This is a genomic window from Metabacillus sp. FJAT-52054 (genome assembly GCF_037201815.1).
Taxonomy (GTDB): Bacteria; Bacillota; Bacilli; order Bacillales; family Bacillaceae; genus Metabacillus_B; species Metabacillus_B sediminis.
In genome coordinates this window covers 2525356-2582321 of sequence record NZ_CP147407.1, presented here as the reverse complement: position 1 = coordinate 2582321, position 56966 = coordinate 2525356, and the positions used below count along the sequence as shown (strand labels likewise).

Annotated in this window: 64 protein-coding genes and 2 riboswitches; of the genes, 44 read left to right on the top strand and 20 right to left on the bottom strand. The window is 40.6% G+C overall.

Annotation, left to right across the window (positions count from 1 at the left end; genetic code table 11):
* Window positions 1-54: 54 nt before the first annotated feature.
* The 5 genes from WCV65_RS13550 to phoU all read left to right on the top strand — a co-directional run bounded on the left by WCV65_RS13550 (window position 55) and on the right by phoU (window position 4593).
* Window positions 55-1038 carry a PstS family phosphate ABC transporter substrate-binding protein gene (locus tag WCV65_RS13550; RefSeq protein WP_338777139.1) on the top strand — a complete coding sequence of 328 codons (984 nt, stop codon included), beginning with the start codon at window positions 55-57 and terminating at the stop codon, window positions 1036-1038.
* A 77-nt stretch (window positions 1039-1115) separates the two neighbouring features.
* Window positions 1116-2063, top strand: coding sequence for a phosphate ABC transporter permease subunit PstC (gene pstC / locus WCV65_RS13545; RefSeq protein WP_035403906.1), 948 nt, complete (start codon window positions 1116-1118; stop codon window positions 2061-2063).
* Window position 2064: 1 nt separating this feature from the next.
* Window positions 2065-2943 (top strand): phosphate ABC transporter permease PstA, encoded by an 879-nt coding sequence (gene pstA, locus WCV65_RS13540; protein WP_035403908.1) that lies wholly within the window; start codon window positions 2065-2067, stop codon window positions 2941-2943.
* A 40-nt stretch (window positions 2944-2983) separates the two neighbouring features.
* Window positions 2984-3808, top strand: a complete 825-nt coding sequence (pstB, locus tag WCV65_RS13535; RefSeq protein ID WP_035403910.1) for a phosphate ABC transporter ATP-binding protein PstB — start codon at window positions 2984-2986, stop codon at window positions 3806-3808.
* A 125-nt stretch (window positions 3809-3933) separates the two neighbouring features.
* Window positions 3934-4593, top strand: coding sequence for a phosphate signaling complex protein PhoU (gene phoU, locus WCV65_RS13530; protein WP_035403912.1), 660 nt, complete (start codon window positions 3934-3936; stop codon window positions 4591-4593).
* Window positions 4594-4626: 33 nt separating this feature from the next.
* On the opposite strand, the gene WCV65_RS13525 is transcribed toward phoU, so the two are convergent.
* Window positions 4627-5100: a hypothetical protein gene (locus WCV65_RS13525; protein WP_338777136.1), complete on the bottom strand. Its 474-nt coding sequence runs from the start codon at window positions 5098-5100 to the stop codon at window positions 4627-4629.
* Window positions 5097-5447, bottom strand: coding sequence for a hypothetical protein (locus tag WCV65_RS13520; protein WP_035403916.1), 351 nt, complete (start codon window positions 5445-5447; stop codon window positions 5097-5099). The genes WCV65_RS13525 and WCV65_RS13520 overlap by 4 nt, the downstream gene beginning before the upstream one ends.
* Window positions 5448-5632: 185 nt before the next feature.
* On the opposite strand from WCV65_RS13520, the gene WCV65_RS13515 reads away from it, so the two are divergent.
* From WCV65_RS13515 to WCV65_RS13450, 14 genes are all read left to right on the top strand, one after another.
* A complete protein-coding gene (locus tag WCV65_RS13515) occupies window positions 5633-6049 on the top strand; it encodes a hypothetical protein (protein WP_035403918.1) in 417 nt (138 codons plus the stop codon).
* A 4-nt stretch (window positions 6050-6053) separates the two neighbouring features.
* Window positions 6054-7208, top strand: coding sequence for a glycosyltransferase family 4 protein (locus tag WCV65_RS13510; RefSeq protein WP_051860469.1), 1155 nt, complete (start codon window positions 6054-6056; stop codon window positions 7206-7208).
* Between the two features lie 16 nt (window positions 7209-7224).
* Window positions 7225-9432, top strand: coding sequence for a sugar phosphate nucleotidyltransferase (locus tag WCV65_RS13505; protein ID WP_338777135.1), 2208 nt, complete (start codon window positions 7225-7227; stop codon window positions 9430-9432).
* Window positions 9433-9517: 85 nt separating this feature from the next.
* Window positions 9518-9667, top strand: coding sequence for a 50S ribosomal protein L33 (rpmG, locus tag WCV65_RS13500; RefSeq protein WP_035403921.1), 150 nt, complete (start codon window positions 9518-9520; stop codon window positions 9665-9667).
* A gap of 103 nt (window positions 9668-9770) precedes the next feature.
* Window positions 9771-10337 carry a 5-formyltetrahydrofolate cyclo-ligase gene (locus WCV65_RS13495; RefSeq protein WP_338777134.1) on the top strand — a complete coding sequence of 189 codons (567 nt, stop codon included), beginning with the start codon at window positions 9771-9773 and terminating at the stop codon, window positions 10335-10337.
* Window positions 10330-11121 carry a DUF92 domain-containing protein gene (locus WCV65_RS13490; protein ID WP_338777133.1) on the top strand — a complete coding sequence of 264 codons (792 nt, stop codon included), beginning with the start codon at window positions 10330-10332 and terminating at the stop codon, window positions 11119-11121. The genes WCV65_RS13495 and WCV65_RS13490 overlap by 8 nt, the downstream gene beginning before the upstream one ends.
* Before the next feature lie 79 nt (window positions 11122-11200).
* Window positions 11201-11377 carry a hypothetical protein gene (locus WCV65_RS13485; RefSeq protein ID WP_197491563.1) on the top strand — a complete coding sequence of 59 codons (177 nt, stop codon included), beginning with the start codon at window positions 11201-11203 and terminating at the stop codon, window positions 11375-11377.
* A 340-nt stretch (window positions 11378-11717) separates the two neighbouring features.
* Complete coding sequence (locus WCV65_RS13480; RefSeq protein ID WP_338777132.1) at window positions 11718-12881, top strand: rhomboid family intramembrane serine protease; 1164 nt, start codon at window positions 11718-11720, stop codon at window positions 12879-12881.
* Window positions 12882-13029: 148 nt separating this feature from the next.
* A complete protein-coding gene (locus tag WCV65_RS13475) occupies window positions 13030-13236 on the top strand; it encodes a YqgQ family protein (protein WP_035403929.1) in 207 nt (68 codons plus the stop codon).
* 57 nt (window positions 13237-13293) lie between these two features.
* Complete coding sequence (locus tag WCV65_RS13470) at window positions 13294-14262, top strand: ROK family glucokinase (RefSeq protein ID WP_035403931.1); 969 nt, start codon at window positions 13294-13296, stop codon at window positions 14260-14262.
* Window positions 14263-14695: 433 nt separating this feature from the next.
* Window positions 14696-16579, top strand: a complete 1884-nt coding sequence (locus WCV65_RS13465) for an LTA synthase family protein (protein ID WP_035403933.1) — start codon at window positions 14696-14698, stop codon at window positions 16577-16579.
* 157 nt (window positions 16580-16736) lie between these two features.
* Window positions 16737-17858, top strand: coding sequence for a M14 family metallocarboxypeptidase (locus tag WCV65_RS13460; RefSeq protein ID WP_051860470.1), 1122 nt, complete (start codon window positions 16737-16739; stop codon window positions 17856-17858).
* Window positions 17859-17885: 27 nt separating this feature from the next.
* Window positions 17886-18962, top strand: coding sequence for a hypothetical protein (locus tag WCV65_RS13455; protein WP_035403935.1), 1077 nt, complete (start codon window positions 17886-17888; stop codon window positions 18960-18962).
* A gap of 49 nt (window positions 18963-19011) precedes the next feature.
* On the top strand, window positions 19012-19329 hold the full coding sequence (locus tag WCV65_RS13450; protein ID WP_338777130.1) for an MTH1187 family thiamine-binding protein: 318 nt from the start codon (window positions 19012-19014) through the stop codon (window positions 19327-19329).
* A gap of 221 nt (window positions 19330-19550) precedes the next feature.
* Here the strand turns inward: WCV65_RS13450 and WCV65_RS13445 are convergent, their stop codons facing one another.
* A complete protein-coding gene (locus WCV65_RS13445) occupies window positions 19551-19724 on the bottom strand; it encodes a DUF2759 domain-containing protein (protein ID WP_035403939.1) in 174 nt (57 codons plus the stop codon).
* A 342-nt stretch (window positions 19725-20066) separates the two neighbouring features.
* Here WCV65_RS13445 and WCV65_RS13440 point away from each other — a divergent pair, with 342 nt between their 5' ends.
* Window positions 20067-20699 (top strand): MBL fold metallo-hydrolase, encoded by a 633-nt coding sequence (locus tag WCV65_RS13440; protein WP_338777129.1) that lies wholly within the window; start codon window positions 20067-20069, stop codon window positions 20697-20699.
* 10 nt (window positions 20700-20709) lie between these two features.
* On the top strand, window positions 20710-21750 hold the full coding sequence (locus tag WCV65_RS13435) for an SAM-dependent methyltransferase (protein WP_338777128.1): 1041 nt from the start codon (window positions 20710-20712) through the stop codon (window positions 21748-21750).
* A 43-nt stretch (window positions 21751-21793) separates the two neighbouring features.
* Here the strand turns inward: WCV65_RS13435 and WCV65_RS13430 are convergent, their stop codons facing one another.
* Complete coding sequence (locus tag WCV65_RS13430; RefSeq protein WP_035403945.1) at window positions 21794-22039, bottom strand: DUF2626 domain-containing protein; 246 nt, start codon at window positions 22037-22039, stop codon at window positions 21794-21796.
* Between the two features lie 225 nt (window positions 22040-22264).
* On the opposite strand from WCV65_RS13430, the gene WCV65_RS13425 reads away from it, so the two are divergent.
* The 11 genes from WCV65_RS13425 (at window position 22265) to WCV65_RS13375 (ending at window position 28198) form a co-directional block, all read left to right on the top strand.
* Complete coding sequence (locus tag WCV65_RS13425; RefSeq protein ID WP_035403947.1) at window positions 22265-22645, top strand: Spx/MgsR family RNA polymerase-binding regulatory protein; 381 nt, start codon at window positions 22265-22267, stop codon at window positions 22643-22645.
* Window positions 22646-23094: 449 nt separating this feature from the next.
* A complete protein-coding gene (locus WCV65_RS13420; RefSeq protein ID WP_338777125.1) occupies window positions 23095-23337 on the top strand; it encodes a hypothetical protein in 243 nt (80 codons plus the stop codon).
* A gap of 162 nt (window positions 23338-23499) precedes the next feature.
* A complete protein-coding gene (gene comGA, locus WCV65_RS13415) occupies window positions 23500-24567 on the top strand; it encodes a competence type IV pilus ATPase ComGA (protein WP_035403950.1) in 1068 nt (355 codons plus the stop codon).
* Entirely contained in the window at window positions 24557-25582 is a 1026-nt protein-coding gene (gene comGB / locus WCV65_RS13410) for a competence type IV pilus assembly protein ComGB (RefSeq protein WP_338777124.1), read from the top strand. Before comGA ends, comGB begins: the two co-directional genes overlap by 11 nt.
* 11 nt (window positions 25583-25593) lie before the next feature.
* Window positions 25594-25893, top strand: coding sequence for a competence type IV pilus major pilin ComGC (gene comGC / locus WCV65_RS13405; RefSeq protein ID WP_035403953.1), 300 nt, complete (start codon window positions 25594-25596; stop codon window positions 25891-25893).
* On the top strand, window positions 25877-26329 hold the full coding sequence (gene comGD / locus WCV65_RS13400; protein WP_338777123.1) for a competence type IV pilus minor pilin ComGD: 453 nt from the start codon (window positions 25877-25879) through the stop codon (window positions 26327-26329). Before comGC ends, comGD begins: the two co-directional genes overlap by 17 nt.
* Window positions 26313-26630, top strand: a complete 318-nt coding sequence (comGE, locus tag WCV65_RS13395) for a competence type IV pilus minor pilin ComGE (protein ID WP_338777122.1) — start codon at window positions 26313-26315, stop codon at window positions 26628-26630. Before comGD ends, comGE begins: the two co-directional genes overlap by 17 nt.
* On the top strand, window positions 26584-27054 hold the full coding sequence (comGF, locus tag WCV65_RS13390) for a competence type IV pilus minor pilin ComGF (RefSeq protein WP_338777121.1): 471 nt from the start codon (window positions 26584-26586) through the stop codon (window positions 27052-27054). Before comGE ends, comGF begins: the two co-directional genes overlap by 47 nt.
* The gene (gene comGG / locus WCV65_RS13385) at window positions 27041-27421 is read left to right on the top strand and encodes a competence type IV pilus minor pilin ComGG (RefSeq protein WP_338777119.1); all 381 of its coding nucleotides are present in this window, start codon (window positions 27041-27043) and stop codon (window positions 27419-27421) included. Before comGF ends, comGG begins: the two co-directional genes overlap by 14 nt.
* Window positions 27422-27477: 56 nt before the next feature.
* Window positions 27478-27969 (top strand): shikimate kinase, encoded by a 492-nt coding sequence (locus tag WCV65_RS13380; RefSeq protein ID WP_338777117.1) that lies wholly within the window; start codon window positions 27478-27480, stop codon window positions 27967-27969.
* A gap of 46 nt (window positions 27970-28015) precedes the next feature.
* Window positions 28016-28198: a YqzE family protein gene (locus tag WCV65_RS13375; RefSeq protein ID WP_035403962.1), complete on the top strand. Its 183-nt coding sequence runs from the start codon at window positions 28016-28018 to the stop codon at window positions 28196-28198.
* Window positions 28199-28238: 40 nt separating this feature from the next.
* Here WCV65_RS13375 and WCV65_RS13370 read toward each other — a convergent pair whose 3' ends face one another.
* From WCV65_RS13370 to WCV65_RS13325, 10 genes are all read right to left on the bottom strand, one after another.
* On the bottom strand, window positions 28239-29237 hold the full coding sequence (locus tag WCV65_RS13370) for a polysaccharide deacetylase family protein (protein WP_035403964.1): 999 nt from the start codon (window positions 29235-29237) through the stop codon (window positions 28239-28241).
* Entirely contained in the window at window positions 29200-29997 is a 798-nt protein-coding gene (locus tag WCV65_RS13365; protein WP_338777111.1) for a hypothetical protein, read from the bottom strand. Before WCV65_RS13365 ends, WCV65_RS13370 begins: the two co-directional genes overlap by 38 nt.
* A complete protein-coding gene (locus tag WCV65_RS13360) occupies window positions 29963-31573 on the bottom strand; it encodes a GNAT family N-acetyltransferase (protein ID WP_338777109.1) in 1611 nt (536 codons plus the stop codon). Before WCV65_RS13360 ends, WCV65_RS13365 begins: the two co-directional genes overlap by 35 nt.
* Window positions 31509-32675 carry a glycosyltransferase gene (locus tag WCV65_RS13355; protein WP_082883693.1) on the bottom strand — a complete coding sequence of 389 codons (1167 nt, stop codon included), beginning with the start codon at window positions 32673-32675 and terminating at the stop codon, window positions 31509-31511. The genes WCV65_RS13360 and WCV65_RS13355 overlap by 65 nt, the downstream gene beginning before the upstream one ends.
* Window positions 32599-33849 (bottom strand): glycosyltransferase family 4 protein, encoded by a 1251-nt coding sequence (locus tag WCV65_RS13350; RefSeq protein ID WP_338777106.1) that lies wholly within the window; start codon window positions 33847-33849, stop codon window positions 32599-32601. The genes WCV65_RS13355 and WCV65_RS13350 overlap by 77 nt, the downstream gene beginning before the upstream one ends.
* On the bottom strand, window positions 33824-35017 hold the full coding sequence (locus tag WCV65_RS13345) for an O-antigen ligase family protein (RefSeq protein ID WP_338777103.1): 1194 nt from the start codon (window positions 35015-35017) through the stop codon (window positions 33824-33826). The genes WCV65_RS13350 and WCV65_RS13345 overlap by 26 nt, the downstream gene beginning before the upstream one ends.
* Before the next feature lie 3 nt (window positions 35018-35020).
* Window positions 35021-36316 (bottom strand): oligosaccharide flippase family protein, encoded by a 1296-nt coding sequence (locus WCV65_RS13340; RefSeq protein WP_035403975.1) that lies wholly within the window; start codon window positions 36314-36316, stop codon window positions 35021-35023.
* Window positions 36316-37128 carry a CpsB/CapC family capsule biosynthesis tyrosine phosphatase gene (locus WCV65_RS13335; RefSeq protein WP_338777100.1) on the bottom strand — a complete coding sequence of 271 codons (813 nt, stop codon included), beginning with the start codon at window positions 37126-37128 and terminating at the stop codon, window positions 36316-36318. The genes WCV65_RS13340 and WCV65_RS13335 overlap by 1 nt, the downstream gene beginning before the upstream one ends.
* On the bottom strand, window positions 37125-38498 hold the full coding sequence (locus WCV65_RS13330; RefSeq protein WP_338777098.1) for a polysaccharide biosynthesis tyrosine autokinase: 1374 nt from the start codon (window positions 38496-38498) through the stop codon (window positions 37125-37127). Before WCV65_RS13330 ends, WCV65_RS13335 begins: the two co-directional genes overlap by 4 nt.
* A 63-nt stretch (window positions 38499-38561) precedes the next feature.
* Window positions 38562-38900: a helix-turn-helix domain-containing protein gene (locus WCV65_RS13325; protein ID WP_338777096.1), complete on the bottom strand. Its 339-nt coding sequence runs from the start codon at window positions 38898-38900 to the stop codon at window positions 38562-38564.
* A gap of 546 nt (window positions 38901-39446) precedes the next feature.
* Here WCV65_RS13325 and WCV65_RS13320 point away from each other — a divergent pair.
* The 6 genes from WCV65_RS13320 (at window position 39447) to WCV65_RS13295 (ending at window position 43338) form a co-directional block, all read left to right on the top strand.
* Entirely contained in the window at window positions 39447-40040 is a 594-nt protein-coding gene (locus WCV65_RS13320; protein ID WP_338777094.1) for a TasA family protein, read from the top strand.
* Between the two features lie 337 nt (window positions 40041-40377).
* Window positions 40378-40677, top strand: a complete 300-nt coding sequence (locus tag WCV65_RS13315) for a DUF5658 family protein (RefSeq protein ID WP_035403983.1) — start codon at window positions 40378-40380, stop codon at window positions 40675-40677.
* 11 nt (window positions 40678-40688) lie between these two features.
* Window positions 40689-40892 (top strand): hypothetical protein, encoded by a 204-nt coding sequence (locus WCV65_RS13310; RefSeq protein WP_035403985.1) that lies wholly within the window; start codon window positions 40689-40691, stop codon window positions 40890-40892.
* Window positions 40893-41309: 417 nt separating this feature from the next.
* On the top strand, window positions 41310-41906 hold the full coding sequence (locus WCV65_RS13305; protein ID WP_338777092.1) for a CalY family protein: 597 nt from the start codon (window positions 41310-41312) through the stop codon (window positions 41904-41906).
* 182 nt (window positions 41907-42088) lie between these two features.
* Window positions 42089-42778: a hypothetical protein gene (locus tag WCV65_RS13300; protein WP_338777090.1), complete on the top strand. Its 690-nt coding sequence runs from the start codon at window positions 42089-42091 to the stop codon at window positions 42776-42778.
* 2 nt (window positions 42779-42780) lie between these two features.
* Window positions 42781-43338, top strand: a complete 558-nt coding sequence (locus WCV65_RS13295; protein ID WP_338782292.1) for a signal peptidase I — start codon at window positions 42781-42783, stop codon at window positions 43336-43338.
* Between the two features lie 4 nt (window positions 43339-43342).
* On the opposite strand, the gene WCV65_RS13290 is transcribed toward WCV65_RS13295, so the two are convergent.
* The 4 genes from WCV65_RS13290 to WCV65_RS13275 all read right to left on the bottom strand — a co-directional run bounded on the left by WCV65_RS13290 (window position 43343) and on the right by WCV65_RS13275 (window position 46661).
* On the bottom strand, window positions 43343-43678 hold the full coding sequence (locus WCV65_RS13290; protein WP_035403995.1) for a helix-turn-helix domain-containing protein: 336 nt from the start codon (window positions 43676-43678) through the stop codon (window positions 43343-43345).
* Between the two features lie 91 nt (window positions 43679-43769).
* On the bottom strand, window positions 43770-43904 hold the full coding sequence (locus WCV65_RS13285) for an anti-repressor SinI family protein (RefSeq protein ID WP_082883691.1): 135 nt from the start codon (window positions 43902-43904) through the stop codon (window positions 43770-43772).
* Between the two features lie 29 nt (window positions 43905-43933).
* Window positions 43934-44027, bottom strand: a riboswitch (cyclic di-GMP riboswitch).
* Window positions 44028-44181: 154 nt separating this feature from the next.
* Entirely contained in the window at window positions 44182-44976 is a 795-nt protein-coding gene (locus WCV65_RS13280; protein WP_338777084.1) for a YqhG family protein, read from the bottom strand.
* An 11-nt stretch (window positions 44977-44987) separates the two neighbouring features.
* A complete protein-coding gene (locus WCV65_RS13275; RefSeq protein ID WP_338782290.1) occupies window positions 44988-46661 on the bottom strand; it encodes an SNF2-related protein in 1674 nt (557 codons plus the stop codon).
* A gap of 329 nt (window positions 46662-46990) precedes the next feature.
* Window positions 46991-47090, top strand: a riboswitch (glycine riboswitch).
* 152 nt (window positions 47091-47242) lie between these two features.
* On the opposite strand from WCV65_RS13275, the gene gcvT reads away from it, so the two are divergent.
* From gcvT to gcvPB, 3 genes are read left to right on the top strand one after another with little or no spacing between them, the layout of a single operon-like run.
* Entirely contained in the window at window positions 47243-48346 is a 1104-nt protein-coding gene (gene gcvT / locus WCV65_RS13270; RefSeq protein WP_338777082.1) for a glycine cleavage system aminomethyltransferase GcvT, read from the top strand.
* 18 nt (window positions 48347-48364) lie between these two features.
* Entirely contained in the window at window positions 48365-49711 is a 1347-nt protein-coding gene (gene gcvPA / locus WCV65_RS13265) for an aminomethyl-transferring glycine dehydrogenase subunit GcvPA (RefSeq protein WP_338777080.1), read from the top strand.
* The gene (gene gcvPB / locus WCV65_RS13260) at window positions 49704-51179 is read left to right on the top strand and encodes an aminomethyl-transferring glycine dehydrogenase subunit GcvPB (protein WP_035404001.1); all 1476 of its coding nucleotides are present in this window, start codon (window positions 49704-49706) and stop codon (window positions 51177-51179) included. The genes gcvPA and gcvPB overlap by 8 nt, the downstream gene beginning before the upstream one ends.
* 21 nt (window positions 51180-51200) lie before the next feature.
* Here the strand turns inward: gcvPB and WCV65_RS13255 are convergent, their stop codons facing one another.
* Window positions 51201-51647, bottom strand: a complete 447-nt coding sequence (locus tag WCV65_RS13255; RefSeq protein ID WP_338777075.1) for a DUF4385 domain-containing protein — start codon at window positions 51645-51647, stop codon at window positions 51201-51203.
* A gap of 104 nt (window positions 51648-51751) precedes the next feature.
* A complete protein-coding gene (locus WCV65_RS13250; protein WP_156505834.1) occupies window positions 51752-52129 on the bottom strand; it encodes a rhodanese-like domain-containing protein in 378 nt (125 codons plus the stop codon).
* A gap of 184 nt (window positions 52130-52313) precedes the next feature.
* Here WCV65_RS13250 and WCV65_RS13245 point away from each other — a divergent pair, with 184 nt between their 5' ends.
* From WCV65_RS13245 to mntR, 3 genes are all read left to right on the top strand, one after another.
* Window positions 52314-53150: a biotin/lipoate A/B protein ligase family protein gene (locus tag WCV65_RS13245; protein ID WP_035404005.1), complete on the top strand. Its 837-nt coding sequence runs from the start codon at window positions 52314-52316 to the stop codon at window positions 53148-53150.
* 393 nt (window positions 53151-53543) lie between these two features.
* Window positions 53544-56102, top strand: a complete 2559-nt coding sequence (locus WCV65_RS13240) for a vitamin B12-dependent ribonucleotide reductase (RefSeq protein ID WP_338777070.1) — start codon at window positions 53544-53546, stop codon at window positions 56100-56102.
* A gap of 377 nt (window positions 56103-56479) precedes the next feature.
* Window positions 56480-56908, top strand: a complete 429-nt coding sequence (mntR, locus tag WCV65_RS13235) for a transcriptional regulator MntR (protein WP_035404010.1) — start codon at window positions 56480-56482, stop codon at window positions 56906-56908.
* Window positions 56909-56966: the final 58 nt, after the last annotated feature.

Sequence of the window (56966 nt, the reverse complement as noted above, 5' to 3'; positions counted from 1 at the left end):
ACGGTATTCTTATTCACGTAGGACAAAAACACCACTTTAGGGGGAAAAGAAATAATGAAAAGCTTGAAATTCATGGCCGTTACTATTATGGCATCTTCTGTACTAGCACTAGCTGCTTGCGGAAATAGCGGAGATACTGCTAAACAAGGCGAAAAAACAGAACAGACAGATAAAAAGCTATCCGGTGAAATCGCAATCGACGGTTCATCTACAGTAGCGCCAATCGGTGAAGCTGTTTCTGAAGAATTTTCTGCTGAAAACCCTGATGTAAAAGCACCAATCGGTGTATCTGGAACAGGCGGCGGTTTCGAGCGTTTCGTTGCAGGTGAAACTGATATTTCTCAAGCATCCCGCCCAATTAAAGATGAAGAAGCTAAAGCTGCTAAAGATGCTGGAATCGAATATACTGAATTTAAAATTGCGAACGATGGTCTTTCAGTTGTTGTAAGCAAAGAGAATGACTTTGTAAAAGAATTGACTGTAGATCAGCTGCAAGAAATGTGGACTGAAAACGGTAAAGCTGAAAAATGGTCTGATATCGATCCATCATGGCCGAAAGAAGAAATCAAATTCTATTCTCCTGGTACTGATTCCGGAACATATGACTATTTCACAGAAGCAATCCTAGAGGCTAACGACAAAAAAGGCAATCCAATGACTAAATCCGCAACACTTTCTGAGGATGACAACGTTCTTGTAAAAGGTGTTCAAAACGATAAAAACGCAATTGGCTACTTTGGCTACTCTTACTACTTCGAAAACAAAGACACTATGAGAGCTGTACCAGTTGTAAATGAAGAAGGAAAAGCTGTTGAGCCATCTAACAAAACAATTGAAGACGGTTCTTACAATCCGCTTTCCCGTCCGCTATACATCTATGTAAGCAACAAATCTCTTCAAGAAAAAGAGCAAGTTAAAGAATTCGTTAAATTCTACTTAGAAAATGCTGCAACACTTTCTGAAGAAGTTGGATATGTTAAACTTCCAGAAGACGAAGCAAAAGAGCAAATGACTAAGTTTGAAGAAGCAACGAAATAATACCTGAACAATCTAATAGGTGAGGAGCAGCAATGCTTCTCACCTTCCTATGTATAGGGAAAGGGGTTTTCAAAAAAATGGCTATGTCAAGCGGTCAATCAATACGCGACCTGATAAAAGAGAAAAAAGCCAAGAATAGTTCTGGCAGATTGGTTGAAAAAGCAGTACCGGTAATTTTATTGCTAACAGCAATTGTTTCCGTTCTTACCACACTTGGAATTTTGTACACGTTAATTGTAGAAACCGTTATTTTCTTCTCGCAGGTTCCATTCATGGAATTCATTACGAAAACAGAATGGCTTCCTTTTGCTTCAGGAGATGAGAATAAGGTTTATGGAATATCTGCATTGGTTTCCGGAACTCTCCTTGTAACCGTGATTGCAACAATTGTTGCGGTACCATTCGGGCTTGGAGCAGCCATATATTTGAGTGAATATGCTTCAGACCGCGTCAGAAGAATCGTTAAGCCGATACTTGAGATTCTTGCTGGTATTCCTACCATCGTTTACGGCTTTTTTGCATTGACTTTCGTCACTCCTCTATTACAAAAGCTGATCCCGGATCTTCCGTTTTTTAACGCGCTTAGCCCGGGAATTGTAGTTGGGATTATGATCATTCCGATGATTGCTTCCCTATCAGATGATGCGATGAGCTCTGTTCCAAACGCCATCCGCGAAGGTGCGCTGGCAATGGGGGCAACAAAATTTGAGCTGGCAATTAAAATTATTTTGCCTGCTGCAATTTCAGGAATTGTAGCGTCTTTCGTTCTTGGGATTTCCCGTGCAATCGGGGAAACAATGATTGTGACACTTGCAGGTGGTTCAAATCCGAACTTTACCTTTAATCCTACAGAAACCATCCAGACGATGACATCTTATATCGTTCAGGCAAGCACTGGGGACGCAGGATTTGGTACAACCCAATATTACAGCATATATGCTGTCGGAATGACACTGTTTGTGTTTACTCTCATTATGAACATCCTGGCTCAATACATCTCACGCCGCTTTAGAGAGGAGTACTAAGATGAAATTAGTCGATCAAGCTCAAGTGGAAAAGAAGATGGGCAGCCGCCTGATTAATAATCAGATCTTTAAAACAATCTTTTTGATTGCCACTCTTTTTTCACTTGTTGTACTGGGAATATTAATGTATCGGATATTCACTCAAGGATATGAATTCCTTTCAGCAGACTTTTTTAATAACTTTGCTTCCAGACGCCCCTCTAACGCAGGGATTAAGGCAGCTTTTATCGGAACACTTTGGGTAATGGGCGTTACGATCCCTGTTGCTCTGATTTTTGGAGTAGGGACTGCAATTTATCTTGAAGAATACGCAAAGAAGAATAAATTTACCAGATTTATTCAGATGAATATTTCAAACCTTGCAGGCGTTCCATCCATCGTATTCGGTCTTCTGGGATTAACCATTTTCGTCCGTTATTTTGAACTTGGAAGAAGCATTATGGCAGCTGGTTTCACAATGGCTTTGCTCATTCTTCCGGTTATCGTTGTTGCATCTCAGGAGTCAATTCGCGCTGTCCCTGGACAGCTTAGAGAAGCATCATTTGGTATGGGTGCTACAAAATGGCAAACAATCTATCGTGTCGTTCTTCCGACTGCGATCCCGGGTATCTTAACGGGAAGTATCCTTGCATTCTCCCGTGCAGTAGGGGAAACTGCTCCGCTTATCGTTGTAGGCGCATTTGCATACGTCAACTACTTGCCAGACGGACTGTTAAGTACGTTTACTGTTATGCCTATTCAAATTTACAATTGGGCTTCCAGACCGCAGACGGATTTCCATGATCTCGCTGCAGCTGGTATAATAATATTGTTTATTATCCTGATTGTAATGAATACAGTTGCTGTGCTGATTCGAAATAAATTTTCAAAAAGATATTAATACAATTTAATGGTTCTATAGGTGAAGGAGGATTTTCGCAATGGAAGTTAAAACAGTTGTGAAAGATAAACAAACATCAGGTATTAGTACAGATACAGCAAATGTTAATAAAAGCGTTGTTTATAAAACAGATAACCTAAATCTTTGGTACGGCAACAATCAAGCTTTGAAGAACATCGACCTTGATGTATATGAAAATGAAGTAACAGCGATTATCGGACCATCCGGCTGCGGTAAATCTACTTATATTAAAACTTTAAACCGCATGGTCGAATTGGTTCCGATTGTACGCACATCCGGAAAAATAATCTACCGCGGACAAAACATTTTCGATAAATCTTACCGTGTTGAAGAGTTGAGAACACAAGTAGGTATGGTTTTCCAAAAGCCAAATCCGTTCCCTAAATCCATCTATGACAATGTTGCATACGGACCGAGAATTCACGGAATCCGCGATAAAAAGGTCTTGGATCAGATTGTTGAACAGAGTTTAAAGGGTGCAGCAATTTGGGATGAAGTTAAGGACCGTCTAAAAGAAAATGCATATGGACTTTCCGGCGGCCAGCAGCAGCGTCTTTGTATTGCACGCTGCCTTGCAATCGAGCCGGATGTTATTCTCATGGATGAGCCAACATCTGCCCTTGATCCGATTTCAACATTAAAAGTAGAAGAACTTGTTCAGGAATTGAAGCAAAACTATAGCATCATCATCGTTACACACAATATGCAGCAGGCCGCACGTATCTCCGACCGTACAGCTTTCTTCTTGAATGGAGAAGTGGTAGAGTACTCGAATACGAATAAGCTCTTTTCTACACCTGCAGATAAAAGAACTGAAGATTATATTACTGGCCGTTTCGGCTAATAGAAAAAAAGCCGTGCTTGTTCAGCGCGGCTTTTTTTGAACGTATGAGATTTGAATCTTTCATGCATTTTCTAAGGAAAAAGAGTAAACTATTGAAATAAAAGAAATAGTTGGAGGTTGACAACATGGTCGTACGTGGAAAATTTGAATTTGATTTAAATACGCTTAGAGAAAAATTAATTGAAATGGGAAGTCTTACTGAGATTGCTTTAGCTAAATCAATCGATGCGCTCGAAAATCAAAATATTGAGAAGGCCTTAGAGATTATGGAAGAGGATGAAGCTGTCGACAATCTGGATGAGGAAATTAATGATCTTTCCATTTTGCTTATTGCGAAGCAGCAGCCGGTTGCGACAGATTTGCGCAGGATTATGGTCACCATTAAAATATCGAATGAAATGGAGCGTATGGCTGATTTTGCTGTAAATATTGCGAAATCTGCTATTCGAATCGGGGATGATCCTCTTATCAAACCGATAGAGACCATTAAAAAAATGCATGCCATCGCAACTGAGATGCTTTCATTATCCATTAAAGCTTTTAACGAGGAAGATGTTGTTCTTGCTAAAAAAGTCGCTGATATGGATGATGCGGTAGACAATCTTTACGGGCAGACAATCAGGGAGCTGCTAGAATTGACGCAGCACAGCCAGGAGTCCATGCCGCAGGTCACTCAGCTGCTCTTTGTAAGCCGCTATTTAGAGAGATTTGCGGATCATGCAACAAATATATCTGAAAACATTTTTTACCTCGTAAAAGGCAGACACTACGATTTGAATAATTAACAAAAACTCCGCTGATTGTCAGCGGAGTTTTTGTTATTGCTTAATGAGATATTTTGCTGCCTCTTCGTTGCTTAACCCAGTAGGGAGTTTATATCCGCCCTGACGAACCTTTGTATGCAGATCTGTTTTTATCAGGTAATCCGCAAATTCATTAGCAGATTTGACCACTTTTCCTCGTTCCAGCTCTTGGGCAATTTCAGCAGTACTTGTTCCTTCATAAATAAAGAATCGGAAAGTTTCCTGTTTTAAAGGGCTTTCCTTTTTTGGTGGTGTCTCTTCCTTTTTGCTGGATGCCGATACAGATTCCTCTTTCGTTTTGACAAGGGTTTCGTATGTATCCCTTGGAACAGATACCTGGCCTTCACTTGCCAGATAGGCAGTTACTTGCTCTTCTGTTGCTTTTTCAGATTCGGCTGACTCTTTAGGTGTAAGAAAATAAGAAATGGAAAGGACAACGGTAGCAGTGATGATTCCGGCGGAGAATGCTTGGATGCCTTTTCTGCTCATGTTAGGATCCTCTCGTTTCGCTTGATGATGGCCTGAACCTGTTTAACAGAAATATTTTCTGATTTTGCAATGGCATCAACCGTCATCCCATGCTTATACTTCGCTACGACCTTTTTCTCAATATGATAGTCTAGCTGCTCTTCCTGAGACAGCGACTGAATGTCATCCTGTAAAATTTCCTCTTCCAAGACTTTAATTTTCTTCTTAAGCTTGTAAATCTCCTGCATGGCTGATAGCTGAAGCTGATCCAGATCCTTTTCGATTTCCTGAACCTTATCCTTCTTCGTAAACGAATACACCAATAAGGCAATCGCTGCGACCAGCAATACCACGATGACTATTTCCATTTAATTTTCACCTTCTATCAAAGTTTTCACTTATTCTTTATATCATAGTTTGTCGAATTTTTTAATGGTTTTTCCTATAAATTATAGGATTTTCGTTAAATTTCACATGTTCTCCTTCCTAGAGTTGTACCATAGTGAAATTTACATTATGATAAAGAAAAATAAAGAAATGAGGAAGAAACGGATTGTATTTCGAACGGGCTCAAGATTCTTCAGATACAGATTGGATAAAGGCAAAACAAATATCAGCCCTGCTGATCACCGAATGGCATGTTTCGGAGGTCACACAACGAGCCTCTCCCATTCTTATGCATGAGGATTATGAGAGCCTATACAAAATAATGAGACTTTCTTTATATGCTAATGGTTCTATTGAGCCTGTCTGCTATGACTATCCGATATATTCCTCATCAGGGAAGATGAAGCTTTATACAAAGTCTGGCTTCCATGCTTTTCAATTAAAATTACTGTTTTTTAATTCCTCCAACATGATGCTGGCTGCAGCTAAAACACCAGATCTCTCCTTCGATCTTTCTAAAAAGACGATTGATTCGTTTCAGACTTATTTTTCCGCCTATACTGATTATGGAGAATGGAAATAACGCAATGAAACCACTCGCAGAAAATTCACCCATCCTGATGTTTTCAACAGAATACCCTCCAAAAATATGGGGAGGACTGGGAACGCATGTATCCCATTTAACACAAGAGCTTTCCTCCGCTGAGATTCATGGATTGTTAGTTACGATACCTGAAGGAATGCATGAGCCAGAATACGAAAGGCAAGACTCCTTTACGATATACCGTCCACAGCTACAGAATGAGGCATACGATAATTCCTACGAATGGATGATGAATATTAACTTAACCTGGATTAAAGCGATCCAATCCCTTCATCAATCATTCAGCCTTGTACATGCCCATGACTGGCTGACAGCCGGAGCGGCTATTTATGCTAAAAAAATGTACAGAATCCCTCTAATTGCTACCATCCACTCCATGGAAACCGGCAGAAAAAAGAGCTTGAAAACTCCCGCTGAAAAAATGATCCATGAAATGGAAAAGAAGCTTTTACAAGAAGCTGATGAGCTAATTGTCTGCAGTAATTATATGAAGCGAGAAATTCTTTCTCAAAAAGCAGATGCCGAAAAAATAACTGTAATCCATAACGGGGCGGCACCATTTTCAAAAAGTTCATTGGGAAATCCTGCTGCATATCCATACATCTTTTCCATGGGCCGCTTCGTGCCTGAAAAAGGATTTGAGGACTTACTCGTGGCTTTTTCAATGATAAAAAGCGAGCTCCCCGCTTTAAAGCTGGTCATTGCGGGGGAAGGTCCGGGTAAAGAAAAGTACGAAGCACTCGCAGAATCTTTGGGTATTCAAAAGGATGTCATATTTCCGGGTTTTATAAAGGGGGAGGAACGGAATAGATATATACAATATGCAGCTGCAGCATGCATACCAAGCCTTTATGAACCCTTTGGCTTGGCCGCCCTGGAACTTATGTCGGCAGGGAAGCCTCTAGTCGTTTCCGATGCGGGAGGGCTTCCTGAGATGGTTGTGCACAATGAGAGCGGTTTGATATATAAAAGCTCCCATATTGAAGATTTAACGCGTTCGCTTCTGGAACTATTAAAATTTCCAGAAAAAGCAGCAGCCATTAGTGTTAAAGCACACAATGAATCAAAAAAATATAGCTGGAGCTCTGCAGCTGAAAAGACAATCCATATATATAAGAAATCAATGCAGCACATGTGAAAGGAAGGAGGTTCATATGAAAGCAGTTATTCTGGCAGGCGGAATGGGCACAAGGCTGCAGCCCCTGACATCAAGATTGCCTAAACCGATGGTTCCTTTACTGAATAAACCTGTTCTCGAATATGTTGTTGAGTATTTGCAACAGTATGGAGTAACCGATGTTTTAATGGCTTTATGCTGGAAAAGCAGTGTCATAGAACAGCATTTTGGAGATGGGGAAGAATTTGGAGTCAATATTACTTATTTAAAGGAAAAAACTCCGTTAGGTACGGCAGGCTGTTTGCAATTAGGAGAGCATTTGCTGAATGAAGCCTTTTTAGTTGTGAGCGGGGATACAATTTCAAATTTTGATTTGCATGCTGCCATCCAATCACATAAAAGTTCAGACTGCATCGGCACGGTTTTTGGCGTCAGCAAAAGTCAGACAGGTGAATATGGAAGCATGATTACCCATTCCTCAGGACGTATTCTAAATTTCATGGAAAAGCCATATCGAACAGAGGTGTATAGCGAATACATCAATGCTGGAATGTATATATTTGAACCTGATGTCTTTCATTACATCTCAAGTGATGAACCACAGGACATTTGTAAAGATATTCTTCCTCTTCTCCTTGAAAGAGGAATTCACATGTTCAAAGCGAAAGGGTATTGGTCTGACATTGGATCTCACTCCGAATACAAGGCAGCTCAGTTTGACTTGCTCGACGGGATTGTTGATCTGTCTCCTAAATGTCTCCTGAATACTGATTCAAAGAATAAAATTTGTATAGGAGAGGGAGCCGTCATTGAGAAAGGTACGGTTTTAGAAGGGCCTGTATTAATTGGAAAAGGCACGATTATAGAGAAGGGATGTAAAATCGGTCCATATACAGCGATAGGCGAGGGTTCTCATATTGCAGCAGGTTCCCGCATTGAAGGATCCATTTGCTGGAGTCATCAGCAAATTCACTCCTGTACTCATGTCATCGGTTCTGTTTTGGGAAGCTTTTGTGAAATAAAAGCTTTTAGTGTACTCAATAACGGCTCGGTTTTAGGGGAAAATGTAGTGATGGAGGGGGAAAATGTGGTCAAGGAGCACGTGAGGGTGTGGCCGGCAACCAGGGTTGCTAAAGGAACACATCTAGAAGATACCTTTTCTGCGAAATACTTTCCGGAAAAAGAGGTTTTTTGCTCAAAAGGACGCATTGATTTTTCCATGGAAGAAGGCGGGACGATAAAAGCAGTTAAACTGGCACAGGCGTTCTCAGCTGCATGCGGAAAAACCGGTGTAATTGCAGCAAGTGACGGCAGTGCCCTTTCTGCTTTAGTAACCAATCTCTTTACTGATTCCTTACGATCGTTTGGCTGCCCCATATACTTAGAAGAAGATCCAGTTCCACCATCTGCGCTTAGGTATGGATGCTATAAATTTCACCGCATGGGTGCATATGCATTCTCTACAGGTCAAGTATGCAGCATTTTGCTATTCGATGGAGCAGGGCAGGTCCTGCCTGCAGAAATGGAAAAGTCGATTGAATCGCATTATTCCAAAGCTACACTCGTTTCAAGTAAAATTACCGGCACGAAAACAAGAATCTCCGGCTTGGCAAAAGAACAAGATCACTCTCTTCGGTCTGAGGGAATTGGGGAGAGCTCAAATTCAGGGCCGAGTTACGGTTTAGAAATGGATTCCCTTTCCTATCGATTCTACCGGGATTTGATGGAGGAATCCTTCATTGTAAAATTAGAACCTGCAGATTTTAGTAAAGGGCCGGCTTTGATTTTTCGGCTGAATGAGCGGGAACAGACATTGGAATTAAAAGGAGCACATGGGGATTTGCCGATCACTCCCTCAATCATAAGCGAAATCTTTAATCACCGCTTTAAGCTGCCTGAAGTGGAAACCCCGATACAGCTGCTCGCATCCCTGCTAAAAGAAATAGAAGAGGACTCCTTGCACAAAGAAAAGCTATGCCTTTATTCTAAAGCCGCCTGCCAGCATGTATCCTGCCGCTCCGGGCATGAAAGCAGGGTACTGAGCCGTTTAATTTCAGATGAAGAGTTTGACCGGATCAGACTATCTGAAGGAATTAATATTCACCACGGCGAAGGCAATTGGACCAGAATCGCTTCCTTGAAGAATGAATCTGTTTTATCCATCATTACAATGGATCAGCGGCCTGAAGAAGCATTGAAAACAAATGAGGTTTATTCAAAAAAAATAAAACACTTTCAAAAATAAAAATTAAGTGGAATTTTTTGATCTTCAGTGGTATGATGTTAAAGTCTGATTAGATTTAACGATTGAACAGTTTGGAGGGATAATCATGCGTGTGAATATTACACTTGCTTGCACTGACTGTGGTGAGCGTAACTATATCTCTAAAAAGAATAAACGTAATAACCCGGATCGTATGGAGCTTAAAAAATATTGCTCCAGAGAGAAAAAAATGACAGTGCACCGCGAAACAAAGTAAGCAGCAGGGGATTAATTCCTGCTGTTTTTTTATTGGATTTTTACTGTGAATGTAAAAGCTTGAATATATAATAGAATAAGTACATATAAAAGCGGTGAGTAGAATGAAGAAAACAAACTTGCGGGAGCAGATGAAAATCCAGCTTCAGAAAATGGACGATGTTCAATACCATAAGTACTCTCAATTAATCGAACAGCAATTTCTGCTATCCCCCCTTTGGAAAAAAGCCGGAACAATCGGGTTAACGATTTCACAAAATAGGGAACCAAATACAAGGAGCATCATTGAAAAAGGCTGGAAAGAGGGAAAGCGAATGGCGGTTCCTAAATGTTTTCCGTTAAAGAAAGAGATGGAATTCAGGGTAATTACATCATTTAACCAGCTTGAAACGGTCTATTACGGGCTGCAAGAGCCTATTCCGAGTAAGACGGATCCAGTAGAGAAATGTGACGTGGATGTGATGGTCGTACCAGGTCTATGCTTTGACAGCAGAGGCTATCGAATTGGCTACGGCGGAGGATATTATGACCGTTACTTGCACAATTTCACCGGCGACACAGTGTCGCTTGCCTTTTCCTGTCAGGTTCTTCCTTTTGTTCCTTCCGAAATTTTTGATGTACCAGTTAAAAGGATCATAACTGAAAAAGAGGTGCTTCATTGCCGTGAGTAATCCCATACATATTCTAGGACTTTTATTAATTGGATTGATTTCACTGGCAGGATGGAAAATCAAGTCTTTGACTTTAAGCGGAGCAGCGGCTGCATGTCTGACTGGACTGTTAATTTATCTTGGGTATGGCTTTCATGGACTTTTTTTGCTAGGAGCATTTTTTTCCAGTTCAAGTCTGCTAAGTAAATATAAGCGGAATAAGAAGAAAGTGCTGGATGAAATGCTGGAAAAGGGTGATCGCCGGGATTCTGTCCAGGTAATTGCAAATGGAGGCATTTCATCAATTGCCAGTTTTTTGTTCTGGCTGACCGGAGCAGATCTATGGACGGCTGTTTTCTGTACATCGATAGCTGCAGCAAATTCAGATACATGGGCATCTGAAATTGGCACACTTAGCAAAAAAGCTCCCCGCATGCTGCTGTCTCTAAAGAAGACAGTTCGGGGAACGTCCGGAGCAGTCTCATTATTAGGTACCGCAGCAGCAGCAGCAGGCGCTGGTTTTATCGCTATTCTTTCTGTTTTTGTGTTTAATCTGGACTGGCAGTGGGGAGTAATGATTGCGCTGATTGGTTTTGGTGGAAACCTTGCGGATACGCTGCTGGGAGGGACTGTACAAGTAAAGTACGAATGTCCTGTATGCAAAGAGGTAACGGAAAAGAAAATCCATTGCGGAGTAAAAGGCCGTGTCGTTCAAGGATACTCATTTTTTAATAATGATGTCGTGAATATGATCTCCATATGTATGGCAGCTGCTTTGTCAGCAGGAGTAGTTATCCTGCTCTAAACGACAGCCTGGCTAAAAAAACCCCAGATGCGGATAAAATTAGGAATCGTGGCAAACAGTATGAGCAGGAGGGATTTTTATGAACCGATTAATAGGCTACCTGCTTGTTTTGTTTGGAGGTTATCTTTTATTTCAATCCAGATACCGTATACTGAACCTCATTCTCGGAAACCAGGCAATGCGCGCATTTTTCATCCGGCTTTCCTTAAGAATTCCATTTGTAAGAGATAAGTTTCTGCACAAAGCATTCTTTTAAAATGTTTGAGACTGTTATTATAAAGAAGGTTTAGGCACTTTAGTGCAATTAAGTGCGAGACCCCCCAGGCGGTGTGCATGGGAAGGGTCCGCATTTGCCTGCAATGCCCTGGAAGCAAGTATTTTGAAACGTAAATCAACCACATTCATAGCACAAAGAATCGGTATCAGAATTTCATCTGATGCTTTTTTTATTTAAGGAATTAAAAAATGACTCGCTATGGATTCGTTTGATTCGGCTGATCTTCGTACTTTGCTTGAAAGCAAGTGTTAACCCTTTCTATTTGAAGGAATGTCCTGATATAATATCCATAACAAAAATGGGATCTGGAGAGGTTGCAATGGCGCTAGAGCAGGATGTTTTTTATTGGAGTATCATCGGTCAGCTGCTGGACGGTAAGTACCGCATTGTGACGATGGCAGAGGATCATAATGAAGTGTGGCTGGAGAGCCAGCGCAGTGCTGATTTCCAGCTTGTCCGATTTGTAAGAATGGATGCAGATTGGGGAAATAGGCTGGAGCAGGATATGGAACGCGCTGCGCACATGTTTGAGGAAATCCGGAAAAATGCCGGAAGAAAATCCATGAACATTCTTAACATCTATATTTCTGCTTACGCTCCGGTAGATGAGTGGGAGCATCTTGTCGAAAAGCCTTATTCCCGTGGAAATATTGTACTTAAAAATGTGGTTATTTCTGATGAAAAAAGGTCTGAAGGAATGATTTCAATGGAGGATATGCTTTCTGTCCGCCTGGAAAAAGAACTCCCGGAAATTACAGATTACGAGGAGCTCCATTCGTATAGGCTTAAGGTGTTAGAAAAAGAAAACACGCGGGTAACTCAGGAAAGAAAGCTGTTTGAGTATGGAAAACCAAGATTTACTAAATTACTCCTTGCGATCCAAATCGTTGTGTTTATTCTTATGGAGCTGGCAGGGGGGAGCCAAAATAATCAGACGCTGGTTAACTTTGGTGCTAAATTTAATCCTTATATTATGGAAGGTGAATGGTGGAGGCTTATTACGCCCATGTTCCTTCACATTGGCTTTATTCATCTTTTAATGAACTCAATGGCGCTTTATTTCATTGGAGAAGCAGTTGAGAAAATGTTCGGCTCTGCCAGGTTTTTAATGATTTATTTCTTTTCTGGAATTATGGGGACTCTAGCAAGCTTTGCATTTAATACGTCGATTTCAGCTGGTGCTTCGGGAGCCATTTTCGGCTGCTTTGGTGCTCTGCTTTATCTTGGCGTCGTTCAGCGCGATTTATTTTTGCGTACGATCGGACCAAACATCCTGGTGGTGATTGGCATCAACCTTGCTTTAGGTTTCACAATCTCCAATATTGATAATGCAGGACACATAGGCGGACTTATCGGCGGCATGGCTGCAGCATTTGCTGTGCAGCTGCCTTCCCAGTCTAAATCGGCAAGACAGGGCTTGGCTGCCGCAGCAGGACTGGTTCTCGCTGTTTCTCTTGCTGCGTTCGGATACTCAAGATGGTAACATGCTATAGTTGTAAGGCTGCCGGGGATTCCTGCAGCCTTTTGAACGGTTTGTATCTGCATAAATTCAGGCTTTTTTTTCTTGACTACACAAACATTCTCCGATACCTTATATATGGACGTACTTGTGCATTAAACGAGGTGAAGGCTTGAATACAGTTTATGATGTCCGACAGCTTTTAAAGAAGTACGGGACAATTATTTATATCGGGGACCGGGTTGCTGATCTCGAACTTATGGAAGATGAGGTCAGGCAGCTTTATGAATCAAAACTGATTGAAACACAGGTTTTTCAGATGGCTCTTTTAATCCTTCGCCATGAAGCACAGATCGAGCGGGAGAAAAGAGAAAGGTAATCAATGAAAATTTGTGCAAGCGGTTTCCTTAACTTATAAGACAAAGGACTGAGAGACATGAGCGAGAAGTGGCTGGTTGGTGTAGATTTGGGAGGAACCACAATTAAAATGGCTTTTATTTCTCTATACGGAGAAATGGTTAGCAAATGGGAAATCCCTACTGATAAAACTGGAAAAACGATTACAATGGATATTGCGAAAGCGATTGATGCAAAATTGCAGGAACTTGGAGAAACAAAATCCAGATTGGCGGGAATTGGAATGGGCGCTCCTGGACCTGTTGATCTTGCATCAGGACTTGTTTATCAAACGGTCAATCTAGGCTGGCTGAACTATCCGCTTAAAGATCATCTAGAGGTGGAAACAGGCCTACCGGCTGTTATCGATAATGATGCGAACATTGCAGCGATTGGAGAAATGTGGAGAGGTGCAGGCGACGGAGCGAAGGATGTCATTTTAGTGACTCTAGGAACGGGAGTCGGCGGCGGTATTATCTCAAATGGAAATGTCATCCATGGCGTAAATGGTGCAGGCGGAGAAATTGGGCACATTACGTCTATCCCTGAGGGTGGAGCCCCTTGCAACTGCGGTAAAACAGGCTGTCTTGAGACTGTAGCTTCGGCAACGGGGATTGTCAGAATTGCCAAAGAAAAGCTGGGTGAGTCTGATCAGGAGAGCCTGTTAAGGAATGCCTGGAAGGAAACAGGAGAAATTACTTCTAAAGACGTTTTTGAGTTTGCAGCTAAAGGGGACGCAATCGCTCAGGAAACTGTGGAATTTGTGACCTTTCATCTTGGACTCGCGCTTTCCAGTCTTGCTAACGGGCTGAACCCGGAGAAAATCGTCATTGGAGGCGGAGTATCAAAAGCTGGGGAATACTTGAGGGTGCATGTAGAGAAGTACTTTAAGAAATATGCTTTCCCAAGAGTAGCCGAAGGTGCAGCTATTGAAATTGCCACTCTTGGAAATGATGCTGGTGTAATCGGCGGAGCGTGGCTTGCAAAAACTTTACTCACTGAATATTAATGGGGAAAAGCGCATATGTGCATATTAAAGAGGAGCCTTGCATAAGGCTCCTCTTTTGTGAGAGAGAAAAAGGCTTTTCTCAAGAGACTTCATTCTAATATACAGTTTTATGAATGAAAGAAACGTTCAAACTAATCCTCTGCCTGCTGCTTAGTAAAGCAATGAAAATAGTCTCCTTAACGAATATGTAATAAAAAACAAAAAGTTTTTAACAAGCTGTCATACAAACTGGTTTGCCCTTATTCTGCAAGGGGTAAAGATTACAGTCAAAATATAATTCTACCATTACAATGTAATGTACGTATTAAAAGCATTGATTTTTTGTAAACGAAGTATTAAGATATGATTTAGCTTGTTAATAAATCCTTTACTTTATTTGGGAAAAAAATAGATAAAAGCAATGCGCAGTTCTGCCGGACGAGGAGGTAAATGAATGCGTAAAAATTCAATATCAAAAATTTCTTTTTTGCTCATAGCTACATTGTTCATGTGGCTTAAAACTTACATTGTCTATAAAACTAGCTTTGACATTAAAATTGAAAACTGGAAACAGGAATTCATTCTTTTTATCAATCCACTCAGCTTCCTGCTCTTTATTTATGGAATCGGATTGTTTATGAAGGAAAAGAACAGGAACCGATATGTGTTTATCGTCAGCATCCTGTTAACGGTCGTATTGCTGGCAAACATGGTCTTCTTCCGATTCTTTAATGATTTCCTTACCATTCCGGTGCTGTTCCAGTCAAGTAACATGGGCGACTTGGGAAGCAGTATTTCTTCCTTATTCCAGCCTGTTGACGTTCTTCTGTTTGTAGATCTAATCATCATGTTCTGGCTGCTTCGCAAACCTGCTTTTCGCTCTGAATCGAGAGCAACAAGAAAAGAGCGCTCAGCCTATTATTTAATGGTAGCAGCTATCTTCTTCTTTAACCTTGGACTTGCTGAAACGGAACGCCCTCAGCTTTTAACAAGATCTTTCGACCGTGAAATGCTTGTTAAAAACATCAGTGTTTATAACTTCCATGTGTATGATGGAATTATCCAGTCCAAAACGTCTGCACAGCGTGCAATGGCAGACAGCACGAATTTAACGGAAATTCAAAACTATATTAAAGCAAATAAAAAAGAACCGAATCAGGATATGAAGGGAATTGCTAAAGGCCGAAACGTCATAGTGGTTTCTCTTGAATCTACTCAGTCATTCGTCATGAATGAAAAATTGAATGGACAGGAGATTACTCCATATCTGAATGATTTATCAAAACAAAGCTACAATTTCACTAATTTTTATCATCAGACAGGACAGGGGAAAACCTCTGATGCAGAGTTCCTTGTGGAAAATTCGTTATACCCGCTCGGCAGGGGAGCTGTATTCTTTACAAACCCTGATAATGAATTCAACGCTGCTCCGGAAATCATGAAGCAAAACGGCTATACAACAGCTGCATTTCATGCAAATAACAAATCCTTCTGGAACCGCGATCTCATGTACAATTCATTTGGTTATGAAAAATTCTATGATGTGAATAGCTATAATGTTACACCAGAAACTTCAGTAGGCTGGGGACTTAAGGATAAGGAATTCTTTGAGCAAACGGCTGACCATATGAAAGAAATGAAAAAGCCATTCTATTCTAAGTCCATTACGCTTACGAACCATTTCCCGTTTGAACTAAGCGAGGAAGATCAAACCATCGATAAATTCGATTCAAACAGTAAAACCCTGAACAATTATTTTACAACCGTAAAGTATCAGGATGATGCCATTAAACGTTTTATTGAAAAGCTGAAAGAAGATGGGCTTTATGATAACTCCATCATTGTTTTCTACGGAGACCATTACGGTATTTCCGAAAATCACAATGAAGCGATGGCGAAGTTCTTAGGCAAAGAAATTACACCTTTTGAATCTGAACAGCTTCAGCGTGTACCGTTTATCGTTCATATTCCGGGTGTAACAGATAAGAACCCTAAGGAAATTGACACAGTCGGCGGACAGATTGATATCCGTCCTACCATAATGAATCTGCTTGGTATCGATACAAAAGACCAAGTTGAGTTCGGGAATGACTTGTTCTCTAAAGACCGTCTTCCATTCACTGTCATGCGTGACGGAAGCTTTGTAACAGATAAATATGTTTACACCGACAATATCTGCTACGATAAGAGTACCGGACAGCCTGCAGAAGACAAAAAAGTATGTGAACCTTACGTAGATAAAGCGAAGAAAGAACTCGACTACTCAGACAAAATTATCTATAGTGATTTGTTAAGGTTCTATAACAAAGAAGATCAAAAACCGGCAGAAAATAAATAGCAAGCAAAAAGAGCTTTGGTCAATTGGCCAAAGTTCTTTTTTTTAGGTAAATTTTACCGGATAGCCAATTTTTCTCAAAGCCAATTGGCTCATTTTCACTGGTTCAGAAAGGAGTATCTCTCTCATAAAATGAATTGTACGAAAGGGGGATATTTCTATGAAAATCAAACTAATTGAAACTGTTCGAATTAGCACACTGGCAGAGTACTTTGATCTTCCCGCTCTTTTAATTGAGCAATCCAATCAGCCGCTAATGGATCCGATTCCAGCAGCAACAGTTATCAGCATTCCCGGATATGAGTGGGCGGCGTCCGGATTGTCACTGCCGTCAGCCTGTAAACCCGAGGATGCAATGGAAGGGTTCAATAAAGCTGTGAAAGTCTCAGATCGCATTGTCCCTAGGCAAAAAAAATATTCTTCAGCGTGTTTCTATCGTGATATAGAAAAAATGGTTCTAAAGTACCCGTTTATTCAGACACATATAATTGGAAATAGTATACGGAATCAGCCTATAATAGAGATAACGATTGGTACAGGAAAAAGAAACGTTCATATGAATGCCTCCTTCCACGCAAACGAATGGATAACTTCTGCTGTATTAATGGATTGGCTTGAACAATTTGCGAATGATCTTGTTCATGGAAAAACCAGATTCAGCCATTCTTCTCTTCAGCTTTATTCGCATAACTCCCTTTCGATTGTTCCTATGGTCAATCCGGATGGTGTAGATCTTGTCCTTGAAGGCCTCCCGGATGATAGCGATTTAAGGAAACTTGTTCTCCAGATTAATCAGCAATCCCATGATTTTTCACAATGGAAAGCGAATATTCGCGGTGTAGATTTAAATAATCAATTTCCTGCTTATTGGGAAATTGAAAAGGAAAGAAAGCTTCCGAAAACTCCATCTTCCAGAGATTATCCTGGAGACCGCCCTCTATCAGAACCTGAAGCCATTACAATGGCACGTTTATCTGAAGAGAAGAGGTTCGACCGGCTTTTATGTTTTCACACTCAGGGGGAAGAAATTTACTGGGGATATTTAAATCGGGAGCCTGAAGAAGCTGCATTAATTGTAAAGGAATTTTCGATATTAAGCGGCTATACAGAAGTAAGGAATATTGACAGCCATGCCGGCTACCGGGATTGGTTTATTCATGAATGGGGCCGTTCTGGCTATACCATTGAACTTGGCTTAGGAGTAAATCCTCTCCCGCTTGATCAATATGAAAGCATTCGGGAAAAAGGGGAAGGCATCTTTTGGGCGGCCTTATATATGTAAGCAAGTACAAAGAAAGGTGAAGAAGGTATGAGAAGCAATCGATTCCGTGTGATGACGGCAGCTTTTGCCCTTGCAGTGGTGACTGCGGGCTGTACGAGTGCTGAGCAGCAAAATATTCCGGCTGCAGAAGCGAAGATAAATATGGAAAAAAAACAGCAGAAACAAAAGGATTCGATCGTATCCTACCAGGCGAATGAGGAGACCTTTCAAATGGTTGGAGGATGGATGGGTAATGACACGGTTGTTTTCGCTGAATATAAGGACCGGCAAACCGTTCTGTACACGTACAACTTCACAACAGGCCAAAAATTGCAGCTCTACAGCGTCAATATGCCTGTTACCGACTTTGAAACATCACCTAGTGGTGATTACATCCTGCTGCAGGGCAGTCCTTCGTCAAAACAAATTGTTTTACTGTTGATTGACGCAAAGGGAGAGGAACGGTTTGAAAAGAAATTTTCATCACACGATCTTGCTTTTTCATGGAGTAAAAGCAATTCTGACCGGCTGTTTGTGACATCATTTAACGAGGATTGGACCTACAAGACCGTTATATACTATCCTCTAAGCGGATTTGAAAAATCAAACCCAATAGATGCTCCATTTGCAGAATGGACCGGAGAGGGCAACCTGCTCTTTGCAAAAGATAATACAAATCAGGTATCCGATATCTATCAGTATGATCCCGAAAAAAATGAGGAAAAACTGGCGGCAGAAAAGGTGCTTGCTTTCTACGCGAAAAAAAATGTATGGGTTACGTTGAGCCAGGAAAATGGTGAGGCTTTCTTCCATATCCATGATGGGGCGAAAACCCGCCGCTTTGCTGCTTCCATAAAACAGACAGAAGGACTGGCTGAACTTCCAAAAGCGGAAATCAGTCCCAATGGGAAAGAGTTTCTAACTTATGAATACAACAAGGAAACAGACAAACTGGATTTAGTTTCTTTTTCCTTTTCGAAGGAGAAAAAAAATGTCCGGCTTGAGGATGCATTAAACGTTCCTTTGCAGTTCTCCCCAGATGGAACAAAAGTATTGTACGGTTTTCAGCTTGAAAAAGTGTTTAACATGGTAACGGGAAGTCTGAAAACCCTAATTAAGTTTTAGCTTCTATGTCTATGATATAATTTTTATAAAAGAAGGGCGGGAAAAATTCATGCCAATAGCAGATGTTACGATCATACCAATTGGAACGGCTACCCCAAGTGTAAGCGCACATGTAGCCGGTATCCAAGCCATTTTAGAAGAATACAGATCAGAGGGAAAAATAGAATTTCGTTTGACACCGATGAACACGTTAATAGAAGGCGAGCTTCCAATCCTATTTGAAGTCATTCAAGCAATCCATGAAGCACCCTTTCAGGAAGGCATATCAAGAGTAGCGAGCAACATCCGGATCGACGACAGAAGAGATAAGAAATCAACGATGCAGAGCAAGCTTGAAAGTGTTCAGAAGCATATGAGGCAAACCTAAATAATTCTACATAAAAAAGCCGGCTAAATTATGGCCGGCTTTTTCTGTAATCTTCGGGCAGTTAAAAAGAAGGAACGATTCGGAAACATCATTCATGAAAAATTCTTTCCATAATGATGGAGACTTCATATTCATCGTTTCCCTAGTGCATTCAAGCCCTCTCATCCTGGATTATGGAAGTTGTCTTTTGCCTGAAAGGGCAGTTTGAAGCGCTGTTTTTTCTAGTGATGTGTCGGATAACCATGACTGATTACGGTCATAATGGTGAACCAGCCAAATACACCAACTGTTGCTAAACAAAACATAATTCCCAGCATGTTTTTCTCTTTAAAGGCACGATATACACCAAATACGGCTAACAGCGAAATTAACGAAAAGATGATGACTAACCCCATTGCCAATCCCCCTTGCAATCGCTTCTGGAAAAAAATGAAACAAGTTCTATTTACAATTTTAAACGTTTTCAAAATGAAAGTCGAGTTAAAATTTTCCTTAAACTCCTTCAGCAGCAAGGAATTTTAGCATAACCCCAAATCGTTGAAACTTTCCGGATTTTCCTTAATAATAGGTGATATAGTTATATAAATTTAACTTTCTAAAAGTTAAAAGCTGATTCTGGCATCATGGTGATTGCAAATGAAGGCGAGAAACCTCCATGAAAGGTGACGCCTGAAGCCAAAGATTATCAGGCATGCTTAAAAGAGCCGTAAATTTCACAGAATAAACGAGGTGCTAATATGAATTGGGAACGGATTCCGCTAGGTCCCCTGCAAACAAACTGTTATGTATTAAGCAATAAAGAGAAGGAATGCATTATTTTTGATCCGGGAAGTGAAGGAAACAAATTAAATCAGCTCCTTCAGGCAAGAGGCTTAAAGCCATTAGCTGTGCTGCTTACTCACGCTCATTTTGATCACATAGGTGCTGTGGACGAAGTGCGCGCCCGCTGGACCGTGCCGGTATACGTACATAAAAAGGAGAAGGACTGGCTTCCATCACCAGAGCTGAATGGTTCTCATTTCTTTCAAGCAGGACCGATTCACGCAAGACCGGCTGATGAATTTGTCCAGCCGGGAGAACCGCTTACTTTTAAAGATTTTACATTTCAAGTGCTATATACTCCAGGACACTCTCCCGGCAGTGTTTCTTATTACCACAAAGAAACCCAGTCAGTATTCAGCGGAGATGTCCTGTTCAAGGAGGGAGTCGGAAGGACCGACCTGCCTGGCGGAGACCATCAGCTCCTAATTAAGAGTATCCATGACCATTTACTGACTCTCCCTGAAGATACATTTGTGCTGTCCGGTCACGGTCCGGAGACAACCATACAGGATGAAATGGATCGAAATCCTTTTTTGAACGGATTTTAAGGTGAAAAGCGTGATCATTCAGCAAATAGAAGAAAGCGGAGGTTTTCTTTCTTTTGCGGACTATATGGAACAATGTCTGTACCATCCGATTCACGGCTATTATATGACCGAAGGCCAAAAAATCGGCAAGAAAGGCGATTTTTATACGTCCAGTTCCATTTCTGATTTTTATGGGGCAGTTATGGCCAGATGGTTTATAAAAAGAGTAGAAGCGGGGGATATTCCCCCGGTCTTTTGTGAAATGGGAAGCGGGACAGGAGCATTCATCCGGTCCTTTCTAAACGAATGGAAAAAGCGCTCTCCTTCCCTTTATAGTCAGGGAACAGTTTATTGCATTGAGTCCAGCCCCTATCATGCAGCGTCGCTTGAAACTCTCGAAGTGACCCGTCTAGCTTCCTTAGAGGACCTCCCAGATGCCTTCTCAGGCGTTTTCTATTCCAATGAATTGCTCGATGCTCTGCCCGTCCAAATCGCTCAAAACAGGTGTGGACGAATTGTAGAGTTAGGTGTAGGAGTGAATGAAGAAGATCTCATGTTAACAGCGAGAAAAGACGAGAGCAACACTCTGTCAGATTATTTGAAATGGGCTGAAATCAGCCTCCAGGAAGGCTATAGAGCCGAGGTTCCCAGCGCAATGCTTGGGCTGCTGGATAATCTGGACAAAAAGCTCGGAGATGCATACTTAGTTACAGCGGACTATGGCCATTTTTCAGAACAGCTGCAATTACGGAAACAAGGGACAATCCGAGGCTACAAAAATCATATTCTTATTTCCAATCCCCTAAGTCATCCATTTAAGATGGATCTAACCTATGATATTCCCTTAACGGCCTATAATATAAAAGCAGCGGAATTGGGCTGGCAGGAAATAGCTGTTCAAAAGAAAACTGAATTTTTTTGGAAGAATAATCTTGCGGGTTTTCTACAGGAAAACCATGACCCAAATCCATTCTCTAAAGCATCAAAAGATAATCGGGCAATCCGATCCCTTTTATCACATGAAGGAATGAGTGAATCTTTTTATGTTCTCATTCATAGAAAAAGAGGCTGAACAATCAGCCTGTTTTTTACTATGGAAAAATTTTGATTGGGGGTTAATGGCCTCCTTGGCCAGGAACCATCATAAAAGTAGTCCAGTACGTGAAGCCGACAAAGAAAACCGTTAAATAGGCTCCAAAGATATAAATGTACATTCGTTCAGATAATTTAAGATAGGATAAAAAAACAAAAAATACCGTTTGAGCAAAGAATAACAGAGACGTTTCTTCCATTTCCCCTAAATAAAACATGACCGCAAAGATTCCAGTCCAGAATCCCAGCACACGAAACATCCGATCCATATGCAAATTCCTCCCTTACCCCTCTAGTCCATCCACTTATATTATATAGGACATTTCCTTTCATTGTAAATAAGCGTTTACATTTGAGTGTCTGCAAAAGGTTTGAATCTTCAGTGCATATCAGTGTACAAACTATGTACAACTAATGTACAATACAAATACAGATAAAAATAAACGTAACTTGCCCATATAAGTCTTTGAATATGATGAAGGAGGAACGATAAAATGAGCGATTTGACTTTTTTCACGTACCCGAGCTGCACTTCCTGCAGAAAAACAAAACATTGGCTGAAAGCAAACGAGGTCGATTTTGAAGAAAGGCATATGTTCCGCGAGACTCCTAATGAGGATGAACTTAAAAAAATTCTCCAGCTGACAACAGATGGCATTGATGAAATACTTGCCACCAGAAGCCAAACCTTCAAGGAATTAAACTTGAATATTGAAGATATGAATCTCTCATCATTGCTGAAGCTGTTATCCGATGAACCGAAGCTTCTCCGCCGTCCCATTTTGACTGATGGAAAAAAGTTAGTCGTCGGATATAACCCGCAAGCCTTAAACAAATTAACAAAAAATAGCCAGCTTCATATATCAGTCTCTTAAAAAATCACCCGGGCGGGTGATTTTTTATCACTTTCAGCGCTAAGACCCCCTTTTCATGCTCGCTGACCAGGGGAGGAATCATGGTTATGAATGGGATACTGATTGAGTTCTTTTCTTGTCTCTATCCCATATGTATTTAAACATTATCCTAATAAAGAACAGAAAAGCCTAATCGCTCAACCATTTAAATGGATTCCATTTGAATATAAAACGATACTTCCGAATAATATGACTGCCTTCAAACTGCAAAAAAACATGGACACAAAAACGCTTTCTCTATTAAAAAAATAAAGTGTCGGATAGTTTGAGTTCTCTTAAAGGAACTTGAAGGTGCATATAAAGGAATTTATGGGAGATAAATATGGCGAATTCCCTTGTTTTCGAAAAAAATAAGTGGTATATTATGCCTATATTGTTCTTTATAAAGAAGAAATGGAGTGGATGGATATATGGCAGAATATAAATTTTATCTTGAAGGGGTTAATATGCAAACAATTACAACTAGTTATGATAACCCCGTTTTTATCTCAAGAGGATCAAGTATTATTGATGCAACCAAGGAGTTTGCTAAGGAAAGTAAACTTAAATACAGTGGACATGAATCGCTGCAAAACGGATATAGAATCTACTATGAAAAATCAACATTACTGAAGCGTAAAAATAAAACATACATATATTACGTAACTGAATAAATTCTTAGCTTTTTGACCGTTTTAATGAAAAAACGGTTTTTTTTATTGGCGAATATTAATATTTTCCCCAATATCCTGTGTTAAAAAGCGGAAACAGGAATATGACGGATTTGTTAATACGGTCTATACTTCAAATCAAATAGGTGAAAGGGGAGGGATTCATTGCAGGAAATTGAAGCATTATGTGCTAATGTAGTCAATCAGGCAGTCGAGCTTCATGCTTCCGATATTCATATCGTTCCAAAAGAACATTACACAGAGGTTCTGTACAGAATTGATGATGATCTCCTCAAACAGCAGCAGCTCCCCAGGGATGTGTCTCAGCGTCTCATATCTCATTTGAAATTTGAGGCATCCATGGACATTGGGGAACGAAGAAAGCCGCAAAGCGGAGCATTATCAATTGCATTAAAAGACTTGGAAATCCCAATCCGTCTTTCTACTCTTCCAACAATCTATGAAGAAAGTATGGTTATCCGCCTCCTGTCCAGTGATAAAGTCCCTCGATCATCCCGGATTTCTCTGTTTCCCTCTGCAACGAAAAAGCTCCTATCCTTCTTTTATCATTCTCACGGTTTAATGATTTTTACTGGCCCGACCGGCTCAGGCAAGACAACGACCCTGTATTCACTGCTTAACCATGCAAAAAAACATTTTAACCGGAACATTATTACCCTTGAAGATCCGGTGGAAGCGCGAAATCAGGAAATGATGCAGGTACAGGTGAATGAAAAGGCAGGTATTACCTATGCATCCGGTTTGAGGGCTATTTTAAGACATGATCCGGATATTATTATGGTTGGTGAGATCAGGGATTCAGAAACAGCGAAAATAGCAATTCGGGCTTCATTAACTGGGCATCTGGTATTAAGCACAATGCATACGAGGAATGCAAAGGGTGCGCTATACAGGTTGCTTGAATTTGGGGTTCCACAGGCAGAAATAGAACAGACGCTTATTGCGGTTTCTGCGCAAAGACTTGTGGAAATAAAGTGTCCTTTCTGTACTGGAAAATGTTCGCCATTTTGCAAAAAAATGAGGAAGGTGAGGAAAGCGGCCGTTTTTGAACTTCTTTATGGAAAAAATCTTGCTGCTGCTTTTAAGGAAACAAGGGGGGAAGAAGAAATAGAAGAGTATCCAACCTTAAAAGATGTGATTAAAAAGGGGATTGCCCTAGGGTTTTTATCCAGTTCAGCCTATCACAGATGGATTTTTTCAAATGAAGACTAACTGGAAGAGCAGTGACCAGTCCCTGTTTATCACCCGTTTAAACAGCCTTGTACGAAAAGGCTATTCATTGGATGAAGCGCTCCGTTTTTTATCGCTTCAAACGGATAAGAAAAAGAGGACAGATCTCCTCTATTGTTTGGAGGAGCTGAAACGCGGCACCCCGTTTTTCCAAATCATGCAGCAATTGAAATTTCACCGTGATGTGGTTACCTATTTGTATTTTGCTGAACAGCATGGAGATTTAGCCTTTTCCTTAAATGAAAGTGCAGAGCTGCTCTATCGAAAGCAGGAGCAATACAAAAAAATCAGCAAAATGCTTCGCTACCCTATGTTGCTGATTTTTATCATGATAGGAGTTTTATATATCGTCCAGCAAGTGATCGCCCCGCAATTCCTTTCAGTATACGATTCTATGAACATGAAACCCTCTCCTTTTAATGCAGCCTTGCTTGCAAGCTTTCAAATCCTGTCAGCAGCTGCAGTCATTATTCCTTCGGCAGCAGGCTTATGCATTGGGTATTATTTCCTTTATTTCAGACGAATCAAGCCTTCCTCTCAAATGAGGCTGCTAATGAAAATTCCAATCCTAAGAGAGGGGTTCAAGCTGTTTAACAGTTATTATATCAGCCTTCAGCTAAGCACGCTTCTTAAGGGCGGGTTATCTTACTACGAAAGCTTACTGGTTTTCAGTGAGCAGACGCTGCATCCGTTTTTTTGTGAGGAAGCAAAAGAAATGATCAATCGATTAAGGAACGGTGAGCACTTTGAAAAAGTTTTCGACAAGAATTATTACGACAAGCAGCTCCCGGAAATCGTAGCATATGGACAAAAAAACGGATTGCTGCATCGAGAATTGTACACATACAGTCAGTACACGCTTACAAGACTCGAATCCAAACTGTCATCCGCCGCATCCTTCATCCAGCCAGCCGTTTTCAGTGCAGTCGGCCTCATTGTTCTGCTTGTTTACCTGTCGATGATTCTCCCCATGTATCAAATGATCGATCAAATATAGGAGGAAATGATATGAAAAATCAAAAAGGGTTCACACTGATTGAGATGCTGATTGTTCTGCTCGTCATTACGATCCTTTTGCTGGTTACCATTCCTAACATTGCGAATCACAGCAGCAATATCCAAAACAAGGGCTGTTCCGGTTTGCGCAATATGATTTCAGCTCAAGCTGAAGCATATAGAATGAATAAGGAGGCAGTACCGACTATTGCTGTTCTAAAAACAGAAGGATACATTAAGTCAAATAAGTGCCCGGATGGAACAGAAGTGACTTTAGATTCAAATGGAGCGGTTATTGAAGCAGCAAAATAAAAGGAATGGTTTTACATTAATAGAAACCCTCATCGTTCTTACTATCTTTTCCGTGCTTTCACTAACAGCTATTGTTTCCTTCAAACCGGTTCAGGAAGAGCTGATTGCGGAGCAGTTTTTTGATCAGCTTCAAAAGGACATCCTTTTTGCACAGCAGCACGCCGTCATGATTCGTGTTCCTTGTACACTGATGTTCGATGAAGAAGAAACCGGCTACAGAATTAGACTGGGACGTGCAGATGTGACAAAAGATTTGATAAAGAGGCAGCTGCCTGAAGGAATGAAGCTCATCACGGACACATTAGGTTTAAAAGTTTCTTTTCTCGCAAACGGCAATATCTCGGCAAGCGGCAAAATACGGGTTGTTTATAGACAGCAAACCTATAAGATAACATTCTATCTGGGAAAGGGGCGGTTTGTTGTCAGCAAACAATAAAGGCTTTTCACTCCTTGAATCCATCGCGGCCTTCTCCCTGTGGTGTTTAGCTGTATTAACCTTATTGCCCTGCATCGTCTCCATGATGCAGGAACGTGAAAACTCATCACTGGAGATTCAGGCTATTAAACTTCTGCAAAACCGTATGACGGATCGGGTCATGGAGCAGGATTTTAAGGAAACAGAGTTGTTTAAAGAAGGAGGAATCCAGTATAAAATTCACAATAAGTCGGATCAATCCTGTATACATTGGAATGAAGCCAGTGGTAAGAAAAGAGAGTTATGCTTTCAAAATCACTGATTCAAGAGGCTTTTCTTTTCTGAATATGCTACTTTCACTGGGAGTATTCAGTTTGATTGTAACGTCTCTTTTTCCGCTTATTTCATTTTTTTACACATCAATGGAAGGGTACCGCGATATCAGCAATTTGGAATGGGAGTTTTTCAGCGAGCAGGCGATTTTGGAATTAAAGGGGGCGGAATCGCCTGTTATTTCTGGAGAAACTCTCACTTTTGCCAATCGGTTAGGGCAGAAGGTGAGCTATCAAAGATACGGAACCTATATAAGAAGACAGGTAAATCAGACTGGAAATGAGATTGTTCTGCAAAAGGTTGATAAAGCTGAAATACAGGTCATAAAGAACCGAATAATAATTCATGTAATAAGTAAAGTCGGCAAGTCCCGCACTCTTTCAATCAGAAGTGTGAACAATGAAGCGGGGTAACATCAGAAACGGTTTTATCTATCCTTTTACCGTCATGCTGGTTCTGCTGTTTTTCATGACAGCCATCCATTTAACAAATCTTCTTGTTATAGAGAAAAAATATTATGCAGACACGAAAAAATTTTATTTTCTTCAGCACCTGACCTATTCAGGTGCAGCTCAATCCACAAAAATGATCAAAGAAGGTTTTACAGGAGCGTTTGACATTAAAGATACATATGGAACGATCCATATTACAATTATGCCGTTATCTCCGGACACGAAAAGTGTTTCCATGGAGATGACTCTTAATAAAGAGACGAAGTATTATGCCTATTATGAATACAGCATAGCTAAACAATTAATATCGAAATGGTATGAATGGTAGACTCAATCTGCGGTTCGATGTATGATAGTAACCATCGAATTAACGGAGTGATACAGATGGGATTAGTTATATTAACCGGATTTATGGGAGCCGGAAAAACAACAGCAGGCATGGAGCTTGGGAAAAAATTAAACCTCCCAGTCTACGATACGGATCAGCTTTTAGAGAAAAAATACAGGATGTCGGTTAAAGAAATGTTCGCTGCATATGGGGAAGAGAAATTCCGGGAGTTCGAAACAGAAATGCTCCAGCATCTTTCAGAAGCCCCAGCTGTCGTCACAACCGGAGGCGGGGCTGTGCTAAAAGAAGAAAACCGCCATGTTTTAAAAACGAAGGGTCAAATTTTCTTTCTGTATTGTGATTTTGATGTTCTTTATGACCGGCTTAAAGAAGATACAGCACGTCCCTTGCTAAAAGAAAAATCAAAAGACCAAATTGAAAAATTGTATGAGAGCAGGCTGTCCTGCTACCTGGACGGATCTGTAAAAATTAATACAACCGGCAAAACCCCTCATGACATAGCGGACGACATCATTTCCAGATTATAAATCCTCCATTCTGTCTATACTGATTGTAAGGACAGGAGGAGTGAGCATGTCTTCCAATGATTATGTTAAATATGTAACCCAGCAAGTCGTAAAATATATGGATACTCCAAAGGAACAGAGACAGCAGCAGAAGGAATTTAAAAAGGAAACGAGAACGCCATTTTGGAGTCGCTGGTTTGGTGTTCTGCCGATTTCAGTAATGCTTTGGATGAAGAAGAGAAAAAGATAAAAACCTGTATAGTATCTAGGTTTTTATCTTTTTCTGCTTGTTAAACAGCTTTTTCATATCGTTTCGAAATTAGCTCTGCTAATTCACCCATATTCGAACTTTGCATGCCATACTCTTTATTTAACTTTTTGAAATGATCAAGAATAGATTCCAAGTTCTGAAGATTTTCTTTCTGATTAAATCCAAAATTATGTGGATGCCACCATAGATGAAAGACCTCTTTCTTTTTGGCGGCATATGTCATACTGCGCTTGATGCGATTAATTTTCAATGGTTCAAGAAATGAAAACTTTTTGTTCCATGGCCTTAAAAACCTGCTTGCTTTAATATTTAGAATATCGGTTCCATTAAACGGTTCAATTAAATATGTATTAGAACCAGTTAAATTTATATAGGCATCAGCGAGCCTGATTGCTCTTTTTAAACTTGATTCACTGCAGCGTGTACCTGGTTTGTAAATCCAAGAGTCTTCTGTGCCTCTAATAGATGAAATTCCTGCTTTTTCACACTGCATCAGGTATTCTTCATTAAATTGATTCCTAGGAAATACGATACTTTTTAAAGTAACATTCTTATCACTGGCTATTTTAGCAGCGGCCATTAAATCAGCCTCAAACGATTCCCGTGATTGGCCTTTCTCTAAGCAGTAATAGTGTGAAAATGTGTGAGTTCCAATTTCTTGATTTTTATATTCTTTTATGTGTTCAATGATAGATGGTGCATAATGAAGTGGATCTTCCTGCTCATTATTTCCAATCTCATTGAAAAGTCGATATGGAGACAATTTTTCGTTTCGATACATTGGTTTCAAATCTGGTGTATAGGATTGAAGCTCTTTCTTTGATGAAGCGAAAAGGAATCCAACAGTTGCCCATGTAGCATGAATATCGTATTGATTAAACTTGTTTAATATTTTTGGGATTCCTCTTCTTGCCCCCATAAGCCGATCCCGATATTCATCACTGGTGAACAGATCAGCTACTCCCCAATGCATTTCAAAGTCAAGTGAGATGACGAAGGTGCCTTTCTGGTTTGACAAATTTCCTCCCACCTTTCCTGGTTTTTATCTTCCTTAAATATAGAATCAGACTGCCTTTCCATGAGAGAGGTATATAACCTGAATACTCGATAACTTTCATTCCCCCAAAGCCTCTCTTAAAGTTTTCTATGCTGGGCTGGTCTGTAATGCCGCCTAAGTCGTATATTTGCATTCTGAGATTCTTAAAAAAACGTATCCCTTCCCAGTGCAAAAAACGATTGGCTCGGGCTATTTCTTTCCGGCTGTCACGTTCTTGCATGCTTCGAAAGTGGGATGCTGAATAAAGCATTGCTGCTCTCTTATTATCCGAAATATAGATATGCATGCATAGTATTTTTCCGTTTTTATCCAAAACTTTTGTTAAGTAAAGTCCGGAATTTTCTCTGAATCGTTTCATGGTTTCCATATGATAGCTGCTGCAAAGATTCGTTTTTTTACCAATGGCAAATTTATTGTAAAAGTTTTGGAATGTTAGTAAATCACTATCACTAGGACAAGAATTACCTTCAAATAAAAAACCATCTTTTTGTAAAGCCCTATTCACTTGATTTTTTGTGGATCTATTCATATTAGCAAATAATTCATTTTCTTCTTTTGATAAATCGACATGAAAGGTGATAAAAGGATCTAATTTTCCATCGGCCGGTGTTTGCTGCACATATCCAATTATGTCTGTATTTGATGGTATAGGTTTTTGTTCGTCATTGAAATAAATGGTACATATTTTAAGAGTCCAATTGTTCCGAATTATGGAGATCATTATGGTTCTCCTTTCTTTTTCTTGAAATGATAAAGGATTTTCCGGCAAATCTTACGTCCAAATGGAATCCGGTATAGGTAGAATGATCATCATTTGACTTATAGGATGAATAGATTTGATAGGGAAGTTTGGTAACTGGAAGGCTGTATGTCCCAATTTCCTTAAGATTGCAGTCATAAATGATTGGATTAGAATTAATATTTTTTATCCAGCAGACTATTTTATCGTTTTCCATATAGCACTGATCATTTTTGTAAAAACGATTGATAATTTCTGCCTTGTGTTTTCCGGTAGCTTGGCAGATGAAGTCTAAATCCTTCATTGTTTTTTGTTCTGGGACAATTCTTTTATCGCGATTTTCCTGCCAAACATATTGATAAAACATTTCCATTTGAAAAATCTTGTTTAACAGGGAAATAGGGCGTAATTTATACGTTTTATTTCGAATGAACATAACAAGCTTTTTATTCTTTTTCATTCTTCCTTTTATTATTTGCTTCAATTTCAACATTGAGAATCCAAGTTTGATAAACATTCTTCCGTTTACTAATGTGAAAGAGCTGACATACGATACGGAGTTCGCCCAGTCCATCTTATAAGATTCATAGCCAATACTTAAATCAAAGGTTTTTGTTTCCTGATCCATACAATTTATAACTTTTTCTTTCATTAGAAGCCTTCCAGGACTGTATACACCAAAATCGTCATCATGGGCCGGTAAATAGTATAAATACCTTCCTCTCGTTTGGAATCCGTAGTAGAAAGCTATTAATTTGTCTTCAAAATACAGTCCATCTACACATGTAACGACAGTATTGGATTTTAATTGAACTAATTCCTTAAAAAAATTTATATTTGTTTCCGATGAAAAACCGCTTGTATCTCTTCTGTCCTTCCAGCGCTTCTTATGGAGGTAAAAGATGGAATCTATATCTTTTAAAAAGATTTCTTTAAGATAAAGCTTTCCATGTTTTCGCAGTTTTTTTTCCTTGCGGTCCATCCCATGTTTTCTGCTTCGTTTTTTTACGAATAATTCGGCTTCCAGGCCAGCAAACTCAATAGCGGGAGCAGGTGTGTTTTCATGAAAAAAGTGCAAGCCAGCTTCCTTGATGACATCATTTAATAGTTGCTGCTTCAATGGGCCAGCGTAGATTCCGTTGATTTCAATAAGGATGTTTTCTTTTTGGTTTTTCAGCCAATTTATACCTTCAGTAAATACAATCTCATAATCAGAAGAGCTTGCAATAATATCCATGTAATTCGCTTTATCTTTACCCATAAAAGAATAGCTTGAATAGAATCTCTTTTTTTCTTTAATCAAGGGAACGTAACCGATTATTTTTTCTTCTCTTATGATCTGGAGAACACGGAGGTCAAAGTTATGACCGTAATGTTTCCACCAGCAATTGATCCAATCCCATTCAATAAAGGGGATTGTATTTCCTTTTTCAGCAAGAATACTAGTCCAGCTGTCACGTTGTAACTGTAAATCCTTAAAAGAAGTAATGACATTAAGCTCCATAATTAACGAGCCTGTCTTTAGATCCTTCAGAATTGCCTGTTTGCAGAATTTCATGATATAGTGCTTCATATTCTTTTACCATTTTTCTTGCATCATAGGCTGCTGTCACATGATGGAAGGCTGAAGTAATCATGGAAGATTTTTTTTCCTCTAATGCCTGCATAATAGAAATTACCGCCTGTTTCGGATGATCCAGGTCGAACAGCCTGCCTGTTACATCGTGTGTAATAATAGATGGAAGTGCTCCGGCTTTGGAGGCGACAATTGGCACTTTGCTATACATTGCTTCTAGAGCAGTCAGACCAAAGGGTTCGAATAGTGATGTCATAAGAAACACATCGAATTGTTTCATCACTCTTGATGCATCACTCTTTGAACCATACAAATACACAAAGTCGTTTAACTTCCGGTTAGCTATTTCTTTCGTCATAGCCTCTTTTAAATCACCATCACCGATCCATACAGCTTTTACAGTCGGGTATTCTTTTAATAATAATTCAACCACATCTAAAAATAAAAAGGGCCCTTTTTGTTTGGTAATCCTCCCAACTGTACCGACTAGAGGATTGCTGCCAATATTATAAAATTCTCGTAATTTTAAATCGGAATCAGGTAAAGAGTTGATAAAATCGATCCCATTTTGGACAACAACCAATTTTTCCTTTCTGGCCACTTTTTCCGAAAGCGCAATATTTTTATCGCTATGAGAGACACATCCGATTTTATTTGACTTTAGAGAAATTAATTTTTCAATGAATACATAAAATCTTTTCGCAGCAAATTGATCTTTGTTTTCATAAGAATAACCATGACTGGTATGAATAGAAGGTACTCTTGAAAATAGAGAGGCAATCGTAAAGAAAAATCCTGCTCTGGCCCCATGTGTATGAACAAGATCAAACTTCTCTTTTCTTAAATAAGAAATTAAACGAAATATCGTGATTAAACTGAATTTAGAGCCAAATAGATGTAAATCCTTTACAGTAGCGCCATCCTTCATAAATTTTTCAAAGTAAGGTCCATCATCTGTTGTCCCGATGTGGATATTAAAATCAGTCTTATTCCCGTATTTCACTAAATTATGGACGATTTCCGGTGCTCCTCCTATACTGGTTGATGCTATTAGATGAAGGATTTTGTTCTTCTTCACGTTCACGGATAGTCCTCCTTAAATTTGGCTTTTTTCTATTAAGAATGCGTTTTTTTTCTTGAAATGATACCAGATTGTGATGATCATTCAGCGCAGTTTTATAAATGGATAAGGTCTGGTTCATCATCTTTTCAAACGTAAATGATTCCTCATAAATTCTGCGCCCTAATTTCCCCATGCGTGATCGGGTTTCACTGGATAGGATGAGCTGCATAAGTTTAAGAATCAAGTCTGACTTGTCCTCTGGGTTCACTAAGTATCCATTTTTATTATTTAAGATAATCTCTTTAACACCGCCAACATTTGAGGCAATAACAGGTAATCCCGCTCTTAATGCCTCTATAAGACTGAGAGGGAGGCCTTCATATTTTGATAGGAGCACAAAAATATCTGCTTGAGACAGCAAGCTTTCGACATCATTTCTTGAGCCCAAAAACTTTATTTTGTCTCCTAACTGAAGAGAATCGACATAATGTTCGATGGACGCTTTCATTGGGCCGTCTCCAATAAGCTGCAGTTCCCAACTAATTGTCCTAAGCTCATTTAGGGCCTTAACAAGCGATAGATGATCTTTAGGCTCTGCAAAACGGGCAACCATCACAATTTTGGGTATGGGTGAGGAGACTGTTGAGAGAGCTATGTTAGGAAAGTCTTTTACACCGTTCCATACCATACTTAGTTTATTATCCTGAATTACTTGATGTTTAAGAGCCAGTTCATAATCATAGTTTGAAACTGTAATTACCCTTGAAGAGAAGGGAGCGGCTAATCTTTCAAGCAATTGATAGGTTTTCCTCTTTCTATAAGAAACCCCTTCAGTAAATGCCCATCCATGAGCAGTGAAAATCGTTGGGATACCTAGGTTTGCTCCTATTATTCTCCCAATCAGGCCTGCTTTTGAAGAATGAGTGGCTATTAAATCGGGTTTAAGGACAATAAGCAAGTCTCTTAAAGTTAAGGCGGCCTTTAAGTCAAAAAAAGGATGAATTTCTCTTACAAGCGAATGAAGATGAATCACGTTCACCCCATGCTTAACTAAATATTCTGAAACAGGTCCAATCTTGCCTGTTATAACACTTACGTCATGACCCTCTGCCTTTAGTTCAACAACCAGATCTCTAAGGTGCATCTGCGCGCCGCCTAAATCATCTAATCTAGTTATTAATTGGACTATTTTCACTTTTGTGCACCGCCTTTAAATTATTTGTAAGAGGCAGCCATGAAAGTGCAAGCAATAGCCATAAGTGCCTCCAGTGGAGTGTATCTATAAAAAAACTATTAAATAGAAGACCGATTAGGGCAGCGGAAACGATTGAGAGATAAACACCGGACTGATAACCGGCACTCTTAATTTTTATTGATGCTGCAGCAATACTAAGTAAATAAAATAATAAAAACGCTAGTAATCCGATTGCACCGTTTTCTGAAATGATTCTTGCGTATAGACTGTGGGTGGAATAATTGAAATAGCCTTCAGACTGTCCTGGACCAATTCCAAGGATTTTGGAAAATCCAACATTGAATGCTTCGTTTTGAGTTTCAAAACGATCCGAATCATACCCCTGCAAAGAAGTTCTGGACTCAAGCATAGAGTTTGCATCTGTAAATAAGAAAAGTACGATAGCAAATGGCAATGCAACCAGCAGAATTTGAAGAATAGATTTTATTTTTTTACTAGATGACTGCCCTGGCATTATGAGATAGAAAATGAAAGCAGAAATTAACATGTGCCCCCATGCTGCTCTTGAAAAACTGAGAAATACACCGCCAACCAATATTAAGAGCGTAATGAGATTTGTTCGTTTATAGCTGTTTTTGTTTTCAAAGAGTCTGCTTAAACAAAATAAAATCGGCGGTATTAAGAAAGGGCCAAACACATTGGGATCTTTAAAGAACCCTTTAACTCTCCCAAAACTCAAAACAGAATCTTCCAGCGGCAAGAAGCCAAAATAGGAGGCTATTCCAGCCATTGCAGATAAAACGGCTGCAATTGTATAGCCAGTAAATACATACTTGTACAAATCTGCCCCAAACCTGCCGATCAGCCCGACCAAACCCAGCCAGGAAAAAGCAAGGTAAACAGTTATTAGTCCATAGAACAATCCTCTAGAAAAATCTTCAGAACCAAATGAAGAGAGAATATTGATTAGTAAAAAAAGAAGCAGGAAAAATAAAGGAAGTACTAGTTCATCTGAGAAAGTCAGATTTCCTGATAAACATGCATATCCAATAAAAGCAATAACCATTAAGTCAAAGGGGGAAGGCTCAAGCAGCACAAACGAGCTGAAGCACATGATGACCCCGGTTATGATTAATGCAGAGTTTCTGGATTCAATGCTATAATCCATCCTTCAAACCTCCTGTCCGTTCATTGCATTCAAAGAATCATCATCTGTGCCTTTCTGAATGGCAATCCAAGAAAGAAACCCATGAAGTACATAACCAGCGGTTCCGGTAACGCTCAGAATTGCAATAGCATTTAAGGGACTCATATCTGAATAAAAAATGACCAAACTGCTAACAGCGATAAATGTGCTCCTAATAATTTCAGAAAGAAGCTGAAGTTTTTGCTGTTCATAGATTTGGAATATTCTAGATATAGGATTTACCAGTACCTGCAATAAATAAAATATGGAAAGCCATTGAAAATAAAACGACGCCTGAGACCATTCAGCACCAAGCAGTGCGGGAAGCAAAGCAGGAGCTGCAACGTATCCTAAAAGGAAAAGGGGAATACTTACTTTACCCAGTTTTAAAAGAGTGCTCCTAAATAACTTTAGTACCATGCCCGGGTTATCTTTTCTAAGGAAGGCTGCCTGCCCAGTAAACACTTGTGTAGCCGAATTGCCGATTAATGCTTCTGGCACCGAGAGCAGCCTTTGAGCCATTAATAAAAATCCAGCCTCTGCCGCCCCAAATTTAAATGCAATGAGAAAGGCGGGCAGATGAAAAGTGAATGCGTTTATCAGCCCCGCAGGAGTTGTTAGAAGAGGGAATCTCTTATAACGAACAAAAACGGTATAAATCTCTTTTAAAGAAATCTCTCGGAACATGGTCCATTTGAATGTTCGAATCATGATTAAACTGCCTGCTGCGCGGGCTAGAACCTCCCCGGCCACAAGACCTAATCCTCCAGCAGAGAAAAAGCCAAGTCCGCTTTGCACAATTGCTTGAGATCCATTCATTGTAAGTTTTGATTTAGATACATTTGTATAATTTCGTTTTCTTAGTTCCCACAATGTGAGGGACTGGAATATTCCAAATCCTAAGAAGCTCAATGGCAATAGCATGAACAGAATATTACTTCTGATATGCAATAATTCCGTAATTGGTGCCCAAAACATTGTCATTAGCAGGATCATAACAATCGCCATAAATGTGTTAATGATAATGGAAAGGGAAAAGATAAGGTAAGCATCCCGATCTTTCTCAGGTAGAGGAATTGCTTGTTCATATGATAACGATCCTAATGATGAGATGCTGTATAATATCGAGAGATAAATGGAAAAGATACCAAATTCCTCTGGAGTATAAAGTCTGGTTAATATTGGCGTAGACACCATGTAAATCATTTGAGCTAACCCTGTACCTGCTGCAAGAATACTTACACTTCTAATAAAATCATCTCTGAAAATGCTCTTAATCATCATACCCTGCTTGATGTTCTTTTTAATGTTTTGAATTTTATTAAATGATTAAGAGGTTTCTTGTTGAAAGGTAATGGCTGATAGATTGGAAAATAATGGCCAAACCAAACGGAGTGTGCATTTTGTTTGAGATACTCAACATATTCTGGAGATGTCCATTTTTCAATTTGAGTGTATCCTTCAGTCATTCTGTATGGTCTCATTTCTGGATGCTGTGCGCTTGACGCGAGCAGATGGACCAATCTGCTTTGAATGATAATTTTTGCTGTTTCTGAAGTAAGCGGATCTGAACCCTCAAATATGTTATTTGCTGAAATTTGAATCAGAGCACCGGATTTCTGAACTAATTCATATAAAATTTCTGGCTGCATTTGGAACGATTTCACTTTCTCAGCATTGGAAATAATAGGGACAATCCCTCTAATTTGTAGTTTATAGAAAAAACTCTCCAAAGAACTCACATTAAAAACAGCTGGAATTTCAACTAATAAGTATTTGCTGGCTTTATTAATGGTTAAGGATTCAACTCTAAAATTGAACGCTTTATCTAACTGATCGGAATAAATCAATTTGATTCCTGGACGAATAGTAATCTCCATTTTTTCTTCAAGAAGCTTGTTATTAAAGAGTTTAATATTTTTTACTAATTGGTTATAGTTTTCAATGTTTGCTTTTCCACTGATATTTTGAATGATAAGAATATGGTTAATTTCCTGTTTATAAGCCTGTTTGGCGAGAGTAAAAGCTTGTTGAAAATCCACCAAGGATTCATCTTCTGATGAGAGAATGCTGGAGCTCAAATCGATCATCATCCCATATAACCTCCGTAATAATAGTGGGGATTGCTTTTATGAGTTTTCTTTTCGTTTAAAATAGCCCCTATTAGTTCATTTGAACTTCTTTTCAGAAGCTCTATTTTTTCGTTTGCATCATCCCTATTTGTTTTACGGGCATTAAGAACATAGATGCAGCCATCCATTTTTCCAGAGAGTAAGATTGAATCTGATACCAGAAGGGGGGAGCTGTCGAATAAAATAACGTCAAACTTTTGTTTTAATCTATCTATGAGTAGATCCATCTTCTTTGATATGATCAGCTCGTGTGGGTTAGGTGAAATTGGACCAGCAGATATAAAACTTAAGTTTGGGATTGCGGTAGACTGAATAATCTCATCTGAACTTGAAAACCCTGTTAAATAATTTGTTAGTCCGCATCGGTTATGCAAGTTAAAAAGTGAATGTCCATTAGGCTTTCGCATATCTGAATCTACAAAAACCACTTTTTTATTGTCCTTAGCCAATGTGACCGCAAGATTTCCACAGGTCAATGACTTACCATCTCCTGCAGAGGTACTTGTTACAAGAATGGTGACTGGCTGCTTAGACTGCCGCAGAATATCTAAATTAGCCCTTACGGACCGGTATGCTTCAGAAGAAGATGAATGAGGTTCAGTATGGGCAACTAATTTATTGTAACGCTCATCTAAATATTTATTTGTCGGGCCTTGTGGAATAATGGCTGGAATCTCTCCCAGGTAAGGGATTCCTAATAAATCAGTGATGCCTTTTTTGCTTTCGAATTTTTTGTTCTTAAGTTCTTTAATAAGCACAAATATGGTGGCCAAAATTAAACCTGCTGCAAAAGATAGCAATAGATTAAAGAGCAAAATGGGTTTAGAAGTAGATGAATAAGGGGTTGCTATTGTTAAAATGTTTACGTTCTCAATCTTCATCAGTTTTTTTATTTCTGATTGAAAAATGACCGCTGTTTTGTTCGCAATTAAGGCTGCATCATCTGGGTTTTTGTTTTCAACAATAATAGAGATGATTTGAGAATTTCCGTTGCTTTCTGCCTTTACATTGTCTAAAAATTCATCTTCCGTAAGAAGTCCATCCAGATCCTTAATAACCAGATCGGCCATTCTTTGGCTCTTTAATATATATTGATAAGTTTCAATGAGTTTTAGACTTGCGTCTATTTCCAGAGGTGATACAGGTTCGGCAGTGTTTGCTGTTGGGGTGGTATTTACGAGCAAATCCGTTTTCGATTCGTATATTGGACTTGCAATGAAATACGTATAAATAAATCCAATCAGCAGGCATACAAACGGTATGGACGTTATTAGAATTTTATTCTTCCTGAGGATGTTAAGCAGATCTTTAATCTCAAACGTTTTTTCCATAGTAATCCTCTTCTCCTAAGTATCAATACTTGTATGATCTTGTTAAATAAATAAGGAGATTTCTTATTTGCTGTGCTTTTTACTGAACTGGATATAGTCGGTAAAAAGCTTAAAATCCTCTTTGCTTAATCCATTCCTTATCGCTGTTTTTAAAAGATCTTCCCATTCTGGATCTAGCTGTTCAAGTCTGCTTTGGTTATTCTGTTCCCCTATGAGATCCTTAACCTCAACACCAAGATTTTCAGCAATTTTTGTAAGGAAATGCAAGCTGGGGTTCTTTTGTACATCTCGTTCTATGTAGCTTAAATAAGATTTGGATACACCTGCCTGATCCGCGAGCTCAGTCAGGGAAAAGCCCCTTTGCCTTCTAATCTCCCTTATTTTTTTTCCTGCAAAAGTCATATGGTTACTCCTTATCTATCAGTATCTATGTTCATTATATAGTACAGTAGATTCTTAATAAAATACAATAGTGGAGTGAAATCCTTAGAAATGTCGAGAAAAAGAACGATTTGGTTCTTTAAAAAGAATTAAATGACAATATATCACAAATTTTACCTGATTATGAAAGAATATCTGGGAATCTGAAGCTTAAATTGAGAACGAGGTGTCAGTAGGCAGCTTGTATATGAGACTAAACTTCATAACTAGCCTGAGCCCGTCTTTTAATAAAGGATGTTCTTTATAAAATAGTTAGCTATTGTTAGATAATTCGAGAAAAAGAACGAAAATGTTCGTTAAAGTGAATATTATGGCAATTTTCGAGATTTTTCAATTAATTAGGACTTAATATATAATCAGATATAGGTATTCTTTATTAAGAACGATTGTACGCCCCATTTCCGGTTAGACTCTATTGAAAAATGTGCTTGAAGAAAGATTGCTGGCGGTTGATTCTTTTCTATTAAGAAAAGTTCAATATAAATTAAAATCTAGGGGGCTTTTAGAATGGGAGTAAAGAAAAAATTAGGTTTAGGGCTGGCATCAGCAGCGCTTGGTTTTTCCTTAATTGGCGGCGGTACATATGCCTATTTTAATGATACTGCAGAGGCAGCATCATCGTTTGCAGCAGGTACGCTTGATTTAAATGTAAATCCTGAAACGATTATTGATGTGAAGAACATCAAGCCGGGTGACAAAATGGATCGTGCTTTTAAATTGGTAAACAGCGGTACTTTAGATATTAAAAAGGTATTACTGACTACTGAGTATACGGTGACAAACAAAGCTGGTGCTGCCGTAAATGTAAATGATTTGGGCAAATCCATCAGAGTTAATTTCTTATGGAATGCAGACAAACTAAATGATGTTATTTATAGCACAACCCTTGATGAATTAAAGGACGAGGACCCTAATGTGATTGATAAAAATGTATTTACACCTCTAATGGAAAGAAAGGGTCTAAAAGCAGGAACAACGGATGATCTATTTGTTCAATTTGAGTTTGTTGATAACAATGAAGAGCAAAATGAGTTTCAGGGTGATTCAGTTACTCTTAAATGGAAATTTGAAGGACGTCACGGTAAAGGCGAAGAGCTGTAAGACAGCCCGGGAAGACGGGAGCTTTCCTGTCTTCCTTTTTCACCTGTTTATGAGAAACCATTAAAGCAGATATACAAGTACTTTGAATCACATTTGATAAGACGCAGCAGCCCATTACACAGGTTTCACCATTTCGTATATCGGTTATTTTATTGAATATGCTAAGTCTAAAGAAGGAAATGCGCTCCTGTTCATTGTTCCTGGTTTGCTGTTGATCGGGTACTCCGTTATGACTATTTGGCGGGTGTTTTCCAGGCTGGAAGAACCGAAGGGTGCATAATCTGCTATTTCATTCATAGCATAAATAATGGCCTGTATGCCAAAGGAGCGGTTTCCAATGAAAACTGCATTCATTTACCTGGCGATTGTCAATGCAATTGATTTGTTTGTTACATTAGCCGGTCTTGAACTCGGTTTTATAAGGGAAGCAAACCCGATTATGAAAAGCCTGTATGAGTGGACGCCGGTAGCGTTTATGGGTGTGAAGCTGATGTTCTCTGTGCTTCTTCTTTGTATGGTGTTTTTAATTCCGCTTAAAACAACGAAAATTTTAAAGGGCGTTACATTTTCTGCCTGCATTTTATATACGTTTGTGATGGTGCTTCATTCGACTTGGATTTTTCATGCAACAAATTAGGAGAGATGATGATGTTTAAAAAAGTATGTCCGCGCTGCGCAAAGTCTTCATATAGCAGCTATAATGGCGGGGAATGGATTTGTCCGGTATGCTCCAATGATTTAACCTTTCAGCGTTCTCTTTTCGAACATGCACAGATGAAAATTACACCAATAAAATCGAAGTACAGTGAAAAAGGGTACGATCCTAAGCCTATCATTTCTTTATATGCCTAACAGCCAACCTGGAGCTTGCTCGAGGTTTTTTTGTATATTTTGGCTCAGGCTGCAAGAAGTGTCTAATGTCCCGGATAGAAAGGTGCAGGGTGAAAAGGAGGAGATTTGGGAAAAGCCCGGTTTGCAAGGACTTCTTATGTGGATCCAGGTGCTTTTTCTGGAAAAATCGTACAAAGGGATGGGTCGATATATTGGTACAAAGAACCTTTTGCCGAATTTAGGCGACTGCTAAACTAAAGGAGGCAGGCAGGAAGAAGTTTATAACAATTTGTACATAATCTGTTACCTATGGAAAAAGTCCTTCCTGGATTTGAATTTGTCGGAATATTTAAAATTATAATGATGCAAAACAGAATGGTTGAGCCTCTTTATTCATAAAGAGTTCACATACACACAGAAAATCAGGAGGAATGTAAAATGGGGATCAAGACAAAATTAGGATTGGGTATTGCATCTGCGGCACTTGGATTATCATTGGTCGGCGGGGGAACGTATGCATATTTCAATGATAAAGCAGAAGCGGCAAGCTCTTTTGCAGCAGGAACGCTTGATTTAAACGCGGTTCCGACTGAGATTGTGAATGTGAAGGACATGAAGCCTGGTGATTGGATGAACCGCACGTTTAAGCTTCAAAATGACGGGACAGTGGATATTAAAAAAGTACTACTGACGACTGAATACACGGTAACGAACAAAGAGGGCGAGCCTTCAAATTCTGAGGATTTAGGAAGCCATATCAAAGTGAACTTTCTTTATAATGCGGACAAGCTTAACGATGTTATTTACAGCACGACACTTGCTGAGCTGAAGGATATGGATCCAAACGCAGTTGCAAGCAATGTCTTTACCCCGCTTTTTGAAAAGAAAAAGGGACTAAAAGCTGGTACAACGGATGATCTGTTTGTTCAATTTGAATTTGTTGATAATGGTGAAGATCAAAACCAATTCCAGGGAGATTCTCTCCAGCTTAAATGGACATTTGACGGACGTCAAGGCGACGGTCAGGAGCTATAATTTCCAGCTTTCATCATAGAAGTTTTACATAAAACAAGGTATCAGGACGGAGGCAGAACAGCAGATTTCAGCTGTTCTGCCTCCGCCTTTACCTTTTTAATTGAAGTTTTTTTCAGGATGAAGACGTTAAAGGTTCATGACTTATGAAGATCAGATTCTACATAACGGACGGGGGATAAAGGATGGGGAGCAGCAGAAGTAAGAGAGGACGCATCTTTCAGACAACGGTAATTTCTTTGACCATTCTGGTTGTTTCAGCTACTTCGTCATCACCCGTTCAAGCTTATTTAAATAAAAAAGCGGATCAGGAAATTGGGTTTCAAATGGGCTCATGGTGGGATGGGAGCAGACTGGGTTTTGAACAAGCGGATATTGAAAAGCCTTTTACTGCATGCAGTTCAGTGAATCTGCCTTTTTCCATTCGTAATAGCGGATTCGGTATGATTGGATCCACAGGCTATCGCATCTATAAAGATGATAAGGTACTGGCAGAAGGGACACTTGGCAAAATCGGGGAGAATCATACAGAGCATCTTTCTATTCAAACGGATGAACCCGGCATCTATTATGCGGAAGTGGATCAGCGGCCGGGTTATGAAGGAAATGAAAACGAGACGGTTCGGACTGCAAGTTCCATTATAACCGTGGCAGAATGCCCTCCTCCTCCGAAAAAAGAGAATAAAAAGAGAGCAGAAAAAAAAGAGACAAACTCAAAAAACATGGAAGAAGAGGGAAAGAAACCTGCAAAAGATTCTGAAATGATCGACCAGGTTGAAGATGATAAGTCAAGTAGTGCTGGAATACCTGAGGAGGATCCTGAGCCGGGAAGAACCCCTGAAGAACTGGCAGCTGATAAGGGGGATTCCGAGTGAAGATGATAAGCCGGGGGTTTACAATTTTACTCTTTTTCATTTTAATTGGACTTGCTTTAGCCGTTTTTTCATCGAAGGCATCCGGTGGAGAGCCAGAGGTTTTCGGCTATCAATTAAAAACGGTCCTATCAGGTTCGATGGAGCCGGGCATTCAAACCGGCTCAGTGATCGCTGTAAAAACGGGCGGGGATATGACGAGATTTAAAAAGGGTGATGTCATTACATTTTGGATGGATGAATATGATTTGGCGACACATAGAATCACACAAAAAACGATGAGCGGGGGTCAAGCTGTATATCGTACTAAAGGTGATAACAACAAGTATGAGGATTCTGCACCGGTTCAATCGGATAATGTAGTTGCCCAATATTCAGGATTTACGGTGCCCTATGCTGGGTACATTAGCCATTTTGCGCGAACAAAAGAGGGCGGTGCGCTAATGGCAATCATACCCGGTCTGATCATGATCATTTATTCCATTTCGACAATCTGGCAAGCCATACTTAGTATAGAAGAGAATCATATTCAAAAAAATAAACGGCCGGGACATGAGTCCTGACCGTTTATTTTTTTGGCTGATCCATCCGCCATTTATTAAATTCCAAAAATTCCCTAAATTGATCTTTGGTGACACCTGACTGCATAGCTTCTTTTACAAGTGATGTCCAGTCCTGATCGAGCTGATTTGCATAAGCATCCTCAGTATTGCCATTCAAAAGCGTATTAACGGAAATGCCAAGCACAGATGAAACCTTTTCCAAAAATTGAACCGATGGATTTGATTGAAGATTCCGTTCGATTGAACTTAGGTAGGATTTTGCTACGCCTGCCCGGTCTGCTAGTTCAGATAAAGAGAGATTTTTTTCTTTGCGATATTTGCGTATGCGTTCACCAATCATGACATCACCTTCCCTCGGATATTATAGCATATAACGAAGGGAATATTTCGGTAAATCGAACAGAATCGACAAAATTTTTTCGACAATTAGGTCAATTGCTGCTTTCATTCTGCTTAGACTGAAGGAAATGCCGAATGTCTTCTTTGCTGATTCCCATTTCGAGAGCTGTCAGGATCAGCTCCTTCCATTCTAAATCCATTTCTTCTTTCACCATTACATTCTCCATCCCATTTCCTCCTAAAATACGTATGTATTTCAGGCAGTCCGGCGATCATCATTGCCTCAATACGGCAACCTTAGACCCGTGACTTTGCGTCCCTGCTTTTCAGCAGGTTTGCCTTTGTCTGACCAAAAAGCTTTTCCCTGTTAAAGGTGATTCTATAGTCTCTATTCACCAGTGAAACCTTTGTACCATGATTATAGAATGGAAAAATAAAAAATGGTGCTGAATTGTGTCGAAATGGAAAAAAATATTAAAATTTTTGATTTTTCAGCCGATATAATTAAAAAATTGTGCGCTGATTTAGGTAAAAAATACCCCCGTTATTAACAGAAATATGGATATTCGGCTCGTATAGCTCTTTTAACGCTTCTTTCTCCAGCTCATAAACCTCCGGCTTTTCTTCCATATCTTCATAAAAGTGCTGAAGAAGCATTAAATCAGCATTCCATCTCTGTCTTGCTTCATCCGCCCATGAGTGGTCATCCTCTGCTATTTTAGTTTCAATATGCTGGCGGATTCTCAGCATCCCGCTTTTTGGAAGAATCAGCGGGGAAAGAGTGAAGCAAAAATCAGGGATCTTTGGTGTTAAGGGAAGCTGATTCAGACGGTCCTGAAAGTTTTCAACCATCGTTCCGCTTATTAAATGGAGGCCAATGGAATAAACGAAATCCTTTTTCATATCACATTGATAAGAGACGGTCATATTCATGCAAAGCCAAGGATGGAGCGGCTGCTGTCCCGAGTTTGAATTGGGTCTTTCATACATGCGGGCAAAAGACCCGAGCTTGCGGGCAGACTGGAAAATCTGATGCAATCTGGGAGAGCCTAAATGAACAAATTCCGTTTTCTCTTCGTCTGTTTCTTCATTTTTATCTGTTAGGAGAGTAAGCTTCATCGGATTTGGATCTCCGCCTGTTTTTTCGAGGTAATGCCAGTAAAACGGGCGATTCATAAGCTCCTTGTCCATTTCAATCGTCAGCTGTATGGCAAGCGCCCCGGCCGTTTTTGCGGTAATCTCGCATTGGTTGGCTATAAAGAATCTTTCCAATAATGTATGAATTTCTTTTTGATTCATTCGTCACCCTCCTAAATAATATCTCCGGCCGCTTTTTTTTCTTCTTTATCATGCTGTGCGAAATCAAGAATCGAAGTAAGGTTTTCCATTTTAATTTTCATTTCTCCATCAGATGCAGAATGGAAAAGGATATCCTGAAGATGTTCTTCAAAGTTCGTAATTTCCATCCTCGTTAAAATTTCATCAAGCTGCCCAATCACTTTTTCAAACAGATTGATTTTTTCATATAGGAGCTTTAAGATGTGCTCCTCTACCGTATTTCTCGTTGACATGTTGTAAATATGAACATCCCGCTCCTGGCCCAGCCTGTGAATCCGGCCGATTCTTTGTTCCAGTCTCATTGGATTCCAGGGAAGATCATAATTAATAATCTGATTGCAGAATTGCAGATTAATTCCTTCGCCGCCTGCTTCTGTCGCGATGAGCACCTGGATGTTGCCTTTAAACAAATCCTTCATCCAATCTTTTTTTCCGCGCTTGAAACCGCCGCGAAAAGGTACAGAGGAGATGCCATGCTGCTTTAAGTACCATTGCAAATACATTTGCGTAGCCCGGTACTCAGTGAAAATGATCACTTTGTCATCAATTTTTTTAATCAGCTCCAGTACCTTTTCAGCTTTGCTGTTCCTGGTTACATGATCTACTGCAGTCAAGAGCTGATGGATGACTGGCTGAGGAATGGGGGTGCCATGTTCTTCCTGGCGGTCAAGCATTTTCTTTAGGGTCATGTATACAGACTCCCTGCTGCTGCATGCTTCTCTTTGCAGCGTCATGATTGAAAAAGTATTGACTCCGCCGGGAATGGCTGTTTTAACTCGGGTTATTTCGTCATAAAGGTGCTGTTCGGTTTCCGAAAACACAATCGGGATTGTTTCCACAATCCGTTTTGGCCAGTCGATTCCAGTGTCGCCGCGCCTGTTGCGGAGCATAACTTTATTGATCAGCTCTCTTAAGTGTTCATGGTATTCCACAGAGCGGTTTTTAGCAGAAAAGACCTCTGTAAAATAAGCTTCGTTCCCAAGGTGGCCTGGCTTTAGGAGGGAAACAAGATTGAAAATCTCTTCAATCCGGTTTTGAATCGGTGTGGCTGTAAGGAGCAGACAATATTTTTTCTTTAAATTCAGGACAAAATCATAATTTTTGGTTTTGCTGTTTTTCAGTTTGTGAGCTTCGTCAATAATGACGAGATCATAAAGCTGATTCAATACAATGTCTCTGTGCGGATTCCGTTTAGCTGTATCAATAGAAGAAACGACGACATCGCATTGCTCCCATACATAGCTTTTCTTTTGCTCAACAGCAGGTATGTAAAATTTTTGATTCAATTCTCTCGCCCATTGCGACACTAAAGAAGCGGGTACGAGAATCAGCACCTTTTTCACCAGTCCGCGAATCATATATTCTTTGAGAATCAGACCTGCTTCAATTGTTTTTCCAAGTCCCACTTCATCAGCAAGGATCGCTTTGCCGTTCATTTTCTCAACGACTGTTTTGGCAACTTCAAGCTGATGGGGGAGGGGCTGAAAATCAGGCAGATATTTAGGTGCCTGCAGTCCTTCAAAATCAGGTACGGCAGTATGGTTCTGTATTTCACAGGATAGCTTAAATAGCTCCCAGTTTGCCCAGGGGCCGTCTGTTTCAATAAGTTCAATGATTTCCTGCTGCCACTGATCATCATAATGGATAGGGACATTAAAACTTGTAAACCTTTTCAACTAAATTCACCAACTCTCTCTAATGTTCACCTTTTAGGTTAAAAGAAGGATTAAATGTAAGAAAAAATAAGGTATATGCTTGAAAAGCGAATGATTAATGAGATTGAACAATTATTATTCAGGTAAAATAGGATTGCTCTCCTTTAAAGATGATGGTAGGATGATAAGTAGTTAGAAAGTTTACAAAATGCTTCATTTTCTGTTAATCCTATGTCTGCTTCTATGTCCATGTCCGTTCATTGGAGCAGCCAATACAGGCTGACTATTAGTTTAACCATTATTTGGATTAATATGTGCGGATGACGATAAGGGGAGAGACCGCAGCAGACTAAGACTGTGTGCGGCGCCGAAGGAGCAAACATTTGTGAATCTCTCAGGCAAAAAGACTCTTATTTGACGCAGCTCTGGAGAGAGTTTACGTACAGTAAACCGCCAAAGGGGAAAGCCCTGCCGAACAGGGTAAACTTTCAGGTGCCAAGGACAGAGCCTTCTGATTCAATCAGGAGGAGTCTGTCCTTTTTTGTATCATCATATTCCGGGGAGGGAAAGCATTGTCACAGCTAAAAAGAACACCGCTATTTGAACTGTATAAACAGTATGGAGGAAAGACGATCGACTTCGGGGGCTGGGAGCTGCCTGTTCAGTTTTCTTCTATTAAAGAGGAACATCAGGCCGTTCGCTCCAAAGCAGGTTTATTTGACGTTTCCCATATGGGAGAGGTTTCAGTCAAAGGGAAAGGCAGTCTTCCTTTTCTTCAAAAAATGATGACGAATGATGTATCCGTTTTAAAAGCCGGTGGTGCTCAATATTCGGCAATGTGCTATGAGGATGGCGGCACGGTCGATGATTTGCTTATTTATAAAAAGGCGGAAGATGACTACATGGTCGTCATCAATGCATCCAATATTGAAAAGGATTTAGAGTGGATGACGCAGCATGCAGATGGAGAGGTTGAACTGACCAACCTTTCAGATGAAACCGCACTCCTTGCATTTCAAGGGCCCCTTGCAGAAACAATTCTTCAAACACTGACCGAAGAAGACTTAAGCAGCATCAAATTTTTCAAATTCAAAGATGAAGTTTCCATTGCAGGAGCGAAGGCGCTTGTATCAAGAACCGGCTACACCGGGGAAGATGGCTTTGAGCTTTATTGCACTTCGAGCGATGCCGAGATGCTGTGGTCAGCAATCCTGGAAGCTGGAAAAGAGTCCGGTGCTGTACCATGCGGATTGGGAGCAAGGGATACACTGCGCTTCGAATCCAATCTTCCTTTATACGGACAGGAGCTTTCAAAGGATATTACGCCGATTGAGGCAGGTATCGGTTTTGCAGTAAAACCGAATAAAGAGGAAGCTTTTATCGGTAAGGATGTTCTGAAAGAGCAAAAGGAGACCGGAGCACCCAGGAAACTCGCTGGTCTTGAAATGATTGATAAAGGAATTCCGAGACACGGTTATCCGGTTTATATAAACGGAGAGCTCATTGGAGAAGTAACAACAGGAACACAATCACCAACCTTGAAGAAGAATATCGGTCTTGCACTTTTAAAATCTGATTATAGCGGACTAGAAACGGAAGTGTTCGTTGAAATTCGGGGCAAACAATTAAAAGCAAAGGTTGTTCCAACACCATTTTATAAGCGTCCAAAAGGATAAGGAAGAGGGGATATGGATATGAAGCACCGTTATTTGCCGATGACAGATCATGATCAAAAAGACATGCTCAGCGCAATTGGCGTTCAATCAATTGATGAACTGTTTGAGGATATCCCTGAACAGGTTCGTTTTAAAGGTGAATACGATATTAAACCGGCCAAATCCGAAACGGGGCTTTTAAGAGAGCTAAGCGGACTTGCAGCGAAAAACAAAGATTTGCGCCAAAACGCTTCTTTTCTCGGGGCGGGCGTTTACGATCATTACATGCCGATTATCGTAGACCATGTTATCTCCCGTTCGGAGTTCTATACAGCCTATACTCCGTATCAGCCGGAAATTTCTCAAGGGGAGCTGCAGGCAATCTTCGAATTTCAAACGATGATCTGCGAATTGACCGGCATGGATGTTGCCAATTCATCTATGTATGATGGCGGAACGGCACTTGCAGAAGCAGCTATGCTTGCAGCAGGGCATACAAAGAAAAAGAAAATTCTGGTATCAGAAGCTGTCAATCCTGAATCCAAGGATGTTTTGCGTACTTATGCAAAAGGACAATACATTGAAGTGATCGAAATTCCTGCATCAGACGGAGTGACAGATCTTACTTTGCTTGAAAAGGAAATGGGTGAGGATGTGGCAGCAGTCATCATCCAATATCCGAACTTTTTCGGGCAAATTGAACCGCTGAAAGAGATTGAGCCGATTGCTCATCAAGGAAAGAGTATGATGATTGTCTCTTCCAATCCTCTGGCACTTGGCATCCTGACACCGCCGGGATCTTTAGGTGCAGATATTGTAGTTGGAGACGCTCAAGTGTTTGGAATTCCAACCGCTTTTGGCGGTCCTCACTGCGGATACTTTGCCGTAACGAGTAAACTGATGAGAAAAGTCCCTGGAAGGCTCGTCGGCCAGACCGTGGATGAAGACGGCCGTCGGGGATTTGTTTTAACCCTTCAGGCGCGGGAGCAGCATATCCGCCGTGACAAGGCAACGTCCAATATTTGCTCCAATCAGGCATTGAATGCTCTTGCAGCATCTGTTGCCATGACGGCTCTCGGTAAAAAAGGTGTCAGGGAAATGGCTGTACAAAATCTTCAAAAAGCGAATTACGCAAAAAATCGTTTCAAAGAAGCCGGAATGGATATCGCATTTAATGGGCCGATTTTTAATGAGTTTGCGGTTAAGCTGAATCAGCCTGTGAAAGAAGCGAACGCTAAGCTGATTGAATCCGGAATGATCGGAGGCTATGATTTAGGCTTAACGAGTCCGGGTTTAAAGAATCATATGCTTGTTGCTGTGACTGAATTAAGAACAAAGGAAGAAATAGATCAGCTCGTTAAGGAATTGGGGGATCGCCATGAATAATCAGGATCAAGCACTTATTTTTGAACTTACGAAGCCTGGAAGAACCGGCTATAGCCTGCCCGAAATGGACATTCCTGAGATGAAGCTCGATGAACTGATTCCGGAGGGCTACTTAAGGGAAACGGAGCCTGAACTGCCGGAGGTATCAGAGCTTGATATTATGCGTCACTATACCGCCCTGTCCAAGCGCAACCACGGAGTGGATTCCGGTTTTTATCCGCTCGGTTCCTGTACAATGAAATACAATCCGAAAATCAATGAGAATGTAGCCCGGATCGCTGGCTTAGCTCATATTCATCCGCTGCAGGAAGAAGAGACTGTTCAGGGGGCTATGGAGCTGCTGTATGATTTACAGGAGCATTTACGAGAAATAACCGGGATGGACGAAGTGACGCTTCAGCCGGCAGCGGGAGCTCATGGCGAATGGACAGGGCTGATGATGATCCGTGCATTCCATGAAGCAAATGGAGATTTGCAAAGGACAAAAGTAGTGGTACCGGATTCAGCGCACGGTACGAATCCTGCATCGGCCACTGTTGCCGGATTCGAGACGGTAACAGTGAAATCAGATGAAACGGGCCTAGTGGACCTGGAGGATTTAAGAAGAGTCGTTGGACGCGACACAGCAGCGCTCATGCTGACAAATCCGAATACGCTCGGTTTGTTTGAGGAAAACATTTTGGAAATGGCTGAAATTGTTCATGAAGCAGGAGGCAAGCTTTATTACGACGGAGCGAACCTGAATGCCGTTCTAAGTAAAGCGAGACCAGGAGATATGGGCTTTGATGTCGTCCATTTGAATCTTCATAAAACCTTTACGGGTCCGCATGGCGGCGGTGGTCCGGGATCAGGTCCTGTCGGCGTGAAGAAAGACTTAATCCGCTTCCTTCCAAAACCGGTGCTGGTAAAAGAGAATGGAGCGTTCCATTTTGATTATGACCGTCCTGACTCAATTGGAAGAGTGAAGCCGTTTTATGGAAACTTCGGCATCAATGTTCGTGCCTATACGTATATCCGTACAATGGGGCCGGATGGGCTGAAGGCTGTAACTGAATATGCTGTGCTGAACGCGAATTACATGATGCGGAGACTCGCGCCGCATTTTGACCTGCCGTTTGATAAGCATTGCAAGCATGAGTTTGTACTCTCCGGGAAGCGCCAGAAGAAGCTTGGTGTCCGCACGCTGGATATTGCGAAGCGCCTTCTTGACTTTGGCTATCATCCGCCAACCATTTACTTCCCGCTAAACGTCGAGGAGTGCATCATGATTGAGCCTACAGAAACAGAATCGAAGGAAACGCTGGATGCGTTTATCGATGCCATGATTCAAATCGCTAAAGAGGCGGAAGAGAATCCGGAAATCGTACAGGAAGCTCCTCATACAACCGTTGTTAAACGACTTGATGAAACGCTTGCTGCCAGAAAACCGGTTCTGAAGTTTGAGAAAAAAGAACCTGTAACGAATTAATGAAAAAGAGCATCAGGAGAATTAGCCATAATTCTCCTGATGCTCTTTTTTTAGTTTCAAGTACTCTTCATCCGCTCTGACAAGCTTCCACTTTTTCTCGAAGATGGCGGCAGATTCAGCCTTCTGGTCATCTATTTCCCGTTCGTTGACTTCGCCATCCTTTTTGTATTTCCGGCCGCCTTTATAATTTGCGTACCTTCTGGACCGGGTATAGCCCATTTGTAAAAATTTACGCGCCATATCCATGCCCGGAAAATCATTTTTCTTTTTATATTCAAGGAAAAGCTCATAAATTTTTTCAGAGGATTCTTTGGCAATATCGGGAGTTTTAAAACGCCAATGGGGGAGTATTTCACTTTTATATGGTTCCACCATCAAGACCCCCTGCTCCCCTCGGCCAACCCGGTATTTCTCTGGCTCTTCCCTGAAATCGGTATTCTTAAAATCCATCTCGTAATCAAAAGACATTGAAGCGCCCTCCTTTTGGGTAGTTTACCCTCAATAGGAAGGAAGCGAAACGGAAGAGTGCTCTAAAAAAAAAGGAGCCCGCAGGTAAGTGCGGGCGACATTCATTACTTCTTTTTCACTTTGCCGGTCCATGAACGGAAACCGCCTTTTAGCATGTATAGCTCGCTGTAGCCCTTTTTCTTGAGCTGCTGGGCTGCACGGCCGCTTCTTGTAGTGTTTTGGCAATATAGATAAACAGGCTGATCCTGGCGAATCTCTTTGTACCGGTGGCGCATTTGTGAAAGGGGGATATTGCGTGCACCCCAGATGTGGCCGCCATCAAATTCGTTCGGTTCTCTTATATCAATAAGCTGGGCTTTGCGATAGCCAGCCCGGAATTCTTCCTCAGTAAGTGATTTAAGAATTTTCCGCTGATAAAAATAAGTGTAAAGACTGTAGGCAACGATTCCTGCTAAAAGCACGATTAAAATAATCCATTCCAATGAATCTCGACTCCTTCTGTGAATATAAAAAAATACCTCTTCTAAACGATACCTCTAATTATATAAGACAGGCTCTTAATTGTCACTGAAATAAGGTCAGATTTGTTTTCAAGTCTGCCGCGATTTGTTAGACTGATAAAGTATCTTTTGAGGCAGTGATTAAAACGCTAAAAGAGGGAAGCATATGATAAAAGAAAAATGGCGATTTATTGATTCAGGAAATTGTTCACCTTCCTTCAACATGGCATTGGATGAAGCGCTGCTGGATTGGCATAGCGAAGGGAAAATTCCACCGGTTATCCGTTTCTATGGATGGAATCCTGCAACCTTATCCATCGGCTATTTTCAAAAGGCTGAAAAAGAAATAGATTTTGATGCGGTTAAACGGCACGGTCTGGGGTTTGTCAGAAGACCGACCGGAGGCAGGGGCGTACTTCATGACCAAGAGCTTACATATAGTGTCATTGTAACGGAGGAGCACCCGGAGATGCCCCGCACGGTTACAGAAGCCTACCGGGTTATTTCTGAAGGAATATTAGAAGGCTTTCGGAATCTTGGTCTTGATGCGTACTTTGCAATTCCAAGAACAGATGAGGAAAAAGAAGGCCTTAAAAATCCGCGATCTTCTGTTTGCTTTGATGCACCATCCTGGTATGAGCTCGTAGTTGAAGGGCGAAAAGTTGCAGGGAGTGCTCAAACCCGCCAGAAGGGTGTCATCCTGCAGCACGGCTCGATCCTGCTTGATTTGGATGAGGATAAGCTGTTTGATTTATTCAAGTATCCCAGTGAGCGGGTAAAAGAACGGATGCGCAGAAATTTTAGCAGTAAAGCTGTTGCAGCGAATGCTTTAAGAGAAACGCCTGTCACAATGGAAGAGGCGCGTAAGGCATTTAAAAAAGGATTTGAGACCGGATTGAATATTGAACTGGAAGCTTATGAACTTTCGCAGGATGAACAAATGTATGTAGAAAATCTCGCAAAAAGTAAATATGAAAGCAGTGACTGGAACTTTAAAAGGTAGCAAGGATAGGGCGGCATTTGTGCCGCTTTTTCCTTTTGCCAGAAATTACTCTATGATCACGAAGAACATTTGTTCTATAATGGATGTAGTCGTAAATTATTTTTACTGCAGCAAGAAAATAATTCAATTATTTCCTTTATTTATCAGAAGTTGGTTTAATAGGAATTATTGCAAATCACAAATTGGTTTAATTTAAATAGCAGATGCAGCAGAATCTCTTATTTTCTCTGTTTTTCTCTCGTTTTTGTTTAGTTTTCGATTTGACAAACAAGGGAAAAACCAAGCTATAATCAATATATAGTATTGTTCTTAATAATGAATGCACTATATGTTGATTATAGGGCCTGATGTATGATATTTTTACTTAGTACTATTGGAAGAGGAGTTGTTAACATGCCCGTTTCGTTAGAGGAGAAGATGAAAATGGATGTAGACAAGCTGAATAAGGATATTTCCTTGTTCACGCAGGTGCATCCGGTGACAGATGACATGCACCTTACACATAAAGGCGTTTCCCGTCTTGTCATGCTTGACAGGTATACATTTAAGGATACGGAAAAAGTAACGTTATCCAAAGGTGATTTCGTTGTTCTGACCATAAAAGAGGATCCGAAGTTTCCGGCTAGGGGACTGGGTTACATAACGGAGCTTGATTGGACGTCAAAAACAGCTACTGTTTTAGTAGATGAGGAATACCGTCATTCTCTGGACAAGCCTGAGGAAATCGAAAGCGGATTAATCGTTAGATCCTTAGATGTCATTGAAAAGCCTTTGGAAGTCTTTTACGAACAAATTGCGAAACGAAATGCGACTGGCCTTGCTTCTGTGGAAAAAACCGAAGAAAAACGCCAGGAGTGGTTTGCAAAGTTCTATCAGGAGCTTGTCGCCACAAACTTCGTGCCTGCAGGCCGTGTTTTATATGGAGCAGGAGCTGGAACAGACGTTACGTACTTTAACTGCTATGTCATGCCTTTCGTTCAGGATTCGCGTGAAGGAATTTCTGAGCACCGTAAACAGGTAATGGAAATCATGAGCCGCGGAGGCGGAGTGGGAACGAACGGATCAACCCTCCGGCCGCGCAACACGCTTGCACGCGGAGTAAATGGTAAATCGTCAGGATCGGTTTCCTGGCTTGATGATATCGCAAAACTTACGCATCTTGTGGAACAGGGCGGATCAAGACGCGGTGCCCAAATGATTATGCTTTCCGACTGGCACCCGGACATCGTGGAATTCATTATATCCAAAATGCAAAATCCGCGTATCCTTCGATATCTTATTGAAAATACAAACGATGAATCCATTAAAAGAGCAGCGCAGGAAAAACTGAAATTCACTCCTTTCACACAAGCGGAACAGGACATGTATCAGGGCATTGTAAATTACAAAGCCATTCCTGGAAACGGCGGTTTTTCTGACAAAGTGATGAGAGATGCAGAATCGAAGCTGAAAACCGGCGGAACGTACAGTGTACACAACTCTGAATTCCTAACAGGGGCAAATATCTCCATTTGCCTGACGAACGATTTCATGAAGGCTGTAGAAATGGATGAGGAATATGATTTAAGGTTCCCTGATGTTGAGAGCTACAGCAAGGAAGACATGAAAGCCTACAATGAAGAGTGGCACAAGTCAGGGGACGTACGCGAGTGGGAAGCAAAAGGCTACAAAGTCCGTACGTATCGCAAAATTAAAGCAAAAGAGCTTTGGAACCTGGTGAATATTTGTGCAACATACTCTGCGGAACCTGGCATTTTCTTTATTGATAATGCCAACGATATGACAAACGCTAAAGCCTATGGGCAAAAGGTTGTTGCAACAAATCCGTGCGGAGAACAGCCTCTCGCGCCATTTTCAGTCTGTAACCTTGCAGCTGTAAACCTGGCAGAAATGGCCGACAAAACAACGAAAACGGTAAACTTTGAAAAACTTCGCCAGACGGTTGAAACGGGTGTCCGCATGCAGGATAACGTTATCGATGCAACTCCATATTTCCTTGAGGAGAATAAAAAGCAGGCACTGGGTGAACGCCGTGTTGGACTTGGTGTAATGGGTCTTCATGACCTGCTGATTTACTGTGAAACGGAATACGGAACAGAAGAGGGAAATGCCCTTGTTGATAAAGTGTTTGAAACCATTGCAACAACGGCTTACCGTGCTTCTGTTGAGCTTGCCAAAGAAAAAGGCAGCTTCCCATTCCTGACAGGTTCAAGAGAAGCAGAAACGATGGAGCTGCGCAGAAAATTCACGGAAACAGGCTATATGAAGAAAATGCCTGAGGATATCCGGGAAGAGATTGAAAAGTACGGAATTCGCAACTCTCACTTGCTGACAGTGGCCCCTACAGGTTCAACGGGTACCATGGTCGGTGTATCAACTGGCCTCGAACCTTACTTCTCCTTCTCTTACTTTAGAAGCGGAAGACTCGGTAAATTTATAGAAGTGAAAGCGGATATTGTTCAGGAGTATTTGGACAGCAACCCAGATGCAGATCCTAATAATCTTCCTCACTGGTTTATTTCAGCGATGGAACTGTCCCCTGAAGCCCACGCTGATGCACAGTGTGTCATTCAGCGCTGGATTGACAGCTCGATCTCTAAAACAGTAAATGCCCCTAAAGGCTATTCTGTTGAGCAGGTTGAAGGCGTGTATGAGCGTCTTTATAAAGGCGGTGCTAAGGGCGGAACGGTTTATGTCGATGGAAGCCGGGACTCTCAGGTTCTGACTTTAAAGGCTGAAGAGAATACGTTTGATGACGAAACGGAAGAAGCACCAAAAGAAAAGGGCAAAGTGGTTCTTGTTGATACAATCAACGCCCTGCGTTCAACCGATGTAACGATTGGAAACGAAGTAGGCAACACTTGTCCGGTATGCCGCGAAGGTACGGTCGAAGATCTGGGCGGCTGCAACACATGTACAAGCTGCGGTGCCCAGTTAAAATGCGGATTATAATATCATATTAGAAGCTGGATGACTTATCCGGCTCCTGGCTGCCAGGGATCCTGAATCCTGGCAGCTTTTTTAATTTTACAATATTAGTACTGCCACCATGAGGATTGGAGACGGCTTAATATTGCTGCTAAGAAAAGCGGGTTATGAGGGAGCGGGGGACAATGCCTGTACCACGAGGAGAAAGGAATCAGAATCGGAAATCATATGGCTTGTTCTTACCGAATCAGTCATTTTTTCTTTTTGAATTCGGCCTGCTCCTTCCCCGCCAAAAGCCTTATATGACGGGAACGTTCCTTGTCACAGCAACTAAAAAAGTGTACACTTGATATGATTTATTTTTGAAGTATGATCGGTAAGCAATGGAGGGACTTTTAATTATGCCAACGCCCAGTATGGAAGATTACATAGAACAAATTTACAACCTGATAGAAGAAAAAGGCTACGCCAGAGTGTCCGATATCGCAGAAGCACTAGGCGTACATCCCTCCTCTGTTACAAAAATGGTGCAGAAGCTGGATAAAGATGAATATTTAGTTTATGAGAAGTATAGAGGCTTGATTCTTACACCAAAAGGGAAGAAAATTGGCAAACGTCTCGTTTACCGGCATGAACTTCTTGAACAATTTATGAGAATCATTGGTGTGGATGAAGATATTATATACGATGATGTAGAAGGTATTGAACACCATTTAAGCTGGAATGCCATCGATCGGATCGGTGACCTTGTCCAGTATTTTGAGGAAGATCCGAAACGCTCCGAAGATCTTAAAAGCGTACAGAAACGGAGTGAACAGGATCCCTCTTAATTGACAATTAGCAGCAGATGAGCGCCCCGGATTTTTTTCCTGGGACGCATCGGCTTCT

Coding starts and splice junctions, on each gene's coding strand:
- WCV65_RS13550 (WP_338777139.1), top strand. CDS start 55: ATGAAAAGCTTGAAATTCATGGCCGTTACTATTATGGCATCTTCTGTA.
- pstC (WP_035403906.1), top strand. CDS start 1,116: ATGGCTATGTCAAGCGGTCAATCAATACGCGACCTGATAAAAGAGAAA.
- pstA (WP_035403908.1), top strand. CDS start 2,065: ATGAAATTAGTCGATCAAGCTCAAGTGGAAAAGAAGATGGGCAGCCGC.
- pstB (WP_035403910.1), top strand. CDS start 2,984: ATGGAAGTTAAAACAGTTGTGAAAGATAAACAAACATCAGGTATTAGT.
- phoU (WP_035403912.1), top strand. CDS start 3,934: ATGGTCGTACGTGGAAAATTTGAATTTGATTTAAATACGCTTAGAGAA.
- WCV65_RS13525 (WP_338777136.1), bottom strand. CDS start 5,100: ATGAGCAGAAAAGGCATCCAAGCATTCTCCGCCGGAATCATCACTGCT.
- WCV65_RS13520 (WP_035403916.1), bottom strand. CDS start 5,447: ATGGAAATAGTCATCGTGGTATTGCTGGTCGCAGCGATTGCCTTATTG.
- WCV65_RS13510 (WP_051860469.1), top strand. CDS start 6,054: ATGAAACCACTCGCAGAAAATTCACCCATCCTGATGTTTTCAACAGAA.
- WCV65_RS13505 (WP_338777135.1), top strand. CDS start 7,225: ATGAAAGCAGTTATTCTGGCAGGCGGAATGGGCACAAGGCTGCAGCCC.
- rpmG (WP_035403921.1), top strand. CDS start 9,518: ATGCGTGTGAATATTACACTTGCTTGCACTGACTGTGGTGAGCGTAAC.
- WCV65_RS13495 (WP_338777134.1), top strand. CDS start 9,771: ATGAAGAAAACAAACTTGCGGGAGCAGATGAAAATCCAGCTTCAGAAA.
- WCV65_RS13485 (WP_197491563.1), top strand. CDS start 11,201: ATGAACCGATTAATAGGCTACCTGCTTGTTTTGTTTGGAGGTTATCTT.
- WCV65_RS13480 (WP_338777132.1), top strand. CDS start 11,718: ATGGCGCTAGAGCAGGATGTTTTTTATTGGAGTATCATCGGTCAGCTG.
- WCV65_RS13470 (WP_035403931.1), top strand. CDS start 13,294: ATGAGCGAGAAGTGGCTGGTTGGTGTAGATTTGGGAGGAACCACAATT.
- WCV65_RS13465 (WP_035403933.1), top strand. CDS start 14,696: ATGCGTAAAAATTCAATATCAAAAATTTCTTTTTTGCTCATAGCTACA.
- WCV65_RS13460 (WP_051860470.1), top strand. CDS start 16,737: ATGAAAATCAAACTAATTGAAACTGTTCGAATTAGCACACTGGCAGAG.
- WCV65_RS13455 (WP_035403935.1), top strand. CDS start 17,886: ATGAGAAGCAATCGATTCCGTGTGATGACGGCAGCTTTTGCCCTTGCA.
- WCV65_RS13450 (WP_338777130.1), top strand. CDS start 19,012: ATGCCAATAGCAGATGTTACGATCATACCAATTGGAACGGCTACCCCA.
- WCV65_RS13445 (WP_035403939.1), bottom strand. CDS start 19,724: ATGGGGTTAGTCATCATCTTTTCGTTAATTTCGCTGTTAGCCGTATTT.
- WCV65_RS13440 (WP_338777129.1), top strand. CDS start 20,067: ATGAATTGGGAACGGATTCCGCTAGGTCCCCTGCAAACAAACTGTTAT.
- WCV65_RS13430 (WP_035403945.1), bottom strand. CDS start 22,039: ATGGATCGGATGTTTCGTGTGCTGGGATTCTGGACTGGAATCTTTGCG.
- WCV65_RS13425 (WP_035403947.1), top strand. CDS start 22,265: ATGAGCGATTTGACTTTTTTCACGTACCCGAGCTGCACTTCCTGCAGA.
- WCV65_RS13420 (WP_338777125.1), top strand. CDS start 23,095: ATGGCAGAATATAAATTTTATCTTGAAGGGGTTAATATGCAAACAATT.
- comGB (WP_338777124.1), top strand. CDS start 24,557: ATGAAGACTAACTGGAAGAGCAGTGACCAGTCCCTGTTTATCACCCGT.
- comGC (WP_035403953.1), top strand. CDS start 25,594: ATGAAAAATCAAAAAGGGTTCACACTGATTGAGATGCTGATTGTTCTG.
- comGF (WP_338777121.1), top strand. CDS start 26,584: ATGAAGCCAGTGGTAAGAAAAGAGAGTTATGCTTTCAAAATCACTGAT.
- comGG (WP_338777119.1), top strand. CDS start 27,041: ATGAAGCGGGGTAACATCAGAAACGGTTTTATCTATCCTTTTACCGTC.
- WCV65_RS13380 (WP_338777117.1), top strand. CDS start 27,478: ATGGGATTAGTTATATTAACCGGATTTATGGGAGCCGGAAAAACAACA.
- WCV65_RS13375 (WP_035403962.1), top strand. CDS start 28,016: ATGTCTTCCAATGATTATGTTAAATATGTAACCCAGCAAGTCGTAAAA.
- WCV65_RS13365 (WP_338777111.1), bottom strand. CDS start 29,997: ATGATCTCCATAATTCGGAACAATTGGACTCTTAAAATATGTACCATT.
- WCV65_RS13360 (WP_338777109.1), bottom strand. CDS start 31,573: ATGAAATTCTGCAAACAGGCAATTCTGAAGGATCTAAAGACAGGCTCG.
- WCV65_RS13345 (WP_338777103.1), bottom strand. CDS start 35,017: ATGGATTATAGCATTGAATCCAGAAACTCTGCATTAATCATAACCGGG.
- WCV65_RS13340 (WP_035403975.1), bottom strand. CDS start 36,316: ATGATTAAGAGCATTTTCAGAGATGATTTTATTAGAAGTGTAAGTATT.
- WCV65_RS13335 (WP_338777100.1), bottom strand. CDS start 37,128: ATGATGATCGATTTGAGCTCCAGCATTCTCTCATCAGAAGATGAATCC.
- WCV65_RS13330 (WP_338777098.1), bottom strand. CDS start 38,498: ATGGAAAAAACGTTTGAGATTAAAGATCTGCTTAACATCCTCAGGAAG.
- WCV65_RS13325 (WP_338777096.1), bottom strand. CDS start 38,900: ATGACTTTTGCAGGAAAAAAAATAAGGGAGATTAGAAGGCAAAGGGGC.
- WCV65_RS13320 (WP_338777094.1), top strand. CDS start 39,447: ATGGGAGTAAAGAAAAAATTAGGTTTAGGGCTGGCATCAGCAGCGCTT.
- WCV65_RS13315 (WP_035403983.1), top strand. CDS start 40,378: ATGAAAACTGCATTCATTTACCTGGCGATTGTCAATGCAATTGATTTG.
- WCV65_RS13310 (WP_035403985.1), top strand. CDS start 40,689: ATGTTTAAAAAAGTATGTCCGCGCTGCGCAAAGTCTTCATATAGCAGC.
- WCV65_RS13305 (WP_338777092.1), top strand. CDS start 41,310: ATGGGGATCAAGACAAAATTAGGATTGGGTATTGCATCTGCGGCACTT.
- WCV65_RS13300 (WP_338777090.1), top strand. CDS start 42,089: ATGGGGAGCAGCAGAAGTAAGAGAGGACGCATCTTTCAGACAACGGTA.
- WCV65_RS13295 (WP_338782292.1), top strand. CDS start 42,781: ATGATAAGCCGGGGGTTTACAATTTTACTCTTTTTCATTTTAATTGGA.
- WCV65_RS13290 (WP_035403995.1), bottom strand. CDS start 43,678: ATGATTGGTGAACGCATACGCAAATATCGCAAAGAAAAAAATCTCTCT.
- WCV65_RS13285 (WP_082883691.1), bottom strand. CDS start 43,904: ATGGAGAATGTAATGGTGAAAGAAGAAATGGATTTAGAATGGAAGGAG.
- WCV65_RS13280 (WP_338777084.1), bottom strand. CDS start 44,976: ATGAATCAAAAAGAAATTCATACATTATTGGAAAGATTCTTTATAGCC.
- gcvPA (WP_338777080.1), top strand. CDS start 48,365: ATGAAGCACCGTTATTTGCCGATGACAGATCATGATCAAAAAGACATG.
- gcvPB (WP_035404001.1), top strand. CDS start 49,704: ATGAATAATCAGGATCAAGCACTTATTTTTGAACTTACGAAGCCTGGA.
- WCV65_RS13255 (WP_338777075.1), bottom strand. CDS start 51,647: ATGTCTTTTGATTACGAGATGGATTTTAAGAATACCGATTTCAGGGAA.
- WCV65_RS13245 (WP_035404005.1), top strand. CDS start 52,314: ATGATAAAAGAAAAATGGCGATTTATTGATTCAGGAAATTGTTCACCT.
- WCV65_RS13240 (WP_338777070.1), top strand. CDS start 53,544: ATGCCCGTTTCGTTAGAGGAGAAGATGAAAATGGATGTAGACAAGCTG.
- mntR (WP_035404010.1), top strand. CDS start 56,480: ATGCCAACGCCCAGTATGGAAGATTACATAGAACAAATTTACAACCTG.